Origin of the sequence: Xanthomonas populi (genome assembly GCF_002940065.1) — a bacterium.
Lineage (GTDB): Bacteria > Pseudomonadota > Gammaproteobacteria > Xanthomonadales > Xanthomonadaceae > Xanthomonas > Xanthomonas populi.
On sequence record NZ_MDEJ01000017.1, the window covers coordinates 1 to 43977 of the forward strand.

General features: G+C 64.7%; 42 protein-coding genes, 2 other RNA genes and 3 pseudogenes. 35 read left to right on the forward strand and 12 right to left on the reverse strand.

The features are described 5' to 3' along the window. Nucleotides 1–85: 85 nt before the first annotated feature. The 4 genes and pseudogenes from XpopCFBP1817_RS04365 to XpopCFBP1817_RS04380 all read left to right on the forward strand — a co-directional run. Nucleotides 86–573, forward strand: a pseudogene (locus tag XpopCFBP1817_RS04365) (IS30 family transposase); the annotation flags it as partial. Between the two features lie 135 nt (nucleotides 574–708). Further along, the gene (locus tag XpopCFBP1817_RS04370) at nucleotides 709–906 is read left to right on the forward strand and encodes a zinc-finger domain-containing protein (RefSeq protein WP_006451050.1); all 198 of its coding nucleotides are present in this window, start codon (nucleotides 709–711) and stop codon (nucleotides 904–906) included. Between the two features lie 9 nt (nucleotides 907–915). Continuing rightward, entirely contained in the window at nucleotides 916–2028 is a 1113-nt protein-coding gene (locus XpopCFBP1817_RS04375) for a glycosyltransferase (protein ID WP_128416150.1), read from the forward strand. Further along, entirely contained in the window at nucleotides 2009–3343 is a 1335-nt protein-coding gene (locus XpopCFBP1817_RS04380; protein ID WP_128416151.1) for an O-antigen ligase family protein, read from the forward strand. The genes XpopCFBP1817_RS04375 and XpopCFBP1817_RS04380 overlap by 20 nt, the downstream gene beginning before the upstream one ends. 69 nt (nucleotides 3344–3412) lie before the next feature. Here the strand turns inward: XpopCFBP1817_RS04380 and XpopCFBP1817_RS04385 are convergent, their stop codons facing one another. After that, nucleotides 3413–4333, reverse strand: coding sequence for an LpxL/LpxP family Kdo(2)-lipid IV(A) lauroyl/palmitoleoyl acyltransferase (locus XpopCFBP1817_RS04385; RefSeq protein ID WP_128416152.1), 921 nt, complete (start codon nucleotides 4331–4333; stop codon nucleotides 3413–3415). Between the two features lie 76 nt (nucleotides 4334–4409). Here XpopCFBP1817_RS04385 and waaA point away from each other — a divergent pair, with 76 nt between their 5' ends. Next, nucleotides 4410–5753 carry a lipid IV(A) 3-deoxy-D-manno-octulosonic acid transferase gene (waaA, locus tag XpopCFBP1817_RS04390; protein WP_128416153.1) on the forward strand — a complete coding sequence of 448 codons (1344 nt, stop codon included), beginning with the start codon at nucleotides 4410–4412 and terminating at the stop codon, nucleotides 5751–5753. A gap of 101 nt (nucleotides 5754–5854) precedes the next feature. Here waaA and XpopCFBP1817_RS04395 read toward each other — a convergent pair whose 3' ends face one another. Genes XpopCFBP1817_RS04395 through XpopCFBP1817_RS04410 form a run of 4 tightly spaced genes read right to left on the reverse strand, consistent with a single transcriptional unit; the run spans nucleotide 5855 to nucleotide 9941 of the window. After that, on the reverse strand, nucleotides 5855–7285 hold the full coding sequence (locus XpopCFBP1817_RS04395) for an FAD-binding oxidoreductase (RefSeq protein ID WP_128416154.1): 1431 nt from the start codon (nucleotides 7283–7285) through the stop codon (nucleotides 5855–5857). After that, nucleotides 7282–7821 carry a metal-dependent hydrolase gene (locus tag XpopCFBP1817_RS04400; RefSeq protein ID WP_128416155.1) on the reverse strand — a complete coding sequence of 180 codons (540 nt, stop codon included), beginning with the start codon at nucleotides 7819–7821 and terminating at the stop codon, nucleotides 7282–7284. Before XpopCFBP1817_RS04400 ends, XpopCFBP1817_RS04395 begins: the two co-directional genes overlap by 4 nt. Nucleotides 7822–7837: 16 nt before the next feature. Continuing rightward, nucleotides 7838–8206 (reverse strand): YraN family protein, encoded by a 369-nt coding sequence (locus XpopCFBP1817_RS04405; RefSeq protein ID WP_128416156.1) that lies wholly within the window; start codon nucleotides 8204–8206, stop codon nucleotides 7838–7840. A gap of 4 nt (nucleotides 8207–8210) precedes the next feature. Continuing rightward, nucleotides 8211–9941 (reverse strand): penicillin-binding protein activator, encoded by a 1731-nt coding sequence (locus tag XpopCFBP1817_RS04410; RefSeq protein ID WP_128416157.1) that lies wholly within the window; start codon nucleotides 9939–9941, stop codon nucleotides 8211–8213. Nucleotides 9942–10024: 83 nt separating this feature from the next. Here XpopCFBP1817_RS04410 and rsmI point away from each other — a divergent pair, with 83 nt between their 5' ends. From rsmI to rnpB, 3 genes are all read left to right on the forward strand, one after another. Then, nucleotides 10025–10852: a 16S rRNA (cytidine(1402)-2'-O)-methyltransferase gene (gene rsmI, locus XpopCFBP1817_RS04415; RefSeq protein WP_128416158.1), complete on the forward strand. Its 828-nt coding sequence runs from the start codon at nucleotides 10025–10027 to the stop codon at nucleotides 10850–10852. A gap of 481 nt (nucleotides 10853–11333) precedes the next feature. After that, on the forward strand, nucleotides 11334–11561 hold the full coding sequence (locus tag XpopCFBP1817_RS23690; protein ID WP_208619537.1) for a hypothetical protein: 228 nt from the start codon (nucleotides 11334–11336) through the stop codon (nucleotides 11559–11561). Between the two features lie 19 nt (nucleotides 11562–11580). Further along, an RNA gene (gene rnpB, locus XpopCFBP1817_RS04425) (RNase P RNA component class A) lies at nucleotides 11581–11930 on the forward strand. Nucleotides 11931–12221: 291 nt separating this feature from the next. Here rnpB and XpopCFBP1817_RS04430 read toward each other — a convergent pair. The 3 genes from XpopCFBP1817_RS04430 to XpopCFBP1817_RS04440 are packed head-to-tail and all read right to left on the reverse strand — an operon-like array spanning nucleotide 12222 to nucleotide 13605. Then, entirely contained in the window at nucleotides 12222–12539 is a 318-nt protein-coding gene (locus XpopCFBP1817_RS04430) for a CcdB family protein (protein ID WP_128416160.1), read from the reverse strand. Beyond that, on the reverse strand, nucleotides 12536–12787 hold the full coding sequence (locus XpopCFBP1817_RS04435) for a type II toxin-antitoxin system CcdA family antitoxin (protein ID WP_167393827.1): 252 nt from the start codon (nucleotides 12785–12787) through the stop codon (nucleotides 12536–12538). The genes XpopCFBP1817_RS04430 and XpopCFBP1817_RS04435 overlap by 4 nt, the downstream gene beginning before the upstream one ends. Before the next feature lie 50 nt (nucleotides 12788–12837). Continuing rightward, complete coding sequence (locus XpopCFBP1817_RS04440) at nucleotides 12838–13605, reverse strand: NRDE family protein (protein ID WP_128416162.1); 768 nt, start codon at nucleotides 13603–13605, stop codon at nucleotides 12838–12840. A gap of 314 nt (nucleotides 13606–13919) precedes the next feature. On the opposite strand from XpopCFBP1817_RS04440, the gene mraZ reads away from it, so the two are divergent. From mraZ to lpxC, 15 genes are all read left to right on the forward strand, one after another. Next, complete coding sequence (gene mraZ, locus XpopCFBP1817_RS04445) at nucleotides 13920–14375, forward strand: division/cell wall cluster transcriptional repressor MraZ (protein WP_016903087.1); 456 nt, start codon at nucleotides 13920–13922, stop codon at nucleotides 14373–14375. A 14-nt stretch (nucleotides 14376–14389) separates the two neighbouring features. Next, a complete protein-coding gene (gene rsmH, locus XpopCFBP1817_RS04450) occupies nucleotides 14390–15454 on the forward strand; it encodes a 16S rRNA (cytosine(1402)-N(4))-methyltransferase RsmH (RefSeq protein WP_244171055.1) in 1065 nt (354 codons plus the stop codon). After that, the gene (ftsL, locus tag XpopCFBP1817_RS04455; protein WP_005991913.1) at nucleotides 15451–15714 is read left to right on the forward strand and encodes a cell division protein FtsL; all 264 of its coding nucleotides are present in this window, start codon (nucleotides 15451–15453) and stop codon (nucleotides 15712–15714) included. Before rsmH ends, ftsL begins: the two co-directional genes overlap by 4 nt. Before the next feature lie 67 nt (nucleotides 15715–15781). Continuing rightward, nucleotides 15782–17650 (forward strand): peptidoglycan D,D-transpeptidase FtsI family protein, encoded by a 1869-nt coding sequence (locus XpopCFBP1817_RS04460; protein WP_128416163.1) that lies wholly within the window; start codon nucleotides 15782–15784, stop codon nucleotides 17648–17650. A gap of 8 nt (nucleotides 17651–17658) precedes the next feature. Next, a complete protein-coding gene (locus XpopCFBP1817_RS04465) occupies nucleotides 17659–19134 on the forward strand; it encodes a UDP-N-acetylmuramoyl-L-alanyl-D-glutamate--2,6-diaminopimelate ligase (RefSeq protein ID WP_208619538.1) in 1476 nt (491 codons plus the stop codon). Beyond that, nucleotides 19131–20690 carry a UDP-N-acetylmuramoyl-tripeptide--D-alanyl-D-alanine ligase gene (locus XpopCFBP1817_RS04470; protein WP_128416165.1) on the forward strand — a complete coding sequence of 520 codons (1560 nt, stop codon included), beginning with the start codon at nucleotides 19131–19133 and terminating at the stop codon, nucleotides 20688–20690. The genes XpopCFBP1817_RS04465 and XpopCFBP1817_RS04470 overlap by 4 nt, the downstream gene beginning before the upstream one ends. Next, entirely contained in the window at nucleotides 20680–21765 is a 1086-nt protein-coding gene (gene mraY, locus XpopCFBP1817_RS04475; RefSeq protein WP_128416166.1) for a phospho-N-acetylmuramoyl-pentapeptide-transferase, read from the forward strand. Before XpopCFBP1817_RS04470 ends, mraY begins: the two co-directional genes overlap by 11 nt. After that, nucleotides 21765–23135 (forward strand): putative lipid II flippase FtsW, encoded by a 1371-nt coding sequence (gene ftsW / locus XpopCFBP1817_RS04480; RefSeq protein ID WP_128416167.1) that lies wholly within the window; start codon nucleotides 21765–21767, stop codon nucleotides 23133–23135. Before mraY ends, ftsW begins: the two co-directional genes overlap by 1 nt. Continuing rightward, nucleotides 23132–24469, forward strand: coding sequence for an undecaprenyldiphospho-muramoylpentapeptide beta-N-acetylglucosaminyltransferase (gene murG / locus XpopCFBP1817_RS04485; protein ID WP_128416168.1), 1338 nt, complete (start codon nucleotides 23132–23134; stop codon nucleotides 24467–24469). The genes ftsW and murG overlap by 4 nt, the downstream gene beginning before the upstream one ends. Then, the gene (murC, locus tag XpopCFBP1817_RS04490) at nucleotides 24466–25899 is read left to right on the forward strand and encodes a UDP-N-acetylmuramate--L-alanine ligase (RefSeq protein ID WP_128416169.1); all 1434 of its coding nucleotides are present in this window, start codon (nucleotides 24466–24468) and stop codon (nucleotides 25897–25899) included. Before murG ends, murC begins: the two co-directional genes overlap by 4 nt. Then, nucleotides 25896–26882: a D-alanine--D-alanine ligase gene (locus XpopCFBP1817_RS04495; protein WP_128416170.1), complete on the forward strand. Its 987-nt coding sequence runs from the start codon at nucleotides 25896–25898 to the stop codon at nucleotides 26880–26882. The genes murC and XpopCFBP1817_RS04495 overlap by 4 nt, the downstream gene beginning before the upstream one ends. 124 nt (nucleotides 26883–27006) lie before the next feature. After that, nucleotides 27007–27843, forward strand: coding sequence for a cell division protein FtsQ/DivIB (locus tag XpopCFBP1817_RS04500; RefSeq protein ID WP_128416171.1), 837 nt, complete (start codon nucleotides 27007–27009; stop codon nucleotides 27841–27843). Continuing rightward, a complete protein-coding gene (gene ftsA / locus XpopCFBP1817_RS04505) occupies nucleotides 27840–29075 on the forward strand; it encodes a cell division protein FtsA (RefSeq protein ID WP_003485272.1) in 1236 nt (411 codons plus the stop codon). Before XpopCFBP1817_RS04500 ends, ftsA begins: the two co-directional genes overlap by 4 nt. Before the next feature lie 193 nt (nucleotides 29076–29268). Continuing rightward, nucleotides 29269–30501 (forward strand): cell division protein FtsZ, encoded by a 1233-nt coding sequence (gene ftsZ, locus XpopCFBP1817_RS04510; protein WP_128416172.1) that lies wholly within the window; start codon nucleotides 29269–29271, stop codon nucleotides 30499–30501. Nucleotides 30502–30736: 235 nt separating this feature from the next. Then, entirely contained in the window at nucleotides 30737–31648 is a 912-nt protein-coding gene (gene lpxC / locus XpopCFBP1817_RS04515) for a UDP-3-O-acyl-N-acetylglucosamine deacetylase (RefSeq protein ID WP_128416173.1), read from the forward strand. 186 nt (nucleotides 31649–31834) lie between these two features. Here the strand turns inward: lpxC and XpopCFBP1817_RS04520 are convergent, their stop codons facing one another. Next, entirely contained in the window at nucleotides 31835–32281 is a 447-nt protein-coding gene (locus XpopCFBP1817_RS04520; RefSeq protein ID WP_128416174.1) for a DciA family protein, read from the reverse strand. Here XpopCFBP1817_RS04520 and XpopCFBP1817_RS04525 point away from each other — a divergent pair, their 5' ends adjacent. The 10 genes and pseudogenes from XpopCFBP1817_RS04525 to XpopCFBP1817_RS22060 all read left to right on the forward strand — a co-directional run bounded on the left by XpopCFBP1817_RS04525 (nucleotide 32282) and on the right by XpopCFBP1817_RS22060 (nucleotide 40111). Next, on the forward strand, nucleotides 32282–33226 hold the full coding sequence (locus XpopCFBP1817_RS04525) for a M23 family metallopeptidase (RefSeq protein WP_128416175.1): 945 nt from the start codon (nucleotides 32282–32284) through the stop codon (nucleotides 33224–33226). Nucleotides 33227–33381: 155 nt separating this feature from the next. Beyond that, a complete protein-coding gene (gene secA / locus XpopCFBP1817_RS04530) occupies nucleotides 33382–36120 on the forward strand; it encodes a preprotein translocase subunit SecA (RefSeq protein ID WP_128416176.1) in 2739 nt (912 codons plus the stop codon). A gap of 180 nt (nucleotides 36121–36300) precedes the next feature. Beyond that, nucleotides 36301–36666, forward strand: a complete 366-nt coding sequence (locus tag XpopCFBP1817_RS04535; protein WP_128416177.1) for a VOC family protein — start codon at nucleotides 36301–36303, stop codon at nucleotides 36664–36666. A gap of 187 nt (nucleotides 36667–36853) precedes the next feature. Continuing rightward, complete coding sequence (locus XpopCFBP1817_RS04540) at nucleotides 36854–37801, forward strand: Nudix family hydrolase (protein ID WP_128416178.1); 948 nt, start codon at nucleotides 36854–36856, stop codon at nucleotides 37799–37801. Nucleotides 37802–37817: 16 nt separating this feature from the next. Further along, nucleotides 37818–38314, forward strand: a pseudogene (locus tag XpopCFBP1817_RS04545) (P-loop nucleotide/nucleoside kinase family protein). 61 nt (nucleotides 38315–38375) lie between these two features. Then, nucleotides 38376–38452, forward strand: a non-coding RNA gene (locus XpopCFBP1817_RS04550) — sX9 sRNA. Between the two features lie 429 nt (nucleotides 38453–38881). Next, nucleotides 38882–39079 (forward strand): hypothetical protein, encoded by a 198-nt coding sequence (locus XpopCFBP1817_RS22050; RefSeq protein WP_128416179.1) that lies wholly within the window; start codon nucleotides 38882–38884, stop codon nucleotides 39077–39079. Nucleotides 39080–39127: 48 nt separating this feature from the next. Then, the gene (locus tag XpopCFBP1817_RS22055) at nucleotides 39128–39646 is read left to right on the forward strand and encodes a hypothetical protein (protein ID WP_128416180.1); all 519 of its coding nucleotides are present in this window, start codon (nucleotides 39128–39130) and stop codon (nucleotides 39644–39646) included. Nucleotides 39647–39692: 46 nt separating this feature from the next. Beyond that, a pseudogene (locus XpopCFBP1817_RS23895) lies at nucleotides 39693–39818 on the forward strand (autotransporter domain-containing protein); the annotation flags it as partial. A gap of 110 nt (nucleotides 39819–39928) precedes the next feature. Further along, on the forward strand, nucleotides 39929–40111 hold the full coding sequence (locus XpopCFBP1817_RS22060) for a hypothetical protein (protein ID WP_208619539.1): 183 nt from the start codon (nucleotides 39929–39931) through the stop codon (nucleotides 40109–40111). A 130-nt stretch (nucleotides 40112–40241) separates the two neighbouring features. On the opposite strand, the gene XpopCFBP1817_RS04570 is transcribed toward XpopCFBP1817_RS22060, so the two are convergent. Together XpopCFBP1817_RS04570 and metF are read right to left on the reverse strand one after the other, a co-directional pair. Beyond that, complete coding sequence (locus tag XpopCFBP1817_RS04570; RefSeq protein ID WP_128416182.1) at nucleotides 40242–40841, reverse strand: hypothetical protein; 600 nt, start codon at nucleotides 40839–40841, stop codon at nucleotides 40242–40244. Between the two features lie 148 nt (nucleotides 40842–40989). Continuing rightward, nucleotides 40990–41817 (reverse strand): methylenetetrahydrofolate reductase [NAD(P)H], encoded by an 828-nt coding sequence (metF, locus tag XpopCFBP1817_RS04575; protein WP_128416183.1) that lies wholly within the window; start codon nucleotides 41815–41817, stop codon nucleotides 40990–40992. 205 nt (nucleotides 41818–42022) lie between these two features. On the opposite strand from metF, the gene XpopCFBP1817_RS23520 reads away from it, so the two are divergent. Continuing rightward, the gene (locus tag XpopCFBP1817_RS23520) at nucleotides 42023–42151 is read left to right on the forward strand and encodes a hypothetical protein (RefSeq protein ID WP_279627094.1); all 129 of its coding nucleotides are present in this window, start codon (nucleotides 42023–42025) and stop codon (nucleotides 42149–42151) included. Between the two features lie 151 nt (nucleotides 42152–42302). Here XpopCFBP1817_RS23520 and XpopCFBP1817_RS23525 read toward each other — a convergent pair whose 3' ends face one another. Then, nucleotides 42303–42434 (reverse strand): hypothetical protein, encoded by a 132-nt coding sequence (locus tag XpopCFBP1817_RS23525; RefSeq protein ID WP_279627095.1) that lies wholly within the window; start codon nucleotides 42432–42434, stop codon nucleotides 42303–42305. A gap of 162 nt (nucleotides 42435–42596) precedes the next feature. On the opposite strand from XpopCFBP1817_RS23525, the gene XpopCFBP1817_RS04585 reads away from it, so the two are divergent. Beyond that, nucleotides 42597–43574, forward strand: coding sequence for an NAD(P)H-quinone oxidoreductase (locus tag XpopCFBP1817_RS04585; RefSeq protein ID WP_128416184.1), 978 nt, complete (start codon nucleotides 42597–42599; stop codon nucleotides 43572–43574). The last annotated feature ends 403 nt before the right edge of the window (nucleotides 43575–43977 follow it).

Below are 43977 nucleotides of genomic sequence, written 5' to 3' on the forward strand. Positions count from 1 at the left end.
TATCGACAACAGGCCGGCCGGTTACGCCGAAGCGGCGTGACTCAAACCAAACAGCCTCCCATATTCCCGGAGCGGTTCACCCCAGCAGGAGGTGCAGCAGCGTTTGGTTGCCGGGCATTGGGAAGGCGATTTGATCAAGGGCGCATTCAATCGGTCCTGCGTCGGCACGTTGGTGGAGCAAGACGCACTTTGTGGTGCTGTGCCGGATGGATGGCTGCACGGCGGCAGATGCGCTGGAAGGGGGTTACCCGCCAGATGAAAACGCTTCCTGCCTCGATGCAAACGAGCCTGACCTATGATCGCGGGACCGAACTGACGCGCTACGCCGAGCTGGTGTGGTTTGCCGACCCGCATGCGCCCTGGCAGCGCGCTAGCAACGACAGTACCAACGGCTTGCTTCGCCAGTTGCTGCCCAAAGGAGCGGACCTGTCTGGCATCAGTCAGGAATACCTCACTCACATCGCCTGACTGATGAACACCCGTCCACGGAAAACCCTGGGCTGCAAAACCCCCAGCGAGGCAATGCAAGACGAACTCGCAACGTTCACATCACGTGTTGCACGTGAGTCTTGAGGCCGCCCTGGGTCGGGCATCAATCCGATAGATGTAGACAAACCAGGACAAGGTAGGTGCGCCATCGGCAGGACCGCTGCGCGGATGGGGCAAGCTGCTAGAATTCCGAGTTCCTTCCGCCGTGTCTCCACCGCCATGAGCCAGACCGCCACCGCGCCCGCCAATGCCGAATCGCGCTACACTGTGCATCGCGGCGATCTGCCGCTGAGCTGCCCGACGCCGCAGATGGCGCTGTGGAACTCGCATCCGCGCGTGTACCTGCCGATCGAAGACGAGCCCAACTGCGAAGCCAAGTGCCCGTATTGCGGCGCGTTGTTCGTGCTCGCCGACTGATTTCGCAGAATGCACCGCCTGACCGTGGTGCAACTGCTGCCGGCGTTGCAGTCAGGCGGCGTCGAGCGCTCCACCCTGGAAATCGCCGCTGCGCTGGTGGGCGCCGGCCACCGAGCCGTGGTCGTCTCGGCCGGCGGTCGCTTGGTCCAGCCGCTGCTGGATGTGGGCGGCGAACATCTCACCCTGGATATCGGGCGCAAGTCGCTGCTGACATTGCGTTATGTGGTCGGCTTACGCCGGCTATTTGCCGAACTCGGCGCCGACATCGTGCATGCGCGTTCGCGCCTGCCGGCCTGGCTGGGCTGGTACGCGTTGCGCGGCATGCCGCAGGCGACGCGGCCGCGCTTTGTCACCACCGTGCATGGGCTCAATTCGCCCAGCCGCTACAGTGCGGTGATGACGTATGGCGAGCGGGTGATCTGCGTCTCGCAGACGGTGCGCGACTACGTCTGCACCCACTATCCGCAGACCGATACCTCGCGCCTGCGCACGATCCCGCGCGGTGCAGATATCGCGCAATTTCCGCGTCGTCCGCACCCCGATCGCCGCGCGCGCAAGTGGGGGCAGACGCTGTTACCCGGCTTGCCGGCCGATGTGCCATTGCTGCTGCTGCCCGGACGCGGCACGCGCCTGAAGGGACATGCCGACGGCCTGCAATTGCTCGCCGACGTGCGCGCTGCCGGCGTGCCGGCCTGGTTGTGGCTGCCGGGCGCGCGTGAGCCGGGGCGCGAAGCTTACCTGCAAGAGCTAGAAACCGGGGCGGCCAGACTGGGTGTCGCCGGGGCGGTCGCCTTCACCGAACCCACCGCACGCATCGCCGAGGCCTATGCCGCCAGCGATCTGGTGCTGCAGCTGTCGCGCAAGCCCGAGGCCTTCGGCCGCACCGTGGTGGAGGCTTTGTCGGTAGGCCGGCCGGTGTTGGGTTGGGCGCACGGTGGCGTCGGCGAGTTACTGGCCGAACTGCAGCCTGCGGGCGCGGTGCCGGCGTTCGATGCTCAGGCGCTGTGCGCACAGGCGCTGCGCATGCTGCGGCAGGCGCCGACACCGCCAGTGGCGCTGCCCTATACGTTACAGGCCATGCAATCGGCCACCCTGAAGGTCTATGACGAACTCCGCCGCTGAGGCCATCCCACCCGCACCTGTGTTGACGCCCGATGCTGGTCGCTGGGCAACGCTATGGGTGATGCTGTTCGTGGCGCTATGGCCCACGCCCGGGCTGGCTGAAACCGTGTTGTCGCTGGGCGCACTGTTCGCTGCGTATCGCTTGTTGCACGCGCGTTTCCGTGGCGGCACGCGACTGCTTAGTGGCGCGGCCTGGGCGCTGACCAGTGTGTTGTTCTTCGCGTATTGGTTGCCGCAGATCCTGTCGGCGTTCGATTCGGTGGACGTGGGGCGCGCGCTGCGTAAATCGGCCACCGATCTGCGCTATCTGCCTTTCATGTGGTTGTGCGCGATCGCGGTGGCCAATGCGCAGCGGCGGCGCCGCACCTTCACTGGCCTGGCGGTCATCGGCGGGGTGTGGACGCTGGATGCGCTGCTGCAGGCCGCGTTCGGCAGCAGCCCGTTGTTCTTCGGCCTGGATCAGATCAAGCGCCTGATCAGCGGGCATGGCCTGTGCACGGCGGAAGAACTGGCCCTGGTCGACCGCCTCAGCGGCGTGTTGGGCCCGTGCAATCTCAAGTTCGGGCAAACCCTGGCCAGTCTGTCGCCCTTTTTGCTGCTTGCGCTTGGGCGACGCGCTGCCTGGGCCTGGGCGGGCGCCGCAGCGGCGGTCGGTGTGGTGCTGGTATTGGCCGGATCGCGCGCGTCGTGGATCACCTACGGCGTGATCGTGTTGTTGTCCGGCTGGCAGTTGCTGGGCGGCCGCCGCCTTCTGGCGGTAGTGGTAGTCGGCGCGCTGTTGGCGGTCGGTGTGGTTGCGGTGACGCCGCAGGCACGCGAGCGGATTCAGCGCACCGCGTTGGCTTTCAGCAATGGCGAACAAGGCGTGGACCAGGCCTTGTCCGGGCGTGCGCAGATCTGGGGCGCTGCGCTGTGCATGATCCGCGCGCATCCGCTCAATGGGGTGGGTGCACGCGGGTTTCGTCAGGCGTATCCTGCCTGCAATCCGGCACCCGCGCAGGCGCCGGCCTGGGGCGACGGGCCGGCCTTTCATGCGCATCAGATCGTGCTGGAAATTCTTGCCGAAACCGGCGTGATCGGTTTGCTGCTGTGGCTGGCCGGGGCGGCGCATGCTTGGCGTGCGTGGCGCTATTGCAGCGTGGCGGCGCGCGAGCAGGCACGTCCGGCAATGATCGCATTGGTGGCAACTGTATTCCCGCTCAACACGCATCTTGCGTTCTATTCAAGCTTCTGGGGTGGCCTGAGCCTAATGCTGGCCGGCTTGTATGCCGGTGCCTTGCTCAACGACGACGCAGATCAGCCGCCGTTGCGCTAACGCACTTCATGAGGTGAAGCCGCGCGCGGTGGATGCACGCATCGCATGTATCCGATCAACCAGCATGCATCACCGATAAAAACCGCTGCGCCCACCCGGTTGGCGTTTGAAGCGCCGATGGATCCATAGGTACTGGTCCGGCGCATCGCGCACCATGTCCTCGATCGCCGCATTGACCTGCGTGGTATCGGCGATCGCATCGTCTGATGGAATACCTGCCAACGGCGGTGCGATCTTGAGGAGGTAACGGCCACCTTCGCGCCGATGGAAGTACGGCACCACCGCGCAACCGGTCAGCCGCGCCAGCTGATGCGTGGCAGTGATGGTGGAGGCCGGATGCCCGAAAAACGGCACGAACACGGTGTCCTTGCCGCGCATGTCCTGATCCGGCGCGTACCACAGAAAACCGCCGCGCTTGAGGTGCTTGATGGTGGCGCGCAGATCCTCGTTGGCGAACATGTGCGTGGCATAGCGCAGCCGCCCGCGTTTGACCGCCCACTCGAACACCGGGTTTCGGTGCTTGCGGTACATGCCGGCCAGCGGCACGTGATCGCAGAGCAGCCGCCCGCACATTTCCAGCGTCATGAAGTGCCCGGACACCAGCAGTACGCCGAGCTTTTGTTCCTGCAGACGTTGCAGATGCTCCAGGCCTTCGATCTGCACGCCGGGTCGAACGGCATCGATACTGCCCCACCAGGCGCGTGCAAATTCGAACAGACCCACGCCCAGCGCATCGAAACTGTCACGTAACAGCCGCGCTCGCCAGGCATCGTCCTGTTCGGGAAAGCACAATTTGAGATTGACCTCGGCAGCGCGCCGACGCGTGCCCGCCAGGCGCATGGTGAGCCAGCCGACACCGCGGCCCAACGCGCGTTGCAGCATCCAGGGCAGGCGCCCGGCCAGCACCATCGCGGCAAGGCCTAGATACATCGGCCAGTGCTTGGGATTGCGCAGGGAAGGGCGGACGGCGACGTTGGCGGACTGGGACATCAGCTAATTCTAAGGGATCGCGCGCACCGGGCAGCGTGCACATGCGCACGTGTGGGCGCTCCCGTATCCTGCATGCATGCGGAAAGACCCGATCGAATGGCTGTTGCGCGGGCTGTACTCGGCGCTGTTGTACCTGTTGCTGCCGGTGACGGTGTACCACTTGGTGTGGCGCGGTTTTCGCGTGCGCGAATACTTCAATCGCTGGAACGAGCGCTATGCCTCCTACACGCATGCCTGCGGTCGCCCGCGGGTGTGGGTGCATGCGGTGTCGGTGGGCGAGGTCAACGCCGCCGCGCCGCTGGTCAATGCCTTGCGTGCGCAGCGCCCGGATATCCGTTGGGTCATCACCACTATCACGCCCACCGGCTCCGAGCGCGTGCGCGCGGTGTGGGGCGATGCGGTGGACCATGTGTATCTGCCCTACGACGTGCCCGGCAGCGTGAGCCGGTTTCTGGAGCATTTCCGCCCGCGTCTGGCCCTCATTCTGGAAACCGAGCTGTGGCCGAACATGTTGTTCGGTTGCCGCGACCGCAACATTCCGGTGTACATTCTCAACGCGCGGTTGTCGGCGCGGTCGCTGCGCGGTTACCGCGTGCTGGCGCCGCTGCTCAGCCGCGCGTTGCGCACCGTCACTTGCGTGGCGGCCCAGTCGTACGACGACGCCGAACGTTTTCTCACGCTGGGCGCGCGCGCCGATCAAGTGATCGCGCTGGGCAATCTCAAATTCGATATCGCCGCACCCGCGCAGTTGCAGGCCTTGGTCGCGCAGTTCCATACCTACGTGCCGGCAACGCGACCTGTGTGGATTGCCGCCAGCACGCATGAAGGCGAGGAAGCGGCCGTGGCTGACATTCATGCGCGCCTGCTGCTGCAGTTTCCCGATCTGTTGGTGTTGTGGGCGCCGCGGCATCCCGAGCGTTTTCCAAAGGTCGAGGCACTGGCGCGCGAGCGTGGGTGGTCCGTGTCCACGCGCAAAACCCAGCAGTGGCCGCAGGCGCGCGACACCGTGTTCGTCATCGATACGCTGGGCGAGCTGATAAGCTTCTATGCCTGCGCGCAGGTCGCCTTCGTCGGCGGCAGTCTGCAGCCGATCGGCGGGCACAACCTGCTCGAACCGGCGGCGGTCGGCACGCCGGCAGTGACCGGCCCGCATCTGCACAATTTCTCGGAGATTTCGCGGCGCATGCGCGAGGCCGATGCGGTCGCCATCTGCGAGGACGCCGATTGCGTGTATCGCGATCTTGCGCGTCTGCTCGGCGACCCGGCCCAACGTGAGGCAATGGTTGCCGCAGGTCTGGCGCTGGTTGCCAACGGCAAGGGTGCGGTGGCGCGCACGTTGGTGCAGATCGCCCCGGACCTGCCGCCGGTGGTTGGTGATGGTGTGGGGTGGTCTCAAGAATCAAGTGCACCACATCGATAAATCGAATGCTTGCATAGCTCGCAGGGCTGGACTTGTAGGTCATTGATTACATTGAGGTTGCGCGCGCAGGTGATGTGACAGAAACGCGGGTTTGCAGTGGATCAGTGTTGCACTTGGAACTTGAGTCGGACCAGCGACGAAGAACTTTCTACAGAAGGCAGCACCTTACCCGGATTCAGGATTCCATCCGGGTCCAGCGCAGCCTTGATCGCACGCATCGCTGCCAGCGTCGGTGCGCTGAAGGCCTGTGTCATGAAATCGCGCTTGGCCACGCCGATGCCGTGTTCGCCGGAGAGTGTGCCCTCCAAGGCCAGCACCAGCGTAAACAGGCGCGGCAATGCGGCGTGCGCGCGTGCGTCTTCGTCGGCATCGGCCGGGTCGTACATGATGTTGACGTGCAGGTTGCCGTTGCCGGCATGCCCAAAGGCCACAATGGGTAATGCGAATTCTGCCGCCAGCGCTTCCACGCCGGCCACCAGCTCGGGAATACGCGACACCGGCACCACTACGTCTTCGTTGATCTTGCCGGGTTTGATCGTGCGCAATGCCGGCGATAGCGCGCGTCGTGCGGCCCACAACTTGTCGCGCGCGCTGCCATCGGCGGCTACATTCAGTGCCAGCGCGCCCTCGCCATCGGCGGCGGCGTGCAAAGCCTGCAATGCGTACGGCAAGGTGTCGTGATCACCGTCGGCTTCGATCAGCAACATCGCGCCGGCCTCGGGCACATCGCAGCCGTTGCGTCGCAATAAGGCAATGGCGCTGGCATCCATGAATTCCAGCATCGTCGGCGTGGCCGGTTGCGCCATCACGCGCGATACCGCAGCAGCAGCGCTGGAGGCATCGCGATACAGCGCGCGTAAGCCGGCTTGTGCAATCGCGCGCGGAGTCAGTTTCAACGTCGCTTCGACGATGATTGCCAAGGTGCCTTCGCTGCCGACCAGCAAATGCGTGAGGTCGTAGCCTGTTGAATTTTTCGTATAGGCGCCGCCGCAGTGGATCACATCGCCGGTGCCGGTGACCGCCACCAGGCCGAGCACGTTGTCGCGGGTGGCGCCGTATTTCACTGCGCGCGGGCCGCCGGCATTGGTGGCGAGATTACCGCCGACACTGCATATGTCCGCGCTGGACGGATCCGGTGGCCAGAACAAGCCGTGGGGCTGCAAGGCCTGCTGCAACTCGCCATTGAGCAGGCCGGGTTGCACGATGGCGCAGCGATCCGCCGGGCGCAGTGCAAGGATGCGATTCATGCGCGCCATCGTCACCACCACGCCGCCGGAAAACGGTACTGCGGCACCGGTGGTGCCGGTGCCCGCGCCACGCGCTACGATCGGTACGCCATGCGCGCGACAGGCCTGCACGATGGCGACCACGTCATCGGTATCGCGTGGCAAGGCGATGGCGGCGGGCAATGCCCAGCAGCGCGAATCATCTTCGCCATAACGGCGGCGCGTGTCGGCGCTGGTCAACCAGCCATCGGAGCCAAGTCGCGTGGCCAGCAATTCGGCAAGCGCGGTGGGGAGCACATCGGTCATGACAGGTGGTCCTGTGGTGCCGCGCGCTGGATGCATGTCCATCCCCGCACTGCGACGGTAAGCGGCAGCCAGACCCAGCGCAGCTCGGAGAGCAGCGTGGCAAGGCCGCGCGCATTGAAAAAACCGTTGGCGAACGGAGATACGCGACTCGGCCGCCACGGTGCAAACCAGCGCGCCTCGCTCCATGGCCACATCAGCGCAACGCCAAGGCCACCTGACGTCAGCGCATCCAGCACGTGATGCGATGCGGTGCAGACGAACAAAAACGCTGCGGCCTGCAACCCATCGGCACACAAGATGCGATACGCAACGCGACCCAGAAGCGCAATCAATGCGGCGAACACTAACGAGTGATTGGCACCGCGATGGCCTAACACATCCGCAGACAGAATATGCAACGCGAACGCCAGCACATCGGCGTCCTGCAACCTCGCCGCAACGATGCCGGCGCCGAGCAAGCGCGGCCAGAGGCGGCCGCGTTCACTGGCGCACCAGAGCGCCATCGGCACGGCAGCGTGGGTGATGATGTTGGGCATCGAGCGTGGGTCGTTGTCAGCAATCGTCGGCGCGGAAGGCGTCGCGTATCCAATTCAGCGACGGCGGCTCGCCGCTGGCTTCGACCACATCGAAGCGGCACGGCAATGTCGCCAGTACCGGGTGATAGGCAAGAAACAATTGCGCGGCAAGCACCAGTTTGCGGCGCTTGCGCCGGTCCACCGATGCAGCACCACCGCCGAAACGGGTGTCGCGTCGATAACGCACTTCCACGAACACCAGCGCCTGCCCGTCGCACATCACCAGATCGAGTTCGCCGCCGCGGTAGTTGGCATTGCCGACGACCAGCCGCAGGCCGGCCTGCTCCAGCACCGCGCGTGCCAGCGCTTCCACCGCCGCACCACGCTGTTGACGCGCTGCCGGCATGGCGTTAGCGGCCGTCTGCGATCGGCACCGGGCGACCCCCGCTGAAGGTGGACCACGCCGGTGTACGCAGCACGTTGCCGAAGCCGTCCAGATGCAAGGTGCCGGTCGCACCGCGCAGCCCGCCATCGGCGCCGGTAGTCAGCTTTTCCAGATACCCGCTGATCTTCCAGGCGTCGTAGCCGAATGCGAACAGGCGAGCGCCCGGCCCGCGCGCGCTGGGCAGCGTGCTGGCGACTTGGGTGGAGGCCGGCAGGCCGGACACGCCCAGGGCGGTCCAGGTTTCGCTTGGGTAGATGATGCCGTCCAGCGCCAGATCGTCTTCGACCTTGCCGGTTCCGGCCACCAACTGCGAGGTGCCCACGCGCGATTTGCCGGCGAATCCGCTCAAGGTCAACTGTGGTGCCAGCGCCCGCGCGGTGTTGCCGCGCACGGCCAGGAAGACCGCATCGGCGCTGCCGTAGTTGCGCAGCTGCGCTCCGAGATCGCCCGGCACCTCGGCCACGCTGATGCTGCCGGCCACCGTGCCGCCGCGTTCGGTGAAGCGCTCGCGGAAGGCCGTGATGGTGCGCTTGCCGTTGTCGTCGCTGGTACCGACGATCAGCACGTTGCGGCGCTCGCGCGCGAGCAGGTATTCGGCGGCCATGATGCCGTCGTCTTCCGGCGCCAACGAAAACCCGGCGCTGCCGCTGGGCGGGGCCTTGTTGTCGGTGGGGCGGTTGAGCGCCAGCACCGGCACCGCTAGTTGGCCACGCGCAAACACGGCGCTGACTTCGTCGCGACCCAGTGGGCCGACCACGTAATCGACCCCGGCGCTCACCGCCTTGTCGTAGGCGGCATTGGCGCCGGCTGCGGTGCCGGCGGTATCGAAGAAGCGTAGTTCCGGGCGGCGGCGGGTTTCGGCGTAGTAACCGGCCAGCAGGCCGTCGCGCACCGGCGCCGAGGCGGTCGCCAGATTGCCGCTGAGCGGCAGCAGTACGCCTAGCTTGATCGGCGGACGATAGCCATCGCGCTCGGCCGGCGGGCGCTTGCTGGTGTCGAAGCCCCACTGCGCATCACGCTCGAACGCACGCGGCAGCGCCAGCCCGCGGCTGATCAAGGCGAGGCCGGCGAAGTTGTACAGCGGGTCGCCGGCTGGCAGCGCGGCGGTGCGGCCCTTCAACGTGGCATCGTCGAGCACGGCGAGCAGGCGCACGATCGCGCGCTGGTTCTCGCTGCGCGGGGTGCCGGTCAGGCCGGCATCGGCGCGTGCGCGGTCGGCGGCGGCCCCGAACAGGTCGCCGGTGCCTTCCAGCGCGGCGGCGCGTGCCAGCAGCCAGCGGATCTGCAGCGGCTGGGGCAGGCCTTGCGGGCTGTCGCCCAGTGCCTGCAGCGCTTGCGCGGCCTGCTTGTCGATCACCGCCAGCTCGCCGGTCAACAGCGCGAAGCGGGCGCGGTCCTCGCCGCTGAGATGACGCGGGGTGACCTGCGCCAGCAGCATGCGCGCACGTGCGTCATCGCCGGCGTCGTGCCAGCCGAACGCGGACGCGGCCAGCAAGCGGCTGCGCTGCGCACCGCTGGCACCGGCCGCTTCGGCTTCCAGTTGCTGCGCCGTTTCGCGCGGCTTGCCCTGGTCCAGCAACGCCAGCGCGGCGCTCTGCGTCGGCGAGGCGGTCTGGGTGACGCTGCTGGTGGCGCAACCGGCGGCCAGCATGACCAGCAGCGACAGGGCGGAGATCCTTGCAACACGCTTGTTCATTTCAGATCCATTGGACGTGGCCCGCCAGGGGCGGACCGTTAAAAACGCTACGATTCTACCCTTTGCCTTACGGAATACCGTTGATGACCTTCCCTGGAACCCTGCATGTGGTCGCCACGCCGATCGGCAACCTGGCCGACCTGTCGCCGCGTGCGCAGGAGGTGCTGCGGGGCGTGGCCGCGATCTGCGCCGAAGACACCCGCCATACCCGCCAGCTGCTCGGCCATTTCGGCATAGACCGCCCCTTGCTGGCCCTGCACGACCATAACGAAGAAGCGATGTCCGAGCGCATCGTCGCGCGCTTGCGCGAGGGCGACTCGCTGGCCATCGTCAGCGACGCCGGCACTCCGCTGGTCAGCGACCCCGGCTTCAAGCTGGTGCGTGCCGCACGCGCGGCCGGGATCCGGGTCAGCCCGGTGCCGGGCGCCTGCGCCGCCATTGCCGCGCTCAGCGTGGCCGGCCTGCCGAGCGACCGCTTCAGCTTCGAAGGGTTTCTACCCGCCAAGAGCGCTTCCCGCCGCGAGCGCCTGGCGCATCTGGCCGGCGAGACCCGCACCCTGGTCTTTTACGAATCCTCGCACCGCATCGTCGACTCGCTGGCCGACTTGCGCGGCGCCTTCGGCGACGAGCGCCCGGCGGTCATCGCCCGCGAGCTGACCAAACTGTTCGAAACCGTGCTCGACGGCACCCTGGCCGAGCTGCAGGCCAAGGTCGAGGCCGACGACAACCAGCGCAAAGGCGAGTTCGTGGTGATGGTGCAGGGCGCCGCCGACGCCGCCGAAGGCCAACTTGCCGAAGGCCGCCGCGTGTACGCCAAACTTGCCGAACATCTGTCGCCGTCGACGGCTGCCAAGCTCGCCGCCGAGCTGACCGGTGCGCCGCGTAAGGCGTTGTATGGCGGCAATGGCTGAGGCGGAGACTGCGGAGAGCAAAAAGAAGGCACTGGAGCTGCGTCAGTTCCAGTGCGTCCTGGATGTGTGGCCAGACGCATTTCCGAAGCCTGTTGGTGAAATCGAACAGCCCAAAGAACCAGCGGCCGATATTCGCTTTCGCCTTGCTGATGGCTCCAGCTACGCGTTTGAGATCACGCAACTGCTGCGTTCGGAAGGGAAGGTATGGGTGCGTGCACGAGAAAAGTTGATTGCCGCGCTGAAACCTCGACTTGCGCTGCTTTTGCCAGGCGTACGAGTGGGTATAAGCTTTGATGATCGACCGCTTCCTCGACTTCCGGAGGCGGTCGAGCGGATCGAGTGCCTGCTTTGCCCGCACGCCGAGATGAAGGAGCCGCACGTTGTTATCAGAAGCGGGCTTCCTGCGTTCATCAACCACGTGCAGTTGTGGCCGTCCGATCAGCAAGTACTCCTATCAGGCGGCGACTTCAAGGTAACTGCCCTGGTCAAGGATCAGGTAGCGGAGTGCATCGGCCGCAAGCACCGCCAGATCAGTCGATATCGCGAGTACGCCGACGCTGTCGCGCTGTTGATCTATTGCCCGGTGGCTCCTTCGCTCGCGCAGCACGCGATACCGGCGGAAGCGACTGGATGGTCGTTCGTGCACGATTTTGAACGCGTCGTTCTCTACGCCGAAGAAAACGGCAGGCAGGGCATGATCTGGCGATAGCGCGTATAGTGCCCCCGGCGGAGTCGGCCAGACAGTCGCGTCACTCGCAAGAGTGCCGAGGAAAGTCCGGGCTCCATAGGGCAAGGTGCCAGGTAACGCCTGGGCGGCGCAAGCCGACGGAAAGTGCAACAGAAAGATACCGCCTACGTTCCTTTCGAGGAGCCGGTAAGGGTGAAATGGTGCGGTAAGAGCGCACCGCGAGTCCGGTAACGGACCGGCACGGCAAACCCCACCTGGAGCAAGACCAAATAGGGATCCATTGGCGTGGCCCGCGCTGGATCCGGGTAGGTTGCTTGAGCGCTGCGGTGACGTAGCGCCTAGACGAATGACTGTCCACGACAGAACCCGGCTTATCGGCCGGCTCCGCCACCTTCGTTCGGGCGTTCGCCCTTCTCGAAGGTGCCCACGCTTCGTACCGCCTTTGGCGGTACAAAACGCGGGTCCCGCTCCGGGCATGCCAGAACCCCCCCCCGCGGCGGTTGCCGCGCCCCCCCCTGACTCAAGGGGGCCTGCACTCGGTGAGTTATCCGGTGCGTTCAGCTGTTTGCGATCAGCGCGATTTTTGCTGCTTCGATCTTTGTTGCTTGGCTTGGGCTTCGCCCTCGCAGCGGGCGCTGTGTGCGGTGTTGCGGCCGTGTTTGACGCGTTTTTGTTTGGCGTTTAGCCGAACGAGCGGGTGAACAGCTCGTCAAGGGCGGCGATGATGGTTTGGGCTTGATCCTTTAATGTGCCGGCGGGCTTGTTTAGTACTGCCAGGGGCACCGAAGTCGTTTCCAGGGGTTGCAGGATGACGCTGCGGCCGGCAACCGTGAGTTCCGGGGTGAAACGGGAGGGGGGCGGGGAGTGGTCGGACTTCAGAACCAGGGGCACGACGACGCGGCGGGGTGAGGCGTCGAAGATCTTCGACTGGACGACGACCACATAGGGAATGTGCTTGTTCTGGCCGACGTTTGCGTAAACAGCAAACTGGTCGGTCATAGCGTGCAGAACTCGTCGGCGAAGGAGCCGTGCACTTCGGTGAAGGTCTTCCATTGGCTCGCCGCGCGTTGTAACTCCATCGCTCTGGCGCTGTGGCTGTCGCGCTCTTTGGTGGCGTACTCGGCCAGCAGTTCCTCGATTTTCGCCGACAAGTTGCCTGTCATCGCGCGGGCCTGGTAGGCCAGGTCGGCATTGATGGTCAGGTTCAGCCGCTTCTTTTGCGCGGAGCTATCGTAATAACGGCTCATGAGCGGCCTCCTGTAGTTTATGCGCACGCTATGCGCATGATTCCGGGTTGTCAATGCGTGCCGGCGATGTCCAGTCGTGTTTCGCCCTCGAATATCCCATTGGGGCCGAAGCGCCGTTCGTGGATGAAGCCACTGCCCTGGTGGTCGACTGCGACGATGGTGCTGGCGCGGGTGCCGTAGCTGGGGCCGGTGATGAAGGCGGCAGAGAGCAGGCGTTCGGTGTCCAAGTCCACGCCTGTGTGGGGAAGTGCGGCGTCGGGCGCGGTCACCGGGTTGGCCAGGGCGGTCCACAGCAGCTGCAGGTCGTCGTTGTCGGTAGCGCACCAGGTGTCCAGCGCAATAGTTAGTGCGGCAGTTTTGGGCCAGTGCGCGTCCAGCGGGCCGTTTGACATGCCGTGGATGCCGGGCGCCAGCGTGCGCGCCAACGGCGGGTGATTGCTGAGGTGTTCGCAACGCTCGGCGTCGCTCAGCAATAGGTTGAATGGCGGAAATGCGTGTGCGGCCGTTGCCAGATCGCTGGCGTACGCGGCGCCATCCAGGCTGCCGGCCAGGTAATCGGCGATCAAATGGCCACGCGAGCGTCCCGACGCGGTGGCGAGCGGGTCGCGCACATTGGTCACCACCGCGACGCGGCCGGCGCTGCCCAGGCCCACCCAACTGCCACCCGAGCGCAGATCGCGGCCTGCCAGCACGGTGTCGGCCGGCGCCGCCCAACGTGCCAGCGGTGCGGTTGGGCGTTGGTGGAACTCATCGCGGTTGCCCGCCAGCAGCAAACGCCAGCGGGGGTGGGTTTTCCAGGCGAGAGCGACCAGACACATGCCGCTGATTGTCGCCAGTTTGCGCAGCGATGACGTGCGGCCGGCTCAATGTGAAGTGAGACCACGGTCGATTTTACATAGCCTTCACACCCCTGAACTTTTGTTCAATCTCAAAATCTGAGACGAAACAGCAACTTGTGGATAACCTTTGAACAAGTCTCTAAAGAGTGCTGCAACTCATTGATGCAACTGGCGATTTGCGGACTTCAAAGTTGTTGACAACCTTCTGCGCATTGCTAAGGTGGGCAACTGAGGGGAAAAAAGGTTTTTTGTGGTTTTTTGTGGTTCAATGATCCCCAGGCAGTTTTTCGAGGTTGTATTCGGTGTTTCAAGGCGAGACTGCCATCACGGTGGACGACAAGGGGCGTATGGCGGTGCCAACCGCATACCGCGACCTCGTCACGCGTGTGAGCGGCAACCGCCTGGTCCTCACCTACAACCCGTTCGAAGCCGGATGCCTGTGGCTGTATGCGGAAAAGGAGTGGGAGCGGGTGCGTGACGATGTGATGTCCAAGCCCAATACCCAGCGCGTGGTCCGTACGCTGCAGCAAAAACTGGTGGGTTCTTCGGCCGTGCTGGAGCTTGACGCCAACGGCCGTCTGAGCATTCCGGCCAGTCACCGCAATGCGGTCGGTATCGAGAAGAAGGCCGTGCTGCTGGGCATGGGCGACAAATTCGAACTCTGGAGCGAGCAGGCACATCGCGCACTGATCCAGCAGACATTGTCTGACGGGGATCTGGGCGATGAATTGCTCGATCTCAGGTTGTGAGCCGGGGTGCCCGGATGCGCGGTGAAGCGCAGCCCGGCCACCCGGTGTCGCAGCCGCCGGCGGCCCATGTGCCGGTGCTGTACACGCAGGTTCTGGAGGGCCTGCAGGTGACCGAAAACGGAACCTATCTCGATGGCACGTTCGGGCGTGGCGGTCATGCTCGTGGCGTGCTGCAACACCTTGGCCCGGGAGGTCGACTGCTGGTGATGGACAAGGACCCTGAAGCGATCGCGGTGGCCGAACAGACGTTCGGCGGCGATGCGCGCGTGGCCATCCACCGCGGCAGCTTTGCCGGTCTCGGCCAGGTGGTCGCTGCGGCAACTGTCGACGGGATCCTGCTGGATCTTGGCGTGTCCTCGCCGCAGCTGGATGTGGCCGGGCGCGGTTTCAGTTTCGGCAAGGACGGACCGCTTGACATGCGCATGGACCCGGATGCCGGGCAGAGCGCTGCCGAATGGCTGGCGCATGCGAGCGACCGCGAGATCGCCGATGTGTTGTGGACCTATGGAGATGAGCGCAAGAGCCGCCGCATCGCACGCGCCATCGTGGCGCGCCGCGTTGAACAGCCGCTGCTGGGCACCGCGCAACTGGCCGACCTGATCGCCTCGGTGATGCCGCGCGGCGACAGCAAGACCCATCCGGCCACGCGCAGCTTTCAGGCGATCCGCATCTACATCAACCGCGAGCTGGACGATCTGGAAGCCGGGCTGGACGCCGCCCTGGGCGCGCTCAAGCCGGGCGGCCGCCTTGTGGTGATCAGCTTCCATTCGCTTGAAGACCGCATCGTCAAGCAATTCATGGCCCGCTACGCCAAGGCACCGCCCAGCAACCGCCGCCTGCCGGAAGCCCAGCCCTTCGTGCCGACGCTGCAGTTGATCAGCGGCGCCATCAAGGCCGACTTCGACGAACTGAGCATCAATCCGCGCGCCCGTAGTGCGGTGTTGCGGGTGGCTGAAAAGCTGGCGGGACCGGGGGCCGGGGACCCGGGACCCGGGGAGAACAAGAACAGTGCTGACGGCTCGGCGGCCGGCGTCGGTTTTTCCCCGGTCCCGAGCGCGCTCCAAGGGAGCGCGCCATGAGCCGCCTGTTGCTCATCGTGCTGCTTGCCTGCAGCATCGCCTCGGCGATCGGTGTGGTGTACATGCGCCATATGCATCGCAAGTTGTTCGTGCAGTTGTCCAAGCTCGAACACACGCGCGATGAATTGAATATCGAATTCGGCCGGCTGCAGCTGGAGCAGGCCACCTGGGCGGAAAGCAATCGGGTCGATCAGGTCGCGCGTGCGCGCATCGGGATGAAGTTCCCGGAGACCAACGACATCGTGGTGGTGCGCCCATGACAAAACGGCACGACAGCCGTTTTGCACGGCCAAGCCGCCCGCAGGGTGGCGCACAGGCAGGTGCGCCATGAAAGCCGGCCGCAACCGTGCGCGCAGCAACTTCAACCTGCGTGGCCGCCTAACGTTGGTCGGCATCGCGCTGGGCTTGTGCTCGGTGACGCTGATCGGCCGCGCGGCATTCGTGCAACTGGTCAATCGCGATTTCTATCAGCGCCAGGGCGAGGCGCGGTATCTGCGTGAGCTGCCGATCGCCACTTCGCGCGGCATGATCACCGACCGCAATGGCGAGCCTCTGGCGGTGTCCACGCCGGTGGAATCGATCTGGGTCAATCCGCAGGAACTGCTGCGCAACTCGGACCGCATTGCCGAGCTGGCCAAGGCACTTGGCCAGCCGTTGGACGAGTTGAACGCCAGGCTGGCGCAGAAGGCCGGCAAGGAATTCATGTACCTGCAGCGCCGGATCAATCCGGACAAGGCGCATGCGATCGTGGAGTTGAGGATTCCCGGTGTGTTCTCGCAGCGCGAGTTCCGTCGCTTCTACCCGCAAGGCGAGGCGATGGCCCATGTGCTGGGCTTCACCAACATCGACGATCGCGGCCAGGAAGGGCTGGAGCTGGCCTTCGACGAATGGCTGCGCGGCAAGCCGGGTTCCAAGAAAGTGGTGCGCGATGCGCGCGGCGCGATTGTCGAGAGCGTGGATCTGGTGCGTCCTGCGCAGCCGGGCAAGGACCTGACGCTGAGCATCGATCGCCGCATCCAGTTCCTGGCTTACAAGGAACTGCGCAACGCGCTGGTCGAAAACAACGCCGCCGGCGGTTCGATGGTGGTGATGGACGTGGCCACCGGCGAAGTGCTGGCCATGGTCAATCTGCCGACCTACAACCCCAATTCGGTCACCGGCATCAACCCATCGGCGCGCCGCAACCGCGCGGTCACCGATCTGGTCGAGCCGGGTTCGACGATGAAGCCGCTGACCGTGGCCACCGCGCTGACGGCCGGCGTGGTGACCAAGGACACCATCATCGATACCAACCCCGGCTACATGGCCGTGGGGCGCTTCACCATCCGCGATGTGCCGCGCAACAACGGCGTGCTCAACGTCACCGGCGTGATCACGCGCAGCTCCAATATCGGTGCGGCCAAGATCGCGGCCAAGGTGCCGGATCAGGCCTTCTATCAGTCGATCCGCAACTTCGGTTATGGCACTGCGCCGCATAGCGGTTTCCCCGGTGAATCGGCCGGCGTGGTGCTGCAGCCGGCGCGCTGGAGCGGCCCGTCCAAGACCACGATGTCGTACGGCTATGGCCTGTCGGTGACGCCGCTGCAGATTGCGCAGGCGTACGCCACGTTGGGCAATGGCGGCAAGCTGACTCCGCCGACCTTCGTGCGTGGCCAGCACAACGACACCCGCCAGGTGGTCACGCCCGAGGTGGCGCGCCAGGTCATCGACATGATGGAAACCGTGGTCACCCAGGGCGGCGCCAAGGGCGCAGCCATCCTGGGCTATCACGTCGCCGGCAAGACCGGTACCGCACGTAAGAACGGCGCCAACGGTTACGAGCGCGGGCATTACAACGCGCTGTTTGCGGGCCTGGTGCCGGCCACGCGCCCGCGCTTTGCCACCGTCATCGTGATCAACGATCCGCAGGGCAAGGTGTATTACGGCGGTCTGGTATCGGCGCCGGTGTTCCACAAGGTGATGGAAGGCGCACTGCGTCTGATGGACGTGCCGCCGGACGATATCCAGTCTTGGCTGGCCGCACAGGCTGCAGGCAAGACCGGGCAGCCCCTCGTCAAGCCGCAGCCGGCCGAGCTGGATCCGGCGTTGATGCCGGATCCGGTGGATGAAGTGTCTGCCGGTATTCCCACCGCACTCGCGCCTGCCGCCATTCCAGCGCCAGCCCAGCCCGCACCGCTGCAGGAGAGCCGCCAGTGAGCCGCTACATGCCGCTGTCGCAGCTGCTGCCGGATGTGCCGCTCGCGCACGACAGGCAGGTCTCGGGCCTGGTGATGGACAGCCGTGCGGTGCGTGCGGGCGATGCGTTCGTGGCGATCGCCGGCTTCGGCGCGCATGGCTTGGGCTTTGTCGAACAGGCGCGTGGCAATGGCGCGGTGGCGGTGTTGTTCGAGCCGCCGGCGCCTGCCGATCTGCCGGCACCGGCCGATGCGATCGCCGTGCCAGGCTTGCGTGCGCGTCTGGGTGCGATGGCCGATCAGTTCCACGGCCAGCCCTCGCAAGCGCTGCGCATGGTCGGCGTCACCGGCACCAACGGCAAGACCTCCACCGTGCAATTGCTGGCGCAGGCGTTGACGTTGCTTGGCATGCCCACCGGCACGCTGGGTACTTTGGGGGTTGGCTTGTATGGCAGTGCCGTGCCGACTGGTTTCACCACACCTCTGGTACTGCAGACGCACGCGTTACTGGCGCAGTTGCGCGATGAAGGCGCGCAGGCCGCGGCGATGGAAGTGAGCTCGCATGCGCTCGATCAGGGCCGCGTCGATGCAGTGCATTTCGACGTGGCGGTGTTCACCAATCTCACCCGCGACCATCTCGATTACCACGGCGACATGGCGCAATACGGCGCCGCCAAGGCCAAGTTGTTCACGCGTGCCGGTTTGAAGGCCGCCGTAGTGAATCTGGACGATGCCTTCGGCCGCACGCTGCTGGCCTCGCTCGCCCCCGCGCTGCGCGCGATCGGTGTGAGTTCGCGCGCGCAGGCCAATGCCACGGTGCGTGCGCAGGCGCTGCAGCTGGATCACAACGGCATCAATTTCGCGCTGCACATCGACGGCAGCGTGCACCCGGTGCACTCGCCGCTGCTGGGCCGCTTCAACGTGGACAACCTGCTGGCGGTAGCCGGCGCGTTGCATGCGTTGAATATCGCGCCGGCACAGATCGCCGAGGTGCTGGGCCAGTTGCAGCCGATCCACGGCCGCATGAATCGCCTGGGTGGCGAACACGGCGCACCGCTGGTGGTGGTCGATTACGCACACACGCCCGACGCGCTGGAACAGGCATTGGCCAGCTTGCGCTCGCATGCGCAGGACCGGTTGATCTGCGTGTTCGGCTGCGGTGGCGAGCGCGATACCGGCAAGCGCCCGCAGATGGCGGCGATCGCCGAGGTCAATGCCGATGTGGCGATCGTCACCGACGACAACCCGCGTGGCGAAGAGGGCGATGCGATCGTTGCCGACATCCTGCGCGGCTTTGCACGCCCGGATGCGGCGATCGTGCAGCGCGATCGCGCTGCTGCGATCCATCAGGCCATTGGCATGGCCGGTGCCTCCGACATCGTGCTGATCGCCGGCAAGGGCCACGAGCCCTATCAGGAAATCGCCGGCGTGCGGCATGCCTTCGACGACGCCACTGTGGCGGCGCAGGCCTTGTTGCCGCGCACCGTGCCGGGAGTGCGCGCATGAAGCTCACGCCGTTGTCGTTGATCGCCCACTGGGCCGGCGGCGAGCTGCACGGCGACGATGCCATGATCGATGCGGTCGGCAACGACACCCGCACGCTCGCCAACGGCAGCCTGTATGTGGCGCTGCGCGGCGAGCGCTTCGATGGACATGACTTTGCCGCAGACGCGGTGGCGCACGGTGCCAGCGGTGTGCTGGTCGATCGGCTGCTGCCGGCGCTAAGCGTGCCGCAGGTGCTGGTGGAAAATACCGAGCTGGCTCTGGCACGCATCGCTGCGGGCATGCAGCGCGACCGCGCCACGCGCGTGATTGCATTGACCGGCTCCAACGGCAAGACCAGCGTCAAGGCCTTGCTGTTGTCGATCCTTGAAGAAGCCGGGCGTGTCGATGGCACCACCGTGTACGCCAATCCGGGTAACCGCAACAACGAAATCGGACTGCCGCTGGCGGTGATCGCTGCGCCGGACGAAGCCGATGTTGCGATTTACGAAATGGGCGCCGGCAAGCCGGGCGATATCGCCTATCTCACCGACATCGCGCAGCCGCAGGTGGCCCTGGTCAACAACATCGCACCCGCCCATCTGGAACGTCTGGGCAGCCTGCTCGGCGTCGCCCGCACCAAGGGCGCCATCTACACCGCATTGCCCGCCGATGGCGTGGCGGTGATCAATGCCGACGATGCCTTCGGTGCCTGGTTCGAGCAGCAATTGCATGCGCAGCCGGTGCAAGGCCGCCGCGTACTGCGCTACGGCCTGCAGGCCAGTGCCGACATCACTGCGCATGGGCTGCGGCTGCAGGCCGGCGGTGCGCAATTCACGCTGGTGACGCCGCAAGGTGACGCGCAGATTGCGCTGCCATTGCCGGGCCGCCACAACGTACTCAACGCGCTGGCCGCGGCCGGGTTGGCGTTGGGCGCGGGAATCGCATTGCCGGTCATCGCCGCCGGTCTGGCGCAGGCGCGCCCGGTGGCCGGTCGTCAGATCGCATATACGCTGCCGAGCGGTGCGGTGCTGATCGACGACAGCTATAACGCCAATCCCGGTTCGCTGGATGCCGCCATCGACACCCTGGCCACCGCGCCGGGCGCCGGTTGGCTGGTGCTCGGCGACATGCGCGAACTCGGCCCGGAAGGCAAGGCGCTGCATGCCGCCGCCGGACGTCGCGCACGCGCGGCCAAGGTGCAGCGTCTGTACGCGTTGGGCGAGCTCAGTGCCGCCGCCGCGCAGGCGTTCGGCGATGGCGGCCGCGTGTTCGCCACGCATGCGGAGTTGATCGATGCCTTGCACGCGGATCTGGTTGAAGCCGGGACCGGGGAGCGGGGACCGGGGACCAGGGAAAAGCAACAGCAACAGCAGCAATACGCATCAGGAAATACGCAGGAACATGCAGTGATTCACGATCAGCAATCGCAGTCCACGGTCGCCCTCCCGGGTCCCCGGTCTCCGGTCCCAAAACCCGGCGTCACCACGATCCTGGTGAAAGGCTCGCGTGGCAGTGCCATGGACCGCATCGTCGCCGCGCTGCTCGCACCGGTGGAGGACGCCTCCCATGCTGCTTGAGTTGGCGCGTTGGCTGCAGCAACTGGAGAGCCTGTTCGGGCTGTTCAACTATCTGACCTTCCGCGGCATTCTGGCTGCGCTGACCGCGTTGTTCCTGTCGTTGTGGATGGGCCCGGCGGTGATTCGCAAGCTGGGCCAGTTCAAGGGTGGCCAGCCGATCCGTCAGGACGGCCCGCAGACGCATTTTTCCAAGGCCGGTACGCCCACCATGGGCGGCTCGCTGATCCTGCTGACGGTGACCTTGTCGGTGCTGTTGTGGGGTGATCTGCGCAACCGGTATGTGTGGCTGGTGCTGGCGGTGATGCTCTGCTTCGGTGCGATCGGCTGGTACGACGACTGGATCAAGATCGTGCGCCGCGACCCCAACGGGTTGAAGTCGCGTTGGAAGTATCTGCTGCAGTCGATCCTCGGCTTGGCTGCCGGCCTGTTCCTGTACTACACCGCCGATGTGCCGGCCGCGATCACCTTCTACATTCCGATGTTCAAGGCGGTGGCGTTGCCGTTGGCCGGCATGAGCTTTGTGGTCATTGCCTACTTCTGGATCGTCGGCTTCTCAAACGCGGTGAATCTGACCGACGGCCTGGATGGTCTGGCGATCATGCCGACCGTGCTGGTGGCCTGCGCACTCGGTGTATTCGCGTATGCGTCGGGCAACGTGGTGTTTGCCGAATACCTGAAAATCCCGCTGATTCCCGGGGCCGGCGAGCTGATCATCATCTGCTCGGCGATTGCCGGGGCAGGGCTGGGCTTTCTGTGGTTCAACACCTATCCGGCCATGGTGTTCATGGGCGATATCGGCGCGCTGTCGCTGGGCGCGGTGCTCGGCACCATCGCGGTGATCGTGCGCCAGGAATTGGTGCTGGTGATCATGGGCGGCGTGTTCGTGATCGAAACGCTGTCGGTCATCATCCAGGTCGCCAGCTTCAAGCTGACCGGCAAGCGGGTGTTCCGCATGGCGCCGATCCATCACCACTTCGAACTCAAGGGCTGGCCGGAGCCACGCGTGATCGTGCGCTTCTGGATCATCTCGGTTGTGCTGGTGCTGATTGGCCTTGCCACGTTGAAGGTGCGCTGATGAACGATAACGCGCGCCAGGCCACCCGACTCGACGCCATCGGCGGCCGCTACGACCCGTGGCTGCTCGGCGCCGCCGCGACCCTGGCATCGCTGGGCGTGGTGATGGTGGCGTCCAGCTCGATCGAACTGTCCGACAACCCGTTCTACTACCTCACCCGTCATCTGCTGTTCCTGAGCATTGGCGTTGGCCTGGCGTTCTGGGCGATGCGCACAGAGCTCAAGACCATCGAGCAGTACAACCAGCTGTTGTTGCTGGCCTGCTTCGGCCTGCTGATGGTGGTGTTCGTGCCGGGCCTGGGCAGCAGCGTCAACGGCGCCAAACGCTGGATCAATCTGGGCGTGTCGAAATTCCAGACTGTGGAAGCGGTCAAGGTGCTTTACATCGTATGGTTGTCCAGCTACCTGGTGCGCTTCCGCGATGAAGTCAACGCGACCTGGCCGGCGATGCTCAAGCCGCTGGGTGTGGCGATCGCGCTAGTCGGCCTGTTGCTGCTGCAGCCGGACTTCGGCTCGTCCACGCTGCTGCTGGCGATCACCGCTGGCATGCTGGTGCTGGGCGGGGTGAACCTGCCGCGGATGTCGATGCCGATCGTGTTCGGCCTGCCGGTGTTCGCCTTCATCGCGATCCTGGAGCCGTACCGCCTGCGTCGCATCACCTCGTTTCTGGATCCGTGGGCCGATCAGCTCGGCTCCGGGTATCAGTTGTCGAATGCCTTGATGGCGGTCGGTCGTGGCCAGTGGACCGGCGTGGGACTGGGCGCTTCGGTGCAGAAGCTCAACTATCTGCCCGAAGCGCATACCGACTTCATCTTTTCGGTGATTGCCGAAGAACTCGGGTTTATCGGCGTGTGCGGGGTGATCTCGCTGTACGCCTTGCTGGTCGGCCGCGCGTTCTGGTTGGGAATGCGCTGTGTGGAAATGAAACGTCATTTCTCCGGCTATATCGCCTTCGGCATCGGCTTGTGGATCAGCCTGCAGAGCTTCGTCTCGGTGGGCGTGAATCTGGGCATCCTGCCGACCAAGGGCCTGACGTTGCCGCTGATTTCTTCCGGTGGCTCGTCGGTGCTGATGACTTGCGTGGCGACGGGTCTGCTGCTGCGCGTGTCGTATGAAATGGATCGTGCCGAGCGCCTGCGCAGCAAGTTGTCGCCGCAGGGTGCGGGCGCGCCGTCTGTTGAGCCGGCCGAGCCGGTCGTCGAGTCGGTGCCGCCGGCGTATGCGCCAGCGCGCAAACCTCAGCGCGACACCGTGGCTGCCGCAGCACCCGTACCGGTCACTGCAGCATCCGTAGCGCCATCATCGGCCATCTTGCGCGGCACCAGCCGCATGCAGCCGCGTGTGGAACCGACGTTCGGGAGGATTGCATGAGCGTTTATGCGAATCCTTCGCAAGAGCCCGCACATCCATCTGCGGGGATTCAGCCTGTGATGATTCTGGCCGGCGGCACCGGTGGGCACATCTTCCCGGGCCTTGCCGTGGCCAAGGTGCTGCGCGCGCGTGGCGTGCCGGTGACCTGGCTCGGCGCTGATGGCGCGATGGAAACCCGCCTGGTTCCGCAGCACGACATCCAGATCGACACGCTGGCCATCACCGGCCTGCGCGGCAAAGGCTGGGTCAAGCTGCTCGGCGCGCCGGTGCGGGTGCTGCGCGCGGTGCGTGCCGCCGGCTTCGTGCTGCGCAAACGCCAGCCGCGTGCGGTGATCAGTTTCGGCGGCTTTGCGGCAGGCCCGGGTGGCCTGGCCGCACGTTTGCTCGGCGTGCCGTTGTTGGTGCACGAACAGAACCGCGCACCCGGCATGACCAATAAAGTGTTGTCGCGCTTTGCACGCCGCGTGCTGACCGGTTTTCCGGGCAGCTTCGCTTGCGAAGAGGCGGTGGGCAATCCAGTGCGCGCGGAAATCACCGCACTTCTCGCGCCGGCCGCACGTCTGGTCGGTCGTGGTGGCCCGGTACGCGTGCTGGTACTCGGCGGCAGCCAGGGCGCGCGCGCATTGAATCAGGCCGTGCCGACAGCGCTGGCGGCACTCGCTCGCCCGGATGTCGACGTGCGTCATCAGTGCGGCGAAAAGCTGCGCGCCGAAGCCGAAGCGGCGTACGCGCAAGCGGGTGTCAACGCCAGCGTCGAACCGTTTATCGCCGACATGGCTGTGGCCTACGCCTGGGCCGATCTGGTGGTGTGCCGCGCCGGTGCATCCACGCTGGCCGAATTATGCGCCGCTGGCATCGGCAGTGTGCTGGTGCCCTTCGCCGCAGCGGTGGACGACCACCAGACCCGCAATGCCGAATACCTGGTTGGCGCCGACGCCGCCGTGCTGCTCAAGCAGGACGACACCTTGGCCGAGCGTCTGCAGACGGTGTTGCAGAGCTTGCTCGCCGACCCCGCACGCCGCCTGTCGATGGCACAAGCCGCCCGCACCCTGGCCAAACCGGATGCCGCCGAGCGCATCGCCGACATTGTTTTGCATGAAGCCGGGACCGGGGACCGGGGACCGGGGACCCGTGGTAAGCACGATCAACGGCATGGAAGTACCGGGACCCGCGATCCGCGACGCGGGGGGCGTGAAGAACAGAATCAACAGCAGAAAGGTATGCACGCAGACAATCATCATGGGCAGGCGCAACGCGCTGCCGACGCTTCGCTCTTCACGGGTCCCCGGTCCCCGGTCCCCGGTCCCGCCACCTCCGCAGGAGGTGCCCCGTGATCCGCCGTCTGCAAGACAGTGGCGATCTGGTGCGTGCGTTTCCGCGCGTGCATTTCGTCGGTATCGGCGGCACCGGCATGAGCGGTATCGCGGAGGTGATGCTGACGTTGGGTTATGAAGTCTCCGGCTCGGATAACGCCGATAACGCAGCGACACGTCGCCTGGCCAAGCTGGGCGCGCGGGTGATGCGCGGGCATTCGGCGGCCAATGTGCTCGGCACCGATTGCGTGGTGGTGTCCAGCGCGATCCGCGAAGACAACCCCGAGCTGATGGAAGCGCGCAGCCAGCGTATTCCGATCATGCCGCGTGCGGCGATGCTGGCCGAGCTGATGCGCTTCCGTCGCGGCATTGCAGTGGCCGGAACGCACGGCAAGACCACCACCACCAGTCTGGCGGCGGCCGTGCTGAGCGAAGGCGGGCTGGATCCGACCTTCGTCATCGGCGGGCAGTTGCTGGCCGCCGGTGCCAACGCCAAGCTCGGTGGTGGCCAATGGCTGGTCGCCGAAGCCGACGAGAGCGATGGCAGCTTCCTGCGTCTGAATCCGTTGATGGCGGTGATCACCAATATCGATTCGGATCACCTGGAAAACTACGGCAATGATTTCGCACGCATCCAGGCGGCATTTGCGGAATTCCTGCAGCGCCTGCCGTTCTATGGGCTGGCGCTGCTGTGCATCGACGACCCGGAAGTGGCCGCGCTGGCCGGCAAGACGCCGCGTCACGTGATGAGTTACGGCATGAGCGAAAACGCCGACGTGCGTGCCGAAGACGTGGTGCAGGACGGCCCGCGCATGCGCTTCACGCTGCGTCTGCCCGAAGGCACCACCACACCGGTGACGCTGGCCTTGCCGGGCCGTCACAACGTGCTCAACGCATTGGCCGCTGCCGCGATCGGCTGGCAGCTGGGCGTGGCGGCGGAAACGATTGCGCGGGCGCTGGAAAACTTCGCAGGCATCGGCCGTCGCTTCAACGATCTGGGCGAAGTCACCACCAGCACCGGAGCGCGGGTACGTGTGGTCGACGATTACGGCCACCACCCGCGCGAGCTCGAAGCGGTGTTTGCCGCCGCCCGCGGTGGCTGGCCGGACAAGCGTCTGGTCGTCGCCTTCCAGCCGCATCGCTACAGCCGTACCCGCGATCAGTTCGACGCCTTCGCCGCAGTGCTGAGCACGGTCGATGCGCTGGTGTTGAGCGAAGTCTATCCGGCCGGCGAAGTGCCGATTCCGGGCGCCGATTCGCGCGCGTTGGCGCGTGCCATCCGTGCGCGCGGCCGCAGCGAGCCGGTGGTCGTGGGCCAGATTTCGGGCCTGGCCGAAGTGTTGCCGGACGTGCTGCAAGACGGCGATCTGTTGCTGATGATGGGTGCTGGCGATATCGGTTATGTCGCGCAACACATCATCAACAACGGCTTTGTTGGAGGGCAGGCATGAGCGTGTACTCTGCCGGGACCCGGGACCCGGGACCCGGCCCCGCACCGTCCCGCACCAGCGACCCCGCCACTTTCGGGCGCGTCGCCGTGCTGCTCGGCGGCACTTCATCCGAGCGCCAAGTGTCGTTGAATTCCGGCAGCAATGTGCTGGAAGCACTGCGCGCGCGCGGTGTCGACGCACAGCCGGTCGACGGCATTCCGGCATTGACGCAGGCGCTGGTCGACCAGCGTTTCGACCGCGTCTTCAACGTGCTGCACGGCCATAACGGCGGCGGCGAAGACGGCATTGTGCAAGGCCTGATGGAAGCCTTTAAAGTGCCGTACACCGGCTCGAACGTGCTGGGCTCGGCGCTGAGCATGGACAAGATCCGCACCAAGCAGGTGTGGCTGTCGCTTGGCCTGTCCACGCCGCGCTATGCGCCCCTGGCTGCCGGCACCAGCATCGCTGAAATGCATGCGGCTGCACAACAGCTCGGCTTGCCGGTCATCGTCAAGCCGGCCAACGAAGGCTCCAGCGTCGGCATCAGCCGCGTGTTCGACCAGGCCCAGCTCGAGGAAGCCGTGGTGCTGGCGGCGCGCTACGACGGCGCGTTGCTGATGGAGCAACTGATCGAAGGCGACGAACTCACAGTGGCCGTACTCGGCGAGGTCGCGCTGCCGTCGATCCGCATCGTGCCAAAGGGCCAGTGGTACGACTACAACGCCAAGTACGTGGCCGACGACACCCAGTACCTGTGCCCGGGCCTGGAAGGCGATGCCGAAACGCAGATCCGCCAGCTCGCACTGGATGCTTTCCGCGCCGCCGGTGCGCGTGGCTGGGGGCGGGTGGACGTGATGCGCGACCGCAGCAGCGGCCAGCTGTATCTGTTGGAAGTGAACACCGCCCCCGGCATGACCAGTCATTCGCTGGTGCCCAAGGCCGCGCGCCAACTCGGCATCGATTTCGAAGAACTGGTCTGGCGCGTGCTGGAGCAGACGCTATGAAGCCGGGATTGGGGAATCGGAATTCGGGATTAGTGAACAGCGACGCCATGGGCGCCGTTGCTGTTGCTGCTTCCGTTGCGAACCCCCAATCCCGAATCACTCATCGCGCGCGCGGAGCGCGCCGATGAACGCCACCCTGCGCATCCTGGCCTGGTTGATCGCGGTGACGCTGGTCGCGTTGCCGGTGGTGGCCGTGCTCAATGGATGGGTGGGTGCCGAGCGTTGGCCGTTGGCGCGGTTGCAGATATCCAGCGACTTCAAGCGGGTGCTGCCCGAAGAACTGCGTGCGGTGGTGTTGCCGTATGCGCGCTCGGGCTTTTTCGCAGTGAAGTTGCAGAACGCGCAGGACGCCATCGCGCGCTTGCCATGGGTGGAAAGCGCGCAGGTGCGCAAGCGTTGGCCGGACGTGCTGGAAGTACACGTCACCGAGCACAAGCCGTTCGCACGCTGGGGCACCGACCGCATGTTGTCCGAGCAGGGCCGGCTGTTCCGCACGCCGCCGTTGTTGAAGGATTTCAAGTTGCCGCAACTCGGTGGCCCGGACAGCAAGACGCAGGATGTGGTGGCGCTATACAACGAATCGCGCGCGCTGTTCGCACCGACCGGGCTGGATGTGGAGCGTCTGGAAATGGATGCACGCGGCAGCTGGTCGCTGGGCCTGAGCAACGGTGTGCAGATCGTGATCGGCCGCGACGACGCCCGCGCACGCCTGCAACGCTTCGCCCGAGTGCTGCCGCAGCTGGCCGACCCGCAGCGCCCGATCGCCCGCGCCGACCTGCGCTACACCAATGGCTTTACGGTCGAACGAAAAATGGAGGAAGGCGTTCCGGAAACGAAGAAAAAGGGTTCGCCTGCCGCGCCTGCCGCACACCACACGGTTGTCCTGGAATTGCCTTGCACCCGCACCCCGCTTTTCTCCAATCCCGCATCCCAAATCCCGAATCCCGGCGTTAAGACATGAACCGCAAAGGCGACAAATCCCTCATCGTTGGACTGGACATCGGCACCTCCAAGGTCGTCGCGCTGGTCGGCGAGTACTCGCCCGGCAATCCGATCGAAGTGATCGGCATCGGTTCGCACGAATCGCGCGGTCTCAAGCGCGGCGTGGTGGTGGATATCGAATCCACCGTGCAGTCGATCCAGCGCGCGGTGGAAGAGGCCGAGCTGATGGCCGGCTGCGAAATCCGCTCGGTGTACGCGTCGATTTCCGGCAACCACGTGCAATGCAAGAACTCGCCCGGCATCGTGCCGATCCGCGACGGCGAAGTGACCTGGAGCGATCTGGAGCGCGTGCTGGATGCGGCCAAGGCCGTGGCCATTCCTGCCGACCAGCGCATCCTGCATGCGATCCCGCGCGAGTACGTGCTGGACGATTCGCAGGAAGGCATCCGCAACCCGGTCGGCATGACCGGCGTGCGCCTGGAGGTGCATGCGCATCTGGTGGTGTGCGCGCAGTCGGCCGCGGCCAATATCACCAAGTGCGTGCAGAAGTGCGGCTTGCAGGTCGACGATCTGGTGCTGTCCTCGCTGGCTTCCAGCGTGGCGGTGTTGACCGCCGACGAGCGTGAGCTGGGCGTGGTGCTGGTGGATATCGGTGCCGGCACCACCGACCTGGCTGTTTATGTGCAGGGCGCGATCTGCCACACCGCCTCGCTGCCGATCGCCGGCGACCACGTCACCAACGACATCGCGCACATGCTGCGCACGCCGACCCCGGAAGCCGAGCAGATCAAGGTCCGCTACGCCTGCGCGCTGGCGCAGCTGGCCACCGCCGAGGAAAGCATCCAGGTGCCGTCGGTCGGCGATCGCCCGCCGCGCCGCATGCCACGGCATGCACTCGCCCAGGCGGTGCAAGGTCGCTATGAAGAAATTTTCGAAATGGTGCAGGCCGAATTGCGCCGCTCCGGTTTCGAGGAAATGGTGCGCGCCGGCATGGTGCTCACCGGTGGCGCGTCGAAGATGGAAGGCGTGGTCGAGCTGGCCGAAGAAATGTTGCAGATGCCGGTGCGTGTGGGCATTCCCCAGCACGTCACCGGCCTGGGCGAAGTCGTCGGCAACCCGGTGCACGCCTCCGGCGTGGGCCTGCTGCTGATGGGCAGCCAGATCGAACACCCACGCCGCCCGTCGATCCCGACCGGACGCGCCGGGAGTTTGTTCAAGAAATTGAAGAATTGGTATCGCGGTGAGTTTTAAAAGCCGGGACGCGGGACCCGAAACAGCAGAGAGCGGAAGATCAAGCCAGAGAGCAGGGCTAGAGCGGTAGGCAGCGAGCGGTACGCACCATTCATAAGAAAAACTTGCCGGTCCGAGTTTCGGGCCGGGACTTCGGAAGTGGTTTTCCGGGTCCCGGGACCCGGGACCCGGCTTCATACAAGAGGACACTGACATGGCACATTTTGAACTGATCGAAAAGATGGCTCCCAACGCGGTCATCAAGGTCGTTGGCGTGGGCGGCGGCGGCGGTAATGCCGTGGCGCACATGGTCAACACCAACGTCGATGGCGTGGAATTCATCACCGCCAACACCGACTCGCAGGCCATCAAGAACTGCGGCGCCAAGTTGCAGCTGCAGCTCGGCACCAACGTCACCAAGGGCCTGGGCGCGGGCGCCAATCCGGAAGTTGGCCGTCAGGCTGCGCTGGAAGATCGCGAGCGCATCATGGACGCGCTGCAGGGTGCGGACATGGTGTTCATCACCGCCGGCATGGGCGGCGGCACCGGCACCGGCGCCGCGCCGGTGGTGGCACAGCTGGCCAAGGAAATGGGCATCCTGACCGTGGCTGTGGTCACCAAGCCGTTCCCGTTCGAAGGCCGCCGCCGTATGCAGGTTGCGCTGAAGGGCATCGAGGAACTGAGCCAGCATTGCGATTCGCTGATCACCATTCCGAACGAAAAGCTGATCACCGTGCTTGGCCGCAACGCCACCATGATCCAGGCCTTCCGCGCTGCCAACGACGTGCTGCAGGGCGCAGTGCAGAGCATCGCCGATCTGATCGTGCGTCCGGGTCTGATCAACGTCGACTTTGCCGACGTGCGCACCGTGATGTCGGAAATGGGCCTGGCCATGATGGGCACCGGTTCGGCACGCGGCGACGATCGCGCGCAGGCCGCTGCCGAAGCCGCCATCCAGAACCCGCTGCTGGACGATGTGAACCTGGCCGGTGCCAACGGCATCCTGGTCAACATCACCGCCGGTCCGGACTTCACCATGGCCGAGTTCGACGAAATTGGCCGCACCATCGAAGCGTTCGCCTCGGAAGATGCGACTGTGGTCGTCGGTACCGTGCTCGACCCGGACATGCAGGACGAAGTGCGCGTTACCGTTGTGGCTACTGGCCTGAACCGTGCGGTTGCACGTCAGACCCAGCGTCCGGACCAGCGTGCGCCGATCAAGTTGGTGCGCAACGCCACCACCGGTCAGCCGGAATTCGGCGATTTCGAAACCAGCGGCGATGCGGTATCCAAGGCGGTTGGCGGCAGCATGGGCCTGGGCCTGCGTCGTCCCAGCAGCGACTCGGTCGGCAGCAATAACAACGGCGGCGGTTCCTCTGCGCCGGCAGCAGACCTGCCCAACGACTACCTGGATATCCCGGCGTTCTTGCGCCGCCAAGCAGACTGACGCTTCAATGCCATGCCACCTTGGTGGCGCCGACCGCAATGCCCCGAGGTTCGCTTCGGGGTTGCAGTGCCATGTCCTCTTTCTGCCGGATCGAATCGTTGATCCGGCAGCTTTTGCTGTGGCGTGACCGGTCGATTACAGTTCCCGTCACGCGTGACTTGTTAAAATTCGGATAATCTCAACGATTGGACAGCCGGTTCAGCGCCTGTCTGCATTGTTCATCCAGACTTCGCATATGACCCAGCAACGCACTCTCAAAAACACTATTCGTGCCACCGGCGTCGGCCTGCACAGCGGCGACAAGGTGTATATGACGCTACGACCGGCCCCGGTCGATCATGGCGTGGTGTTCCGGCGTGTGGATCTGGAGCCGGTGGTCCAAGTCCCCGCCGATGCCGAGCTGGTCACCGAGACCACGCTGTGCACCGGCTTGACCTGTAATGGCGCCAAGATTCAGACCGTTGAGCATCTAATGTCGGCGTTGGCCGGCCTGGGTGTGGACAACGTCATCGTCGAACTGTCGTCGGCCGAGTTGCCGATCATGGATGGGTCGTCCGGCCCGTTCGTGTTCCTGCTGCAGTCGGCAGGCATCGTCGAGCAGAACAAGGCCAAGCGCTTCATCCGCATCAAGCACACGGTGGAAGTACGCGAAGGCGACAAGGTCGCGCGCTTCGAGCCGTACGACGGCTACAAGCTCGGTTTCACCATCGAATTCAATCACCCGATGATCCCGGCCAAGCAGTCGCGCCAGGAAATCGAGTTCTCCACCTCGGCCTACGTCAAGGAAATCTCGCGCGCCCGCACCTTCGGCTTCATGCGCGACCTTGAGTACATGCGCGAGCGCAATCTGGGCCTGGGCGGCTCGATGGACAACGCCATCGTACTGGACGAGTTCCGCGTGCTCAACGAGGACGGCCTGCGTTACACCAACGAATTCGTGCGCCACAAGATCCTGGACGCCATCGGTGATCTGTATTTGGCCGGCGGCGCCATCCTGGGAGTCTATGAAGGTTTCAAATCCGGCCACGCGCTCAACAACAAACTGGTGCGTGCGCTGCTGGCGGATCAGGCTGCCTGGGAATGGGTCAGCTTCCCCGAAGGCTCCGTGCAACCGCCGGTCACCTACGCCAGTCCTGTTTACGCCTGATGTCAGGGAATGCCGTAGCCGGCGTTCAAAGGGTAACTTTCGTCGGATTTCCGGTCCGTTATTAACGTTTATTTAATATTTCTCTAACTCCTGCTGGCCCTGCGCCCGCTAGGATGGATCGGGTATTGTGCGGTCTTCGTAATGCTCTCACGCACTGGCGGCCGCTTCGAACAGGCGGTAAGGGCATCACCTCTTGGTCGGTGCAACGTCCTGCAAGGAGGCCAATGCGTCGCGCAATCCTTTGTGCGTCGCTTCGGAAACAGGGCGTGGACGCTCGCGGTTCTGCGGCATTGGGGAATGCAGCGGGGTCGTGATGGTTTTGATGGTCACTGCGGTGGCCTTCAGTCCGATGGATCGGGCGGCTTCCAATAATTGGGTCTCGGCAAGCCGCACCTTGGCATGCCAGACAGGTGAGTCAACCAGAAAAACGAGCTGTTCGCCTCGGACATTGGCCAACCGGCAACGGGTAGCCAGATGAGGCGGTAACAGGGGACGCAACTGCCGGTCCAGCGCATCGAGCCATAACGCTCGGCGCAAGGGGCCGCCAGCCTTTTCACCCAATGCGGCATCGATGGCCGGTTGTGGAACGGAAGGGTTGCGTGCGTTGGACTTGGGCTTGGACATGACACTCATATGGCGTTGAAGAAAGTTGTACTCAAATCTCGGCAAACCCTGACCCAGCGCGTGGCTCGGCAGTTCCAGGGCTTCGCCGCAGATCGACCGATGGTCGTCCTCGGCACGGGGTTGGGCTTGGGTGTGTTGATCGGCGTCGGTGCCAGCACCGCCACCGGCATGGTGACCAATTCCGCGCTGCAGGCCAAGGTCGCGCAGCAGCAGGTGGAGCTTGTCCAGGCGCAGCGCGCCTCGCAGGCACAGGTCAATGCACTGGCCGCGCGCATGGGCGAGCTGCAGGCGCAGTCTACCCGTCTGAATGCATTAGGCGAGCGGCTGACCGAAATGGGTAAGTTGAAGGATGGCGAGTTCGACTTCGACGCGCCGGTCGGCGTCGGTGGCGGCGATGAGCCGGTCAGCGACATGCCGGTCGAATCGCTCAAGCAGACGCTATGGCAAGTCGAACAGCAGTTCTCCGCCTCCAGCCAACAATTGAACGTGCTTGCCTCGCTGATGTTCGACCATCAGCTCGAACAGAATTCGGTGCCCTCGCGGATGCCGATCCGCAACACCTACATCACCTCAGGTTTTGGCGGTCGCGCCGATCCGTTCGACGGCGGTTCTGCCTTTCACAAGGGTGTGGACTTCCACGCCAACGTGGGAGACCCGGTGATGTCGGTCGCTGATGGCGTGGTGAGCTATGCCCGTGTGCGCGGTGGCTACGGCAACGTGGTCGAAGTGGATCACGGCAATGGCTATGTGACCCGCTACGCGCACAATTCGCGGCTGGTGGTGAAGGTGGGCGATCTGGTGCGCGCCGGGCAGCAGGTGGCCAAGGCCGGTTCCAGCGGCCGTTCTACCGGCGCACACGTGCATTTCGAAGTGTGGGCGGACGGGCGGGTGGCCAATCCGCGCAAGTTCCTGGGCGATACCAATACGCCGGTAGGACGTCGAGGGCGCGGTTGACGACGGCGCGGGTGGTGCTTGATTCGTGAAGGCTCGCCCCAAGCTACAATAGGCTCTTGCCATCAACAGGGCGCAGCGCGCCCTGTTTCGTTTACGGCTGCCGGGTCTTGGGGACCGGCGTCTGTCAAACCGTTCCTTTTCAACCGGTTTCTTCAATGATCAACAGTCTGCTTACCCGTGTCTTTGGCAGTCGTAACGAACGCCAGCTGCGCCAGCTCAACCGACTCGTCATCCAGATCAATGCGCTGGAGCCGACGATCGAGAAGCTCTCCGACGCCGAGCTGCAAGCCAAGACCCCGGAGTTCAAGCAGCGACTTGCCGCCGGCGAGTCCCTGGACAAGATTCTTCCCGAGGCGTTTGCGGTGTGCCGCGAGGCCAGCCGCCGTGTGCTGGGCATGCGCCATTACGACGTGCAGCTGATCGGCGGCATGGTGTTGCACCTAGGCAAGATCGCCGAGATGCGCACCGGTGAAGGCAAGACCCTGGTGGCCACGTTGCCGGTGTACCTCAACGCGCTGCAGGGCGAGGGCGTGCACGTGGTCACGGTCAACGACTACCTGGCGCGCCGCGATGCCGCGCAGATGGGTAAGGTGTACAACTGGCTTGGCCTGAGCGTTGGCGTGGTGTATCCGGGCATGCCGCACAGCGACAAGCGGCAGGCCTACGGCAGCGACATCACCTACGGCACCAACAACGAATTCGGTTTCGATTACCTGCGCGACAACATGGCGCTGTCGCGCGCCGACCGCTACCAGCGCAATCTGCATTACGCGATCGTCGACGAAGTCGACTCGATCCTGATCGACGAAGCGCGCACCCCGTTGATCATCTCCGGCCCGGCCGACGAATCGCCGGAGCTGTACATCCGCGTCAATCGCATCGTGCCGCAGCTGACCAAGCAGGAAAGCGAAGAGGGCGAGGGCGATTACTGGATCGACGAGAAGGGCAAACAGGTGCATCTGTCGGAGGCGGGCATGGGCCACGCCGAAGAACTGCTGATGCAGGCCGGTATTCTTGAAAATGCGGAAGATGGTTTGTATGCGGCGCAGAACCTGAGCGTGGTGCATCACCTCAATGCCGCGCTGCGGGCGCATGCGATCTATCAGCGCGATGTGGATTACATCGTGCGCGATGGCGAAGTGGTGATCGTCGACGAATTCACCGGCCGTACGCTGTCTGGGCGTCGCTGGTCCGATGGTCTGCATCAGGCGGTCGAAGCGAAGGAAGGCGTACCGGTGCAGCGCGAGAACCAGACGCTGGCAAGTATCACCTTCCAGAACCTGTTTCGCATGTACAAAAAGCTGTCCGGCATGACCGGTACGGCCGACACCGAAGCCTACGAATTCCAGAGCATTTATGGGCTGGAAGTGGTGGTGATTCCGACCAACCGCCCGACCGTGCGCAAGGACCACCCGGACCAGGTGTTCCTCAACCGCAAGGGCAAGTTCAATGCGGTGCTGGCAGATATCGAAGACTGCGCCAAGCGCGGTCAGCCGGTGCTGGTGGGCACCACCTCGATCGAGACCTCGGAAATGCTGTCAGAGCATCTGCGCAAGGCCGGGGTGAAGCACGAGGTACTCAACGCCAAGCAGCACGAGCGCGAAGCCACCATCGTGGCCAACGCCGGCCAGCCGGGTGCGGTGACCATCGCCACCAACATGGCCGGTCGCGGTACCGACATCGTGCTGGGCGGTTCGCTGGAAACCGAGCTGCACGGCATGGGCGAGGACATCAGCGACGAACAGCGTCTGCAGGCCAAGACCGAATGGCAGCGTCGGCATGACGCGGTCAAGGCGGCTGGTGGCCTGCATATAGTCGGTACCGAGCGGCACGAGTCGCGCCGTATCGACAACCAGCTGCGCGGCCGTGCCGGTCGTCAGGGTGACCCGGGTTCGTCGCGCTTCTATCTGTCGCTGGAAGACAATCTGATGCGCATCTTCGCCTCGGACTGGGTCCAGAAGGCGATGCGCATGATGGGCATGAAGGAAGACGACGTCATCGAAGATCGTCTGGTCAGCCGGCAGATCGAAAAGGCGCAGCGCAAGGTGGAAGCGCACAACTTCGACATCCGCAAGAATCTGCTGGACTTCGACGACGTCAACAACGATCAGCGCAAGGTGATCTACGCACAGCGCGATGAATTGCTGGATGCCGAATCGGTCAAGGACAACGTCGACGGTATCCGTGGCGATGTGATTTACGATCTGGTCGCGCGCTTCGTACCGCCCAATTCGGTCGACGAGCAGTGGGACCTCAAGGGTCTGGAAGCTACGCTGGAGTCGGAACTGGGCATGCCGCTGGCGCTGAGCGAGATGGCACGCACGCAGGAAGAACTGGACGCCGAGCAGATCGCAGCCAAGGTGCAGGCGGCGGTGGATGCGCACTTTGCCGAGAAGGAAGCGGCGGTTGGCAACGACACCATGCGCGCCCTGGAGAAGCACGTGATGCTGACCGTGCTCGACCAGGGCTGGAAGGAGCATCTGGCCAAGATGGATTATCTGCGTCAGGGCATCTATCTGCGCGGGTATGCGCAGAAGCAGCCCAAGCAGGAATACAAGAAAGAGGCCTTCGAGCTGTTCTCAGAGATGCTGGAGAGCGCCAAGCGCGAAGTGATCAACCTGCTGGCGCGCGTGCGCATCCGCAGCGAAGAAGAAGTGGCCGAGCTGGAAGAGCAGGAGCGTCATCAGGCGCAAGCGCGCCTGATGGCCTCGCAGTTCCAGCATCAGGATGTGGGCGGGTACGGTGCCGACGAGGAAGTGGAGCAGATGCAGGGCGGCAATGCGCCGGTACCGGTGTCGCAGGTGATTCGCGACGAGCCCAAGGTGGGCCGCAACGATCCATGCCCGTGCGGCAGCGGCAAGAAGTACAAGCACTGCCACGGTCAACTCAGCTGATTCTGAGTTGACCGTGCACCCAGCGTCCGCTATGCGGACGCTGGGTGCACGGTACTCCTCCGATCCCCGCGCCTCTGGCGCGCCCCCTTACCAAGGGGGCTCTACTTGCGGAGGGGACGTGCTCCGCCTGCGCGACTGCGGGGCGTATGCTCACGTCCACGTCCTGCGTGGAGTGCGGTCATGTCGCTGTCCAGCCAGCAACTGAAGGTGTTCGTGCCTGCGCGCGATTACGCGTTGTCGCAGCGGTTCTATCGCGCACTGGGCTTTGTGCAGGAAGACGAGGGGGGCAACGTGACCTGCTTTCGGCATGGCAGGCATTGCGCGTTTCTGCTGCAGGATTTCTATCTGCGCGAGCTGGCCCAGAACCTGATGCTGCATCTGTGGGTGGACGATGCCGACGGCTGGTGGCAGCACGTGCACGACACCGGGCTGGACGAGCAGTTCGGTGTGACCTGCAGCGCGCCGGAAGATCGACCATGGGGCGCGCGCGATTTCACCTTGCACGATCCTAGCGGGGTGCTGTGGCGTATCGGGCATCCGTTGTAAGACTTGGATTGAGATTGGGGAATGGAGATGCGTTGGAGCGAGCGCCGCAGCCAGCTGCTGCCAATCCCATCGTTCCCAAGTCCGCCGGTGCTGAGCGGTGGCTCGGACGCCTACGGGAGCGCGGCCGACCTACGTTCGAGCACCACCCGATTGCGTTGAACGGCCCACTCGCGGCACTCTTGTGCCCATGCCCGATTCCCTAAGATCCATTCACGTCGTCGCCGGCGTGATCACCGACCCCCGCGGCTGCATCCTGCTGACCCGCCGTACCGAAACCCGCGACATGCCCGGCCTGTGGGAATTCCCCGGCGGCAAGCGCGAGCCTGGCGAAACCTCCGAACAGGCGCTGGTGCGCGAACTCAATGAAGAGCTCGGTATCGAGGCGCAGGTTGGCGAGTGGCTGATGGACGTGCCGCAGCTGTATCCGGACAAGCGGTTGCGCCTGGAAGTGCGCCACATCACTGCGTGGAAAGGTAGCCCGCGCGGGCGCGAAGGTCAGGCGATGACCTGGGTGGCCGCAGACAAGCTGATGCGCTATTCGATGCCGCCGGCTGACATGCCGGTGGTGGGCGTACTCCGCCAGCCCGACCGTTATCTGATCACGCCCGAGGCGGACGACGAGGCGCTGTGGCTGGAAGGCCTGGAGCGTGCCCTGCAAGACGGCATTGCGCGCATCCAGTTGCGTGCGCCGCTGGCCGAACCTGCACGTTGGCAGGCATTGCTGCAAAGGGTAATGCGCTTGCGTGGTCGTGCGCGCGCGCAGTTGCTGCTCAATCGCGACATCGCGTTGGCCGGCGAACTCGGCATCGGTGTGCATCTGGGCTCGGAGCAATTGGCCGCACTGCAGGAGCGCCCGCTGCCGGCTGAGCAGCCGGTCGCCGCCTCGTGCCATGGGCTGGAAGATCTGCGCCATGCGCAGCGCCTAGGCTGCGATTTCGCGGTGCTGGGGCCGGTGCAGGTAACTGCCTCGCATCCGGACGCGACACCGTTGGGATGGGCCGGTTTCGAAACCTTGCGCGAGCAGGTCTCGCTCCCAATTTACGCACTCGGCGGCATGCAGATCGACCACCTGCGCGAAGCACGCTCGCATGGCGCGCAGGGCATCGCGGCGATTCGCTCGCTCTGGCCGCAGTGAACGCACAGTCAGCGACTTGGTGGGGTTCGGCGGGTTGCCGGGCGTCGGCAAGAGTTCCATTGCACCGCTGCTGCTCACGTACTGCAATGCGGTGTACCTGCGCATCGACAGCATCGGGCAGGCGCTGCGCGACAGCGGTGCACTCGCTCACGACGTTGGGCCGGCCAGCTATTTGATTGCCTACGCCATTGCAGAGGCGAATCTACGCCAACACCAGGTGGTGGTCGCCGATAGCGTCAATCCCTTGCCCGTCACCCGCCAAGCATGGCGTGATGTGGCTCTCGCACACAGAGCCGCCTTCTGGAGATCGAAGTGGTCTGCAGCGATCGCGATGTTCATCGGCAGCGCGTGGAATCGCAGCACAGCGATAGTGCGGCACTGCGCGTGCCGGATTGGTGCTGCGTGCTTGCGCATGACGATGTGCTCTGGACCGAGCCGCATTGGGTGATCGACAGCGCCGTATTGAGTGCGGAGCGAGCGGTCTCAGAGGTCATGGCTCGGCTTGCTGCTTAGAGCGGCTAACAAAACGACTGCGCTCACCGCCAGGCGGGCGCGGCCGGTGCTCGGAATCGGCATGTACCAATCGTACACTCCGGTTCTGAGCGCGCCGTCCGCACCCACCTGACGACTGCTCGCTACGTTTTGTTAGCCGCTCTTAGTTTGAAGGCATTTGGTGTTTTCTCTGCGTGCGCCAGCCTACGTATCGGGCAGTTCGTTCGGAACCGACACGATCTGCCAGTGCGGCCACACGTTTGCACGCGACGCCTGTCGGACCCATGCGCATACGCGCGCTGAGAGAAATTCAGTCGAGCTTTTTATGTGTGCGCACTGCAGGTCCGTGGATAGGAGAAAACCTAAGCCACTGTCAGGCGCATCCCTACGCTGCACTACGTGGGTTGCTCTAGGTACCGACGCGATTGCCATCTCCCGTTGTGAACCCGCGTCGCCTGCGACAGGCGGGGATTTTTCAACGCGCCACGACATTCCGCGCAACGCGGGGTTATCGCGCCCTTGATCAACATCCAAGGGAGCTTCATGAATAGGATTTATCGCCTGATGCTTAACCGCGCCATCGGTTAGATGCAGGTTGCATCCGAACTGGCCACGTTCCACGGTTCCTCCGCCCGCGCCACCGGCAGCGTCAGCCATTGTGCGTTGCTGACCACGGCGATGCTGGTTGCGCTTGGCCTGGTCACAGCGCCTTCCGCGTTTGCAGCCGTCCTCGATTTCAACAGCAATGACACCATCGCCAGCTCGCGAATGCACGCCGACGGCTGACGCGTTGGCCCGAATGGCACCGTCGTCGTCGATGTCAGCGGCGCCGCCGTGGTCACCTCCGACGAGGACGTCTCGCTGGGCAGCACCACAACCGGCAATGGCACCCTGCGCCTGACTGGCCCGGGCGCACGCCTAGCCTTCTGGCACCTGCTCGTGAGCGATGCCGGCATCGGCAACATGATCCTGCAGGACGGCAGCCAGGCCGCCACGGCTGGCTTGATGACCCTGGGCAAGCAGGGCAGTACCGGCAATGTGCTGGTCACTGGCGCCGGGTCGGCTGAGCTCCTTATCGGCCGCGCCGGGACCGATACTTTGGACATCACAGACGGTGCTACGGTCACCACCACCCGCCCATACGCCGTGATCAATCCTTACGGCATGAGCATCGGTCATGGCACCACCGGCACCGGCACGATCAATGTCAGCAATGGCGGCAGCCTGGCTATTACCGACAACTTTCTGCCGGTCGGCACGGGCACTCTCAACATCGGCAACGGCGGCAAGGTCAACAAGGTCAACGCCGACCGCGGGGTGCACCCCGGGCAGCAGCCTCACTGGCAACGGTAGCACCAGCGCTGAAGGTGGCTGGGACTTCGAGCTGGATGCGATCACCCTGACCCCGTATGTCGCGCTGGCCTACGCGCGCCTGTCCACCGATGCCGGTGTGCAAGCCGGTGGCAGTGCGGCGCTGGCGATTGACGCCAGCAAGGACGAGATGTGGACGACCACCGCTGGTTTACGGGCTGGGTGGGACATCAGCGGCGGGCTGCAGGATGGTGCGCAACTTGAGGCCGGCTGGCCTGGCAGACTGCAGGTGGCGAACTGCGTGCCGATTCCCGTCACCGTTTCGTGGCCGGCAGCACCACCTTCATCGTCGATAGCGTGCCGCTGGCGCGTAACGTCGGCATTGCCGAGCTGGGCGTGTCGATCAACACCTCCAGCAACAGCCGCCTGTGGCTATTTGGGCAGTGTCGTGCCGGCGGTGGCCAGCGCGAGGTGGGGGCACAGTTGAACTGGAAGGTCGCTTTCTAAGCGTCATCGGATTCATTGACACAACGCCGAGGGGCCCTGCGCGGGGCCCTTCGTCGTTGCAGGAGGCATGCATCTTCCGAGTCTGCCCGGCTACGCCCGCCTGGCGACTTCACATCAGTTTTCAGACTCTCTAAAACGTCACCCAGAAGCAGTTGTACTGCCGACGCAGTCGCAACACGCTGCGAGCAGGCGTGCCGCTGGCGAGGTTCTGTTCCAGTCGCAGTCCCCACGGTCGTGGGCGGCTTGGGGTTGCGGGGAGCGGTGCATCAATGGCGCTGCCGTCCAACGATGAAGCGGCTGTGGTTGTACTGTCGGTCTCGGCGTCCCACGTCGGTGTCTCCCTCTGCGGATACATCGGCGCGATGTCCCGCAACGGGCGTTGCACGATGGCCTCCAAACGGCTCAATACCTGGTTGGCAGCTTCATCGGACTGGCCGCTCCATAGGTAAAGACTGGAGAGCAGGTTGACGTCGCGGCTGTCAACGGCCAGTTGCAACAACGACACCAGCTCGCTCAGCCGGCGCGGGCAGCCATAGCGATACAGGCCGGTGTTGCCTTGCGAGCGCGTGGCCGGCGGCGGTCGCGATGCGGCGTAAACGTCTTCGCAGCGGCGGTCGGTGAACATGGTCTGCCCATCCGGCGTGACGCAGCGACGGATCTCCTGCGCCTGCACGCGCGTGGCGGAGCTAAGGCAGAACAACAGCAGCAAAGGCAGCAGGAGGCGAGACATCGGCGCAGCTTAGCGGTGTGCGCGTGAGCCGGCGAGCAACGCGCCGAAAGCACAGACGCTTGCACGAGGCTTGCTTGTCACGCGCGCGCTTGCGAGGGATGTGCACGCAGGGACATTCTTGCCGAGACCGTGGCTTCGACCGCTTGGCTCAGCGCCCGAGCAGCTGCAATACCTGCGTGGTCGGCTTGGCCAGGTTGAGGGTATAGAAGTGCAGGGCCGGCGCGCCGCCGACGATCAGGCGCTCGCATAGGGTAGCGACGACTTCCGTACCGAAGGCGCGCACCGCATCGGCGTCGTCGCCGTAGGACTGCATCTTCTTGCTGATCCAGCGCGGAATCGCCGCACCGCATTGCTCTGAAAAGCGCTGTAACTGCGAGAAATTGGAGATCGGCATGATGCCGGGAATGATCGGCACCTCCACCCCCATGCGCTGCACCGTATCGCGGAAATGAAAGTAAGCATCGGCGTTGTGGAAATACTGGGTGATCGCAGCATCCGCGCCGGCATCCACCTTGGCCTTGAAGTAACGCAGATCGCTCAGTGCATCGCTCGCCTGCGGATGCGTTTCAGGGTAGGCACCGACCTCGATACGAAACGCCTCGCCGTGTTCGGCGCGGATGAAGGCGATCAGGTCGGAGGCGTAGCGCAGGTCGCCCGGATGGCCCATGCCCGAAGGCAGGTCGCCGCGCAGCGCAACAATGCGAGTGCAGCCGATCGCGCGATAGCGTTTGAGCAGCTCGCGGATCTCCTGGCGGCTGCCGCCGACGCAGGACAGATGCGGGGCGGCTTCGAAGCCGTGCTTCTGCTTGAGGCGGCGCACCGTCTCGGAGGTGTAGCTGAGCGTGGAGCCGCCGGCACCGAAGGTGCACGACACGTACTCCGGCGCGTAGCCCTTCAACCTGGCCGCAGTGCGGTCCAGCTGCGCGCGCTGGTCGTCGGTCTTGGGCGGGTAAAACTCGAAACTGAGATGCGTCATCGCGGCGGGTCCGGCGGATCGTGTGGCATAATATCGCTTCATCGCGATTAATACATATTTGGGTGCGAGTGTTCCGATTTCGGGTTCTTAGGTCCTTGGTCCCAAGGCGTATGCGCCACATCGGTGTGGTTGTGGCTGCTTGCGCGGGTGCGTAATGCACGCGGTAAGCTTCCAGGCACCCCACGCCACTTGATCGGAGCGCGACATGCAAGAAGCGGAAATGGATGTAATCGCCGAATCGTTGGGCCGGATCTGGGTCGCGTTGGCGCGCAGCGTCGGCGACCTGGCGCTCGCCCTGGCCGAACAACCCGATGTGGATGGCACAAGTTGCTGAGCGACTTCGCTGCACGCCTGCCGTCCGGGCCGGACGACGGCACCTCCAAGGTGTTCGAGGCGATTCGCCAGTACATCGACCAGGGCGTCGCTCCCGGCGAGGAGTGATAAGTGCCATGGGCGTCTGCGTTAGTGCAGGCGCGCGGGGTGATTCATTGGGTCTTGCGCTGCGCAGCATTGCTGCTTGCATGTGCTTTGTCGGAAAAACCTTCGGTGCATGCATCGAAGTGTTGATCGACATCCAGCGCATCGTGCGCCGCTGCGTCTGCGACCACTCGCTTCATCATCGTCTCGCGCGTGATGCTGCGTATCAACGCATGTCCGATTGTTCGACCGTACAGAGTTGGCAGCAGTGCCGTGGGCCGCCTGGTGCATCAACGCTGCGCCTGCGCCAAGCGTTGACGCCTGCATGCCTACACTGGCCGCATTTTCTACGGAGCGCCTGCATGAGCGATACCACGATGACCGCCATCGCCATCCGCGATAGCAAGGGCGATGCGGATGCCCTCTACGCCAGCGAGCAACCGCGCCCACGTCCCGCGCCGGGGCAGGTGCTGATCCGCGTGCACGCCGCCGGCATCAATCGTCCCGATCTGCTGCAGCGTGCCGGCCACTATCCGCCGCCGCCCGGAGCGCCAGAAACGCTTGGACTGGAAATCGCCGGCGAAATCGTGGAGCCAGCCGGTCGCTGGAAAGGGGGCGACCGCGTTTGTGCATTGCTGGGCGGTGGCGGCTACGCGCAGTACGCTGCAGTCGATGCGCGGCATGTGTTGCCGATTCCGGCCGGTATGGATCTGCTGCACGCCGCCGCGCTGCCAGAAAACGTATTCACCGCCTACACCAACCTGTTCGAGCATGGCCAGCTGGCGGCCGGCGAGTGGCTGTTGCTGCATGGCGCCACCTCCGGGATCGGCGTCACCGCGATTCAAATGGCCAAAGCCGCCGGTGCGCATGTATTGGCCACCGCGCGTTCGGCGATCAAGGCGGCGCAGGCGCGCGAATTGGGCGCCGATGTGGCGATCGACTCCACCACCGAATCGTTTGTCAACGTGGCCAAGGCGCACGGCGGTGTGGATGTGGCGCTGGACATGGTGGGTGCTGCAGTGTTTGCCGACACCCTGGAAGCGCTCAATCCGCACGGGCGCATCGTCTATATCGCCTCGCAGGCCGGCTCGACCCTCGAGCTGCCGATTCCGTTGCTGATGCGCAAGCAGGCCATCCTCACCGGTTCGACCCTGCGCCCGCGTAGTGCCGATGAAAAGGCGCGTCTGGCGGCAGAAGTGGAGCGTGTGGTGTGGCCGTGGATCGCGCAGGGCAAGCTGCGCGTGCTGCTCGACAAGCGCTTCCCGCTGAGCGAAGCCGCTGCGGCGCATCGCTATCTGGAGCAGGGCAGCCATCTGGGCAAGGTGGTGCTGGAGATGTGACTGCGCGCGGTCGCCTGCCTGGCATGCGCGCGCGTGTCAGGCAGGTGGCCACTGTCGTTGCGGCGTGATGGTGTCCAATAGCGCATCGCAGTGCTCATCTACGCAGGTCTGTGTAGGGATCAATCCACCAGACGCTGGCTTCATAATGCTGGCCGGGTGGCCGTAGCGCGGGCAGATCGGCCTTGGGGTATCTTCGGCACGCGGTTCCGCCCGCACGTCTTCTTTGACGAACCGCGAAACGATTCGGGCACGGATGCAGTCTCAGCCGGCGTCGTTGCACTGCAGATCATGCCAAGGTGGCCGATACCTCGATTGTGCGCACGCCTAGGGCCTGTTAACACTAATGGCCTGAGCGAGTAAACTATCGGGTATGGAGATCACACCAGAGCAATTTTCCCTAATC

Excerpts from the sequence above, each read along its gene's own strand:
- XpopCFBP1817_RS04370 (WP_006451050.1), top strand. The coding sequence starts at position 709 with ATGAGCCAGACCGCCACCGCGCCCGCCAATGCCGAATCGCGCTACACT.
- XpopCFBP1817_RS04375 (WP_128416150.1), top strand. The coding sequence starts at position 916 with ATGCACCGCCTGACCGTGGTGCAACTGCTGCCGGCGTTGCAGTCAGGC.
- XpopCFBP1817_RS04380 (WP_128416151.1), top strand. The coding sequence starts at position 2,009 with ATGACGAACTCCGCCGCTGAGGCCATCCCACCCGCACCTGTGTTGACG.
- XpopCFBP1817_RS04385 (WP_128416152.1), bottom strand. The coding sequence starts at position 4,333 with ATGTCCCAGTCCGCCAACGTCGCCGTCCGCCCTTCCCTGCGCAATCCC.
- waaA (WP_128416153.1), top strand. The coding sequence starts at position 4,410 with ATGCGGAAAGACCCGATCGAATGGCTGTTGCGCGGGCTGTACTCGGCG.
- XpopCFBP1817_RS04395 (WP_128416154.1), bottom strand. The coding sequence starts at position 7,285 with ATGACCGATGTGCTCCCCACCGCGCTTGCCGAATTGCTGGCCACGCGA.
- XpopCFBP1817_RS04400 (WP_128416155.1), bottom strand. The coding sequence starts at position 7,821 with ATGCCCAACATCATCACCCACGCTGCCGTGCCGATGGCGCTCTGGTGC.
- XpopCFBP1817_RS04405 (WP_128416156.1), bottom strand. The coding sequence starts at position 8,206 with ATGCCGGCAGCGCGTCAACAGCGTGGTGCGGCGGTGGAAGCGCTGGCA.
- XpopCFBP1817_RS04410 (WP_128416157.1), bottom strand. The coding sequence starts at position 9,941 with ATGAACAAGCGTGTTGCAAGGATCTCCGCCCTGTCGCTGCTGGTCATG.
- rsmI (WP_128416158.1), top strand. The coding sequence starts at position 10,025 with ATGACCTTCCCTGGAACCCTGCATGTGGTCGCCACGCCGATCGGCAAC.
- XpopCFBP1817_RS04430 (WP_128416160.1), bottom strand. The coding sequence starts at position 12,539 with ATGACCGACCAGTTTGCTGTTTACGCAAACGTCGGCCAGAACAAGCAC.
- XpopCFBP1817_RS04435 (WP_167393827.1), bottom strand. The coding sequence starts at position 12,787 with ATGAGCCGTTATTACGATAGCTCCGCGCAAAAGAAGCGGCTGAACCTG.
- XpopCFBP1817_RS04440 (WP_128416162.1), bottom strand. The coding sequence starts at position 13,605 with ATGTGTCTGGTCGCTCTCGCCTGGAAAACCCACCCCCGCTGGCGTTTG.
- rsmH (WP_244171055.1), top strand. The coding sequence starts at position 14,390 with ATGCGCGGTGAAGCGCAGCCCGGCCACCCGGTGTCGCAGCCGCCGGCG.
- ftsL (WP_005991913.1), top strand. The coding sequence starts at position 15,451 with ATGAGCCGCCTGTTGCTCATCGTGCTGCTTGCCTGCAGCATCGCCTCG.
- XpopCFBP1817_RS04460 (WP_128416163.1), top strand. The coding sequence starts at position 15,782 with ATGAAAGCCGGCCGCAACCGTGCGCGCAGCAACTTCAACCTGCGTGGC.
- XpopCFBP1817_RS04465 (WP_208619538.1), top strand. The coding sequence starts at position 17,659 with ATGCCGCTGTCGCAGCTGCTGCCGGATGTGCCGCTCGCGCACGACAGG.
- XpopCFBP1817_RS04470 (WP_128416165.1), top strand. The coding sequence starts at position 19,131 with ATGAAGCTCACGCCGTTGTCGTTGATCGCCCACTGGGCCGGCGGCGAG.
- mraY (WP_128416166.1), top strand. The coding sequence starts at position 20,680 with ATGCTGCTTGAGTTGGCGCGTTGGCTGCAGCAACTGGAGAGCCTGTTC.
- ftsW (WP_128416167.1), top strand. The coding sequence starts at position 21,765 with ATGAACGATAACGCGCGCCAGGCCACCCGACTCGACGCCATCGGCGGC.
- murG (WP_128416168.1), top strand. The coding sequence starts at position 23,132 with ATGAGCGTTTATGCGAATCCTTCGCAAGAGCCCGCACATCCATCTGCG.
- XpopCFBP1817_RS04495 (WP_128416170.1), top strand. The coding sequence starts at position 25,896 with ATGAGCGTGTACTCTGCCGGGACCCGGGACCCGGGACCCGGCCCCGCA.
- XpopCFBP1817_RS04500 (WP_128416171.1), top strand. The coding sequence starts at position 27,007 with ATGAACGCCACCCTGCGCATCCTGGCCTGGTTGATCGCGGTGACGCTG.
- ftsA (WP_003485272.1), top strand. The coding sequence starts at position 27,840 with ATGAACCGCAAAGGCGACAAATCCCTCATCGTTGGACTGGACATCGGC.
- ftsZ (WP_128416172.1), top strand. The coding sequence starts at position 29,269 with ATGGCACATTTTGAACTGATCGAAAAGATGGCTCCCAACGCGGTCATC.
- lpxC (WP_128416173.1), top strand. The coding sequence starts at position 30,737 with ATGACCCAGCAACGCACTCTCAAAAACACTATTCGTGCCACCGGCGTC.
- XpopCFBP1817_RS04520 (WP_128416174.1), bottom strand. The coding sequence starts at position 32,281 with ATGAGTGTCATGTCCAAGCCCAAGTCCAACGCACGCAACCCTTCCGTT.
- XpopCFBP1817_RS04525 (WP_128416175.1), top strand. The coding sequence starts at position 32,282 with ATGGCGTTGAAGAAAGTTGTACTCAAATCTCGGCAAACCCTGACCCAG.
- secA (WP_128416176.1), top strand. The coding sequence starts at position 33,382 with ATGATCAACAGTCTGCTTACCCGTGTCTTTGGCAGTCGTAACGAACGC.
- XpopCFBP1817_RS04535 (WP_128416177.1), top strand. The coding sequence starts at position 36,301 with ATGTCGCTGTCCAGCCAGCAACTGAAGGTGTTCGTGCCTGCGCGCGAT.
- XpopCFBP1817_RS04540 (WP_128416178.1), top strand. The coding sequence starts at position 36,854 with ATGCCCGATTCCCTAAGATCCATTCACGTCGTCGCCGGCGTGATCACC.
- XpopCFBP1817_RS22050 (WP_128416179.1), top strand. The coding sequence starts at position 38,882 with ATGCAGGTTGCATCCGAACTGGCCACGTTCCACGGTTCCTCCGCCCGC.
- XpopCFBP1817_RS04570 (WP_128416182.1), bottom strand. The coding sequence starts at position 40,841 with ATGTCTCGCCTCCTGCTGCCTTTGCTGCTGTTGTTCTGCCTTAGCTCC.
- metF (WP_128416183.1), bottom strand. The coding sequence starts at position 41,817 with ATGACGCATCTCAGTTTCGAGTTTTACCCGCCCAAGACCGACGACCAG.
- XpopCFBP1817_RS23520 (WP_279627094.1), top strand. The coding sequence starts at position 42,023 with ATGCAAGAAGCGGAAATGGATGTAATCGCCGAATCGTTGGGCCGGATC.
- XpopCFBP1817_RS23525 (WP_279627095.1), bottom strand. The coding sequence starts at position 42,434 with ATGAAGCGAGTGGTCGCAGACGCAGCGGCGCACGATGCGCTGGATGTC.
- XpopCFBP1817_RS04585 (WP_128416184.1), top strand. The coding sequence starts at position 42,597 with ATGAGCGATACCACGATGACCGCCATCGCCATCCGCGATAGCAAGGGC.